This window comes from Bradyrhizobium sp. AZCC 2289 (assembly GCF_036924615.1).
In the GTDB taxonomy this organism is placed as follows: Bacteria; Pseudomonadota; Alphaproteobacteria; order Rhizobiales; family Xanthobacteraceae; genus Bradyrhizobium.
Genome location: NZ_JAZHRY010000001.1, coordinates 2,285,587 through 2,343,257, shown reverse-complemented (window position 1 = coordinate 2,343,257; position 57,671 = coordinate 2,285,587). Strand labels below are relative to the sequence as shown.

The 57,671-nt window shown below is 62.6% G+C and carries 47 protein-coding genes (2 of these 47 only partly in view); 18 read left to right on the top strand and 29 right to left on the bottom strand.

Annotated elements, in window-relative coordinates; translation table 11 throughout:
• The 6 genes in view from treY to V1289_RS11390 are tightly spaced (at most 10 nt apart) and all read right to left on the bottom strand, a layout consistent with a single transcriptional unit that may run on beyond the window.
• Positions 1-248 carry the start of a malto-oligosyltrehalose synthase gene (gene treY, locus V1289_RS11415; protein WP_334397043.1) on the bottom strand. The gene continues 2,524 nt to the left of window position 1, outside the view, so 248 of the gene's 2,772 nt are visible here — the first part of the coding sequence; its start codon is at positions 246-248; its stop codon lies off the left edge, out of view.
• Positions 249-252: 4 nt separating this feature from the next.
• Positions 253-2,013, bottom strand: a complete 1,761-nt coding sequence (gene treZ, locus V1289_RS11410) for a malto-oligosyltrehalose trehalohydrolase (RefSeq protein ID WP_334397042.1) — start codon at positions 2,011-2,013, stop codon at positions 253-255.
• Complete coding sequence (glgX, locus tag V1289_RS11405; protein ID WP_334397041.1) at positions 2,010-4,085, bottom strand: glycogen debranching protein GlgX; 2,076 nt, start codon at positions 4,083-4,085, stop codon at positions 2,010-2,012. Before glgX ends, treZ begins: the two co-directional genes overlap by 4 nt.
• A gap of 3 nt (positions 4,086-4,088) precedes the next feature.
• A complete protein-coding gene (gene glgB, locus V1289_RS11400) occupies positions 4,089-6,236 on the bottom strand; it encodes a 1,4-alpha-glucan branching protein GlgB (RefSeq protein WP_334397040.1) in 2,148 nt (715 codons plus the stop codon).
• Positions 6,233-9,538: a maltose alpha-D-glucosyltransferase gene (gene treS / locus V1289_RS11395; RefSeq protein ID WP_334397039.1), complete on the bottom strand. Its 3,306-nt coding sequence runs from the start codon at positions 9,536-9,538 to the stop codon at positions 6,233-6,235. Before treS ends, glgB begins: the two co-directional genes overlap by 4 nt.
• A 10-nt stretch (positions 9,539-9,548) precedes the next feature.
• Positions 9,549-11,498, bottom strand: coding sequence for an alpha-1,4-glucan--maltose-1-phosphate maltosyltransferase (locus V1289_RS11390; protein WP_334397038.1), 1,950 nt, complete (start codon positions 11,496-11,498; stop codon positions 9,549-9,551).
• Positions 11,499-11,698: 200 nt separating this feature from the next.
• On the opposite strand from V1289_RS11390, the gene malQ reads away from it, so the two are divergent.
• The 3 genes from malQ (at position 11,699) to V1289_RS11375 (ending at position 16,550) form a co-directional block, all read left to right on the top strand.
• Positions 11,699-13,645 (top strand): 4-alpha-glucanotransferase, encoded by a 1,947-nt coding sequence (malQ, locus tag V1289_RS11385; protein WP_334397037.1) that lies wholly within the window; start codon positions 11,699-11,701, stop codon positions 13,643-13,645.
• 19 nt (positions 13,646-13,664) lie between these two features.
• Complete coding sequence (locus V1289_RS11380; protein WP_334397036.1) at positions 13,665-15,470, top strand: glycoside hydrolase family 15 protein; 1,806 nt, start codon at positions 13,665-13,667, stop codon at positions 15,468-15,470.
• A 75-nt stretch (positions 15,471-15,545) separates the two neighbouring features.
• Positions 15,546-16,550, top strand: coding sequence for a L,D-transpeptidase family protein (locus V1289_RS11375; protein WP_334397035.1), 1,005 nt, complete (start codon positions 15,546-15,548; stop codon positions 16,548-16,550).
• A gap of 21 nt (positions 16,551-16,571) precedes the next feature.
• Here V1289_RS11375 and V1289_RS11370 read toward each other — a convergent pair whose 3' ends face one another.
• The 19 genes from V1289_RS11370 to pqqA all read right to left on the bottom strand — a co-directional run bounded on the left by V1289_RS11370 (position 16,572) and on the right by pqqA (position 36,903).
• Positions 16,572-17,384, bottom strand: a complete 813-nt coding sequence (locus V1289_RS11370) for a Cof-type HAD-IIB family hydrolase (protein ID WP_334397034.1) — start codon at positions 17,382-17,384, stop codon at positions 16,572-16,574.
• The gene (locus V1289_RS11365; RefSeq protein WP_334407400.1) at positions 17,381-17,869 is read right to left on the bottom strand and encodes a gluconokinase; all 489 of its coding nucleotides are present in this window, start codon (positions 17,867-17,869) and stop codon (positions 17,381-17,383) included. Before V1289_RS11365 ends, V1289_RS11370 begins: the two co-directional genes overlap by 4 nt.
• Positions 17,870-17,897: 28 nt before the next feature.
• On the bottom strand, positions 17,898-18,650 hold the full coding sequence (pgl, locus tag V1289_RS11360) for a 6-phosphogluconolactonase (protein WP_334397033.1): 753 nt from the start codon (positions 18,648-18,650) through the stop codon (positions 17,898-17,900).
• Positions 18,651-18,652: 2 nt separating this feature from the next.
• Positions 18,653-20,164, bottom strand: a complete 1,512-nt coding sequence (gene zwf, locus V1289_RS11355) for a glucose-6-phosphate dehydrogenase (RefSeq protein ID WP_334397032.1) — start codon at positions 20,162-20,164, stop codon at positions 18,653-18,655.
• Between the two features lie 5 nt (positions 20,165-20,169).
• Positions 20,170-21,165 carry a phosphogluconate dehydrogenase (NAD(+)-dependent, decarboxylating) gene (gene gnd / locus V1289_RS11350; RefSeq protein ID WP_334397031.1) on the bottom strand — a complete coding sequence of 332 codons (996 nt, stop codon included), beginning with the start codon at positions 21,163-21,165 and terminating at the stop codon, positions 20,170-20,172.
• 12 nt (positions 21,166-21,177) lie between these two features.
• Positions 21,178-24,024 (bottom strand): bifunctional transaldolase/phosoglucose isomerase, encoded by a 2,847-nt coding sequence (locus V1289_RS11345; protein WP_334397030.1) that lies wholly within the window; start codon positions 24,022-24,024, stop codon positions 21,178-21,180.
• A 271-nt stretch (positions 24,025-24,295) separates the two neighbouring features.
• Complete coding sequence (locus V1289_RS11340; RefSeq protein ID WP_334397029.1) at positions 24,296-25,351, bottom strand: 2-oxoacid:ferredoxin oxidoreductase subunit beta; 1,056 nt, start codon at positions 25,349-25,351, stop codon at positions 24,296-24,298.
• Complete coding sequence (locus tag V1289_RS11335; protein ID WP_334397028.1) at positions 25,348-27,195, bottom strand: 2-oxoacid:acceptor oxidoreductase subunit alpha; 1,848 nt, start codon at positions 27,193-27,195, stop codon at positions 25,348-25,350. The genes V1289_RS11340 and V1289_RS11335 overlap by 4 nt, the downstream gene beginning before the upstream one ends.
• On the bottom strand, positions 27,165-28,964 hold the full coding sequence (locus V1289_RS11330) for an FAD-dependent oxidoreductase (protein WP_334397027.1): 1,800 nt from the start codon (positions 28,962-28,964) through the stop codon (positions 27,165-27,167). The genes V1289_RS11335 and V1289_RS11330 overlap by 31 nt, the downstream gene beginning before the upstream one ends.
• A 436-nt stretch (positions 28,965-29,400) precedes the next feature.
• Positions 29,401-30,624, bottom strand: a complete 1,224-nt coding sequence (locus tag V1289_RS11325) for an MFS transporter (RefSeq protein WP_334397026.1) — start codon at positions 30,622-30,624, stop codon at positions 29,401-29,403.
• Positions 30,621-31,178 carry a cysteine hydrolase gene (locus V1289_RS11320; protein WP_334397024.1) on the bottom strand — a complete coding sequence of 186 codons (558 nt, stop codon included), beginning with the start codon at positions 31,176-31,178 and terminating at the stop codon, positions 30,621-30,623. The genes V1289_RS11325 and V1289_RS11320 overlap by 4 nt, the downstream gene beginning before the upstream one ends.
• Positions 31,179-31,230: 52 nt before the next feature.
• Positions 31,231-31,677, bottom strand: coding sequence for a MarR family winged helix-turn-helix transcriptional regulator (locus V1289_RS11315; RefSeq protein ID WP_334397023.1), 447 nt, complete (start codon positions 31,675-31,677; stop codon positions 31,231-31,233).
• Positions 31,678-31,790: 113 nt separating this feature from the next.
• Positions 31,791-32,453 carry a hypothetical protein gene (locus tag V1289_RS11310; protein ID WP_334397022.1) on the bottom strand — a complete coding sequence of 221 codons (663 nt, stop codon included), beginning with the start codon at positions 32,451-32,453 and terminating at the stop codon, positions 31,791-31,793.
• Positions 32,454-32,465: 12 nt separating this feature from the next.
• The gene (pip, locus tag V1289_RS11305) at positions 32,466-33,455 is read right to left on the bottom strand and encodes a prolyl aminopeptidase (RefSeq protein ID WP_334397021.1); all 990 of its coding nucleotides are present in this window, start codon (positions 33,453-33,455) and stop codon (positions 32,466-32,468) included.
• Positions 33,445-34,653: a pyrroloquinoline quinone biosynthesis protein PqqE gene (gene pqqE / locus V1289_RS11300; protein ID WP_334397020.1), complete on the bottom strand. Its 1,209-nt coding sequence runs from the start codon at positions 34,651-34,653 to the stop codon at positions 33,445-33,447. Before pqqE ends, pip begins: the two co-directional genes overlap by 11 nt.
• Positions 34,650-34,958 (bottom strand): pyrroloquinoline quinone biosynthesis peptide chaperone PqqD, encoded by a 309-nt coding sequence (gene pqqD / locus V1289_RS11295; protein WP_334397019.1) that lies wholly within the window; start codon positions 34,956-34,958, stop codon positions 34,650-34,652. The genes pqqE and pqqD overlap by 4 nt, the downstream gene beginning before the upstream one ends.
• Positions 34,959-34,967: 9 nt before the next feature.
• Positions 34,968-35,738 (bottom strand): pyrroloquinoline-quinone synthase PqqC, encoded by a 771-nt coding sequence (pqqC, locus tag V1289_RS11290; protein WP_334407398.1) that lies wholly within the window; start codon positions 35,736-35,738, stop codon positions 34,968-34,970.
• 5 nt (positions 35,739-35,743) lie between these two features.
• Complete coding sequence (gene pqqB, locus V1289_RS11285) at positions 35,744-36,673, bottom strand: pyrroloquinoline quinone biosynthesis protein PqqB (RefSeq protein WP_334397018.1); 930 nt, start codon at positions 36,671-36,673, stop codon at positions 35,744-35,746.
• Positions 36,674-36,822: 149 nt separating this feature from the next.
• The gene (gene pqqA, locus V1289_RS11280) at positions 36,823-36,903 is read right to left on the bottom strand and encodes a pyrroloquinoline quinone precursor peptide PqqA (protein ID WP_057835625.1); all 81 of its coding nucleotides are present in this window, start codon (positions 36,901-36,903) and stop codon (positions 36,823-36,825) included.
• A gap of 308 nt (positions 36,904-37,211) precedes the next feature.
• Here pqqA and V1289_RS11275 point away from each other — a divergent pair, with 308 nt between their 5' ends.
• The 8 genes from V1289_RS11275 to V1289_RS11240 all read left to right on the top strand — a co-directional run bounded on the left by V1289_RS11275 (position 37,212) and on the right by V1289_RS11240 (position 44,620).
• Positions 37,212-37,469: a DUF6894 family protein gene (locus tag V1289_RS11275; protein ID WP_309179074.1), complete on the top strand. Its 258-nt coding sequence runs from the start codon at positions 37,212-37,214 to the stop codon at positions 37,467-37,469.
• A gap of 301 nt (positions 37,470-37,770) precedes the next feature.
• Positions 37,771-39,045 carry a PQQ-dependent sugar dehydrogenase gene (locus V1289_RS11270; protein WP_334397017.1) on the top strand — a complete coding sequence of 425 codons (1,275 nt, stop codon included), beginning with the start codon at positions 37,771-37,773 and terminating at the stop codon, positions 39,043-39,045.
• Between the two features lie 124 nt (positions 39,046-39,169).
• Complete coding sequence (locus V1289_RS11265; RefSeq protein WP_334397016.1) at positions 39,170-39,736, top strand: c-type cytochrome; 567 nt, start codon at positions 39,170-39,172, stop codon at positions 39,734-39,736.
• A gap of 72 nt (positions 39,737-39,808) precedes the next feature.
• Entirely contained in the window at positions 39,809-41,200 is a 1,392-nt protein-coding gene (locus V1289_RS11260; protein ID WP_334397015.1) for an amidase family protein, read from the top strand.
• A 14-nt stretch (positions 41,201-41,214) separates the two neighbouring features.
• Entirely contained in the window at positions 41,215-41,691 is a 477-nt protein-coding gene (locus V1289_RS11255) for a glutathione peroxidase (RefSeq protein ID WP_334407394.1), read from the top strand.
• A gap of 17 nt (positions 41,692-41,708) precedes the next feature.
• The gene (locus V1289_RS11250; protein WP_309179068.1) at positions 41,709-41,957 is read left to right on the top strand and encodes a DUF3297 family protein; all 249 of its coding nucleotides are present in this window, start codon (positions 41,709-41,711) and stop codon (positions 41,955-41,957) included.
• A 112-nt stretch (positions 41,958-42,069) separates the two neighbouring features.
• Positions 42,070-43,239, top strand: coding sequence for a mandelate racemase/muconate lactonizing enzyme family protein (locus V1289_RS11245; protein ID WP_334397014.1), 1,170 nt, complete (start codon positions 42,070-42,072; stop codon positions 43,237-43,239).
• Between the two features lie 295 nt (positions 43,240-43,534).
• Positions 43,535-44,620 (top strand): IS5 family transposase, encoded by a 1,086-nt coding sequence (locus V1289_RS11240; protein ID WP_334397013.1) that lies wholly within the window; start codon positions 43,535-43,537, stop codon positions 44,618-44,620.
• A 138-nt stretch (positions 44,621-44,758) separates the two neighbouring features.
• Here V1289_RS11240 and V1289_RS11235 read toward each other — a convergent pair whose 3' ends face one another.
• Positions 44,759-46,186, bottom strand: coding sequence for an IS701 family transposase (locus tag V1289_RS11235; protein ID WP_442895986.1), 1,428 nt, complete (start codon positions 46,184-46,186; stop codon positions 44,759-44,761).
• Between the two features lie 352 nt (positions 46,187-46,538).
• On the opposite strand from V1289_RS11235, the gene V1289_RS11230 reads away from it, so the two are divergent.
• From V1289_RS11230 to V1289_RS11215, 4 genes are all read left to right on the top strand, one after another.
• A complete protein-coding gene (locus V1289_RS11230) occupies positions 46,539-47,066 on the top strand; it encodes a (2Fe-2S)-binding protein (RefSeq protein ID WP_334397012.1) in 528 nt (175 codons plus the stop codon).
• Between the two features lie 2 nt (positions 47,067-47,068).
• Positions 47,069-49,477: a xanthine dehydrogenase family protein molybdopterin-binding subunit gene (locus V1289_RS11225; RefSeq protein ID WP_334397011.1), complete on the top strand. Its 2,409-nt coding sequence runs from the start codon at positions 47,069-47,071 to the stop codon at positions 49,475-49,477.
• Positions 49,478-49,551: 74 nt separating this feature from the next.
• Positions 49,552-50,142 (top strand): hypothetical protein, encoded by a 591-nt coding sequence (locus V1289_RS11220; RefSeq protein WP_334397010.1) that lies wholly within the window; start codon positions 49,552-49,554, stop codon positions 50,140-50,142.
• A 44-nt stretch (positions 50,143-50,186) separates the two neighbouring features.
• Complete coding sequence (locus V1289_RS11215; RefSeq protein WP_334397009.1) at positions 50,187-50,396, top strand: hypothetical protein; 210 nt, start codon at positions 50,187-50,189, stop codon at positions 50,394-50,396.
• A gap of 2 nt (positions 50,397-50,398) precedes the next feature.
• On the opposite strand, the gene V1289_RS11210 is transcribed toward V1289_RS11215, so the two are convergent.
• Positions 50,399-51,475 (bottom strand): acyltransferase family protein, encoded by a 1,077-nt coding sequence (locus V1289_RS11210; RefSeq protein WP_334397008.1) that lies wholly within the window; start codon positions 51,473-51,475, stop codon positions 50,399-50,401.
• Positions 51,476-51,898: 423 nt separating this feature from the next.
• Between V1289_RS11210 and V1289_RS11205 the strand changes: the two genes are divergently transcribed.
• Positions 51,899-52,126: a DUF6894 family protein gene (locus V1289_RS11205; protein WP_074274860.1), complete on the top strand. Its 228-nt coding sequence runs from the start codon at positions 51,899-51,901 to the stop codon at positions 52,124-52,126.
• A gap of 990 nt (positions 52,127-53,116) precedes the next feature.
• Here V1289_RS11205 and V1289_RS11200 read toward each other — a convergent pair.
• On the bottom strand, positions 53,117-54,469 hold the full coding sequence (locus V1289_RS11200) for a malonyl-CoA decarboxylase (RefSeq protein ID WP_334397005.1): 1,353 nt from the start codon (positions 54,467-54,469) through the stop codon (positions 53,117-53,119).
• Positions 54,470-54,700: 231 nt separating this feature from the next.
• The gene (locus V1289_RS11195) at positions 54,701-55,501 is read right to left on the bottom strand and encodes an AraC family transcriptional regulator (RefSeq protein ID WP_334397004.1); all 801 of its coding nucleotides are present in this window, start codon (positions 55,499-55,501) and stop codon (positions 54,701-54,703) included.
• Positions 55,502-55,575: 74 nt separating this feature from the next.
• On the opposite strand from V1289_RS11195, the gene V1289_RS11190 reads away from it, so the two are divergent.
• Together V1289_RS11190 and V1289_RS11185 are read left to right on the top strand one after the other, a co-directional pair.
• Positions 55,576-56,751, top strand: a complete 1,176-nt coding sequence (locus tag V1289_RS11190) for an MFS transporter (protein ID WP_334397003.1) — start codon at positions 55,576-55,578, stop codon at positions 56,749-56,751.
• A 148-nt stretch (positions 56,752-56,899) separates the two neighbouring features.
• Positions 56,900-57,671 carry the 5' portion of an ABC transporter substrate-binding protein gene (locus tag V1289_RS11185; protein WP_334397002.1) on the top strand. It continues 437 nt past the right edge of the window, so 772 of the gene's 1,209 nt are visible here — the first part of the coding sequence; its start codon is at positions 56,900-56,902; its stop codon lies beyond the right edge, outside the window.

Genomic DNA, 57,671 nt, shown 5'->3' with positions numbered 1-57,671 from the left:
TCTTGCTGCTTCAGCGCAGCGCTGAGCCGCGCGAAGCCGGCCTCGCCGCCGAGCTCGGGATTGAACCGGGTGTGGTCGACGATGTCGTAGCCATGCGTGCTGCCCTTGCGCGCCTTCATGAACGGCGAGGCGTAGACATGCGTGATCCCGAGCGCCTTCAGATAAGGCACGACGGCAGCTGCGGCGTCGAAGTCAAAATCCGCGGTGAGTTGCAGGCGGTAGGTCGCGATCGGGATCGCCGGAGGCATTTGACTATCCGATGTGCCAGCGCACCGACCATGCGGGCATGCTCGCACTCAACGCGCTACCCCACAGCAGGGTTCCCTGCATGTGAGGGGACGCATGGCTGACGCCGCGTTCCGACAGGTTGGCCGCGAGCCGCAGCGTGGTCCGGTCGCCCATGCGCCAGTTTGCCGTCAGCAAGCCATTGGCGGCCGCATGCGCTTCGCCAAAGCGGGCGCCCGCAAGCCGTGGCACGATTTCGCGACGGCGGATGGCGAGCAACTCCCGCACCAATGCCAGCCGCGTCCGTCCGGGCTCGCCGTCGCGGGCGGCCCAATCCAGCACCGCCGACCGGGCCGTCGATTGATCGAGCGGGTCGGGAATCCCGTCGCCATATCTGGCATAGGCGCTGGCGAACTCCCTGCGGCGTCCGTGGCGCACGGCATCCGCAAGGTCGCCGTGGAAATCGCAGAAGAACGGAAACGGCGCCTTCGAGCCCCATTCCTCGCCCATGAACAGCATCGGCACCATCGGCGCCAGAAGCGTGATCGCAAGCGCCGCTTCAATCGCCCTGGCGCTCACCGTGCTTGCAAGCCGGTCGCCGAGCGCGCGGTTACCGATCTGGTCGTGGTTCTGCAGGAAGTTGACGAAGGCAATGGGCGAAAGGCCGCCGCTTGGCTCGCCGCGCGGTCGTCCGCGGCGATGCAGGGATGCCTCGCCCTGATAGATAAAACCGGAGCCGAGCGCGCGGGCGATATCGGCGAGCGGAGCGCGCTGATAGTCACGGTAATAGGCGTGGCTCTCGCCGGTCAGCAGCACATGCCAGGCGTGGTGGTAATCGTCGTTCCACTGGGCGCGGTATTGGCCATGCGGCGTCGCTTCACAGGGCGCAAGCAGGCTTGTGGCATTGTCGTCGTTTTCGAGCACCAGATGGATGTGGCGGCCGGTCTCAGCAGCGAGTTTCCCTGCTGCGAGGCTGAGATCATGCAGCATCGAGATTTCGCCAAGCTCGGCAATCGCATGCACGGCGTCCAGCCGCAGCCCGTCAAAGCGATATTCCCGCAGCCAATAGAGCGCGTTCTCGATCGCGAAATCGCGCACTTGCGCCACGCGGTAATCGATCGCGCTGCCCCACGGCGTCTGCGCGTCCGTGAAGAAGCCCGGCGCATAGCGGCCGAGATAATTCCCCTCGGGGCCAAAATGATTATAAACCACGTCGAGCAGCACCATCAGCCCGCGCGCATGCGCTGCATCGATCAGCGCCTTGAGGTCGTCGGGGCTGCCATAGGCGCTGTCGGATGCGTACCACAGCACGCCGTCGTACCCCCAGTTGCGGCGGCCGGCAAAATCCGCCAGCGGCATCAGTTCCAGCGCGGTGATGCCGGTTGCAACCAGGTGATCGAGCCTGTCGATCATGGCGCGGCAGGTGCCTTCGGGCGTGAAGGTGCCGACATGGGCTTCGAGTACGACCGCTTCGCGCCACGGCCGTCCGCGCCAGTCGGTGGTCCGCCATCGATAGGCGGCGTGATCGATTATCTCGCTCGGGCCCGAGACATCCTCGGGCTGGAAGCCGGACGCCGGATCGGGGACGTCGATCTCGTCGTCGATGCGGAATTTATAGCGTGTGCCGGCGCCGACCCCGGCAATCTCGGCGGAGAACCAGCCATCCTCGCCGCGCATCAGGGCGTGAGGCTTCTCCAGCAGCAGATCGACACGCTTGGCCGCCGGCGCCCACAGCCGAAACAGCGTGCCGGCCTTCGTCAGCTGCGGGCCGAATTGCCGCGCATTCATACCGAGCCCGCAAAGGCGAGCACGGCGCGGGGCGGCGCCTTGCTATCGGCCCCGGCGATGAAATCGGCGGAGATTTGTTTGCCGACGGCGGTGTTCAGAACCTGCCGCCAGCTCTTGTATCCGGTCGTCCTGGGCAATTTGAATGGAATCTCTTCGGGCGCTGCATTCAGAACGATAAAGATCGGCGCCTGACCTTGTTCCATCGGCCCCAGCACATAGGAGAGAAAGCGGCCTTCCGGGAAATTCCAGTCGGATTCCTTCATCTCTTCGGCGGCGGGTGTCAGCCACAACACGCCGTAGGAGCCGTCGGCGCGACGGCCGTCGAGCCAACGTTGGCAGCGAATCTGCCTGAAGTAGCGCCGCAACGCGGTCAGCTGAGCGATGAAATCCGTGAGGTCGTCGCCGTCCTTGCCGAGGTTGGCCCAGCCCACCCAGCCAACCTCGTTATCCTGGCAATAGGGATTGTTGTTGCCGGACTGCGAATTGCCGACCTCATCGCCGGCCAGAAGCAGCGGCGTACCCTGTGCCAGCAGCAAACACGCGAGCTGGTTCTTGCGCAGTTGACGGCGCAACCCGATGATCTCGGGATCGTCGGTCGGTCCCTCAATGCCGCAATTATTGCTGTGATTGTCGTTGGAGCCGTCGCGGTTTTCCTCGCCGTTGGCTTCATTGTGTTTCTCGTTATAGCTGAACAGATCCACCAGCGTAAAACCGTCATGGACGGTGATGTGATTGATGCCGGCGCGCGGCGCGCGATTGTCGTGGTGAAACAGGTCGGACGAGGCGGTCATGCGGCCCGACACTTCGCCGATCAGGCTGCCTTCACCGCTCCAGTAGCGCCGCATGGAGCTACGATAACGGTCATTCCATTCCGACCATTGCGACGGGAACGCGCCGACCTGATAGCCGCCCAGGCCGAGGTCCCAGGGTTCCGCGACCATCTTCACCGTCGAGAGCACCGGATCCTGCCGGACGGCGGTGAGGAAGGCGGCATTGCGGTCGTAACCGTTCGGCCCGCGCGCCAGCGTGGTGGCGAGATCGAAGCGAAAGCCGTCGATGTGGCAGACCTCGACCCAGTAGCGCAGCGAATCCATCACCATCTGCAGCACGCGCGGATGGGTGAGGTTGACCGAGCTGCCGCAGCCGGTGAAGTCGTCGTAGTACCGCGGGTTCTCCCGGTTCAGCCAGTAATACGACGCGTTGTCGATGCCGCGGAACGACAGCGTCGGGCCCATATGGTTGCCCTCGGCGGTGTGGTTATAGACGACGTCGAGCATCACCTCGATGCCGGCGTCGTGCAGCCGCGCGACCGTGGTACGAAAGGAATCGAGCGCGTTGTCCTGGGCGTAACGCGGCTCCGGCGCGAAGAACGCCAGCGTATTGTAGCCCCAGTAATTCGACAGCTTCTTCTCCACCAGCACCCGGTCGTCGATCAGCCCGTGGATCGGCAGCAATTCGATGGTGGTGACGCCGAGACGCCGGAGATGATCGATCATCGCGGGCGAGGAGAGCCCGCCATAGGTGCCGCGCAGGTTCGGCGGCACGTCGTCGCGCCTCTGGGTCAGGCCCTTGACGTGGGCCTCGTAGATAATGGTGTCTTCCCAGGGAATGTTGGGGCGGATTTCGCGGCGGCCCCAGTTGAAGGTCTCGTCCACCACGACCGCCTTCGGCATGCCGCGGGCATTGTCGCGGCGGTCGAAGGAAAGATCTTCGCGCGGGCTTCCGGTGCGATAGGCGAAATGCGCATCGCTCCACACCAGCCGCCCGGCAAGCCGCTTGGCGTAGGGATCGAGCAGCAGTTTGTTGGCGTTGAAACGATGGCCGTGCTCAGGCGCATAGGGCCCGTAGACGCGATAGCCATAGAGCTGTCCGGGCGAGACGTCGTTGAGATAGCCGTGCCAGACGTCTTCGGTCCGTTCGGGCAATTCGATGCGCTCGAGCTCGCGGCGGCCCTGGCCGTCGAACAGGCAGAGCTCGACCTTCTCCGCATTGGCCGAGAAAAGCGCAAAGTTGGTACCGCGTCCGTCCCAGCTTGCGCCGAGGCGTGCGGCCGTTCCCGCGGTCAATCGCATGCATCAGCTCTCCGGTACCAGAAAGATCGCGGCCAGAGGCGGGATTGTCAAATCGAGTTCGGGCACGAGGCCTTCCCGGGTCCGGACTTCGCCGATATTGCCGACATTGCTGCCGCCATAATGCGCGGAGTCCGAATTGAACACCTCGTGCCACTTGCCGGCAAACGGCACGCGGACGCGGTAATCGTAATAGACATTCGGCGAGAAATTCACCACCACGAGGCATCGCGCCCGCGCATCGTTGCCCTTGCGGATCCAGGCAAAGACGTTGCCACCCGCATCGTCGGTGATCACCCATTCGAAGCCGCCCTGGTCGCAGTCCATCTCATGCAGCGCCGGCAGCGCGCGATACAGCCGGTTGAGATCGCGGATCAGGGCGTGGATGCCGGCATATTTCTTCTGCTCAAGCAGATGCCAGTCCAGCGAACGATCGTGATTCCACTCGCGCTCCTGGCCGAACTCGCAGCCCATGAACATCAGCTTCTTGCCGGGATGGCCGAACATGAAGCTGTAATAGGCCCGCAAATTGGCGAAGCGCTGCCACTGGTCGCCGGGCATGCGGCCGAGGATCGAGCGTTTGCCGTGCACGACCTCGTCATGCGACAGCGGCAGGATGAAATTTTCCGAGAATGCGTAGTGCAGGCCGAACAGGATATCGCCGTAATGGTGCTTGCGGTGGATCGGATCCTTGCCGATGTAGTTCAGCGTGTCGTGCATCCAGCCCATGTTCCATTTGTAGCCGAAGCCGAGCCCGCCAAATTCGACCGGGCGCGACACCTGCGGCCAGGATGTCGATTCTTCCGCCGCCGTGGTGGCCTGCGGGAAGCGCGCGAATACCTCGGTGTTGAAGCGGCGCAGGAAGTCGATCGCCTCGAGGTTTTCGCGGCCGCCATATTTGTTCGGAATCCAGCCGCCTTCCGGCCGGCTGTAGTCGAGATAAAGCATGGAAGCGACGGCATCGACGCGCAGGCCGTCGACGGCGTAGCGCTCCAGCCAGAACAGCGCGTTCGACACCAGGAAATTCACGACTTCGGTGCGGCCGTAATTGTAGATCAGCGTACCCCAGTCAAGATGGCGGCCCTGCTGCGGGTTGGCATGTTCATACAACGCGGTGCCGTCGAACTGGCCGAGCCCATGCGGATCGTCGGGGAAATGCCCGGGCACCCAGTCCAGCAGCACCGCGATGCCCTCGCGATGGCAGGCGTCGACCAGGGCTGCGAAATCCTCCGGGCCACCAAAGCGGCTGGTCGGAGCAAACATGCCGGTCGGCTGGTAGCCCCAGGAGCCGTCGAACGGATGTTCGCTGACGGGGAGGAATTCGACGTGGGTGAAGCCGAGATCGCGCACATAGGCGGGAAGCTGTTCGGCGAGATCGCGATAGCTCAGCCATTCATTGTTGCCCTTGCGCCGCCAGGAGCCGAGATGGACCTCGTAGATCGAGACGGGCGCGCCGAGCGCATTGACGCCCGAAGGCGCGGGGCGCGGATGCGGAATTCTGGTCTCGTCGAATACGATCGATGCCGTCTTGGGGCGGACTTCGGCGGCAAAGGCCAGCGGATCGGATTTCAGCGCCAGATGCTGGCCGTTGCGGCCGATAATGTCGAATTTGTAGTGATCGCCGTCGCGGGCGTGCGGGATGAACAGCTCCCAGTAACCGACGCCGCGCACCCGCATCGGGTGCCGCCGGGCGTTCCAGAAATTGAAATCGCCGACCACGCTGACGCGCCGCGCGTTCGGCGCCAGCACCACGAACGCCACGCCGTCGACGCCGTCCAGCGTCATCGGATGCGCGCCGAGCTTGTCGTAGATGCGCTGATGGGTGCCTTCGCCGAGCAGATAGAGGTCGAACTCGCCCAAGATCGGCGGAAAGCGGTAGGGGTCGTCGAGATCGACGACCTTGTCGCCGAAACGGGCGCGCAACTGGTAACGCTTCGAGCCGTTCGGCAGCGCCCCGGCAAACAGCCCGGAATCGTGGATCCGCGCCAGCGGCGCCGTCTCGCCATGCTCGCCGACCGCTTCCACGTTGGAGGCTTCCGGCAGGAACGCGCGCACGACGTTCTGATCCCCCTCGGTATGAAGGCCGAGATAATGGAAGGGATCCGAGTGGCGGCCTTCGATGATCGCATAGGCCTCGGCGGGTAGTTTGGTCATGAGGCCTCAAGGGGCTGTTGCGACATAATTCGAAGCATTCCGGTCAGGGGTACGCGCAGCCATTCCGGCCGGTGCGACAGTTCATATTCGATCTCGTAGAATGCCTTCTCGAGCAGGAAGAAGTTCAGCAATCGCTCGGCAGCGTCGGGATTGGCCGGCCAAAGGCGCTGATTGGCCGCGGTCTCGCGATAGCCGGCGAGGAACGCCGCGGTTGCCCGGTCGCGCCATTCGGCGAGCGCAGCGGCGAGCCTGCCGGCGTCATCGTGAGTTACTTTTAGCGCGCGCTCAAGGGCGGCGGTTGCCGAATAATCGATCGAACGGATCAGGCCGGCGACGTCCCGCGCCGCGGGCGCCTTGCGCCGGCGTTCGGAGATGGTGCGCCTCGGCTCGCCTTCGAAGTCGATGATGAAGATGTCATCCTTGACGATCAGCATCTGACCGAGATGGAAATCGCCATGATGACGGATATTGAGCCCATCGATATCGCGCGGCATCAGCGCCTTCAGGCGATCCGGCAGGGTCGACTGGTAGGTCAGCAATTGATCCGCCAGCGGACGATCGGCCTCCTTCAGCGTATCGCGCCGATGCATCAGGGTATCGAAGACACGTTCGGCACGGGCCATGACATCGCCGATCCAGCGTTGTACGTCCTCGGGACGGGTCGGCTCTGGCGCGAAATCGGGAAGATCTTTATTGCTCGCGAGCGCGGCATGCATTTCGGCGACGCGCTGACCCGTTTGCGACATATAGCGCAGATAGGGCACCTGTTCTTCGCTTTCGCCGGGATGTTCGCTTGCCGGCAGCACGCGCTGCTCGTCGACAAAACGATCGAGATAGGCCGCGGTCACCGTCCAGGCGTCGCCCTGATTGGCAACAAACGCATGGACGATCCCGACCGCGCTTGTCCTGTCGCCCTCGACCAGTTCAACGCTGCCGAGCAGTGCTGGCGTGTTGGCGAAGCCCGCGACCTCGGTCAGGAAACGCCCCATCTCGATCTCGGGGTTGATACCGGCTTCCAATTTTCGATAGATCTTGACGACATAGTCGTCATCGACCAGCGCCGTGCTGTTGGACTGCTCGGTCTCGACGGAGCGGATGCGCTCGGGCTGCCTGATTGGCTTGTCGGAGAAACGGCTGGTCGGCTGGAATTCGAGCCGCAAACCCTGTTCGCCTTCCTCGATGATGAGCGACTGCCGCAGATTGCGCAGCAGCAGCGCGATGAAGATCTGGTCGGTGGCGACATCGAGCAGCGTTCCCTCGCGCGCGCCCTGACGAACCGCGGCGAGGGCGCGCGGGTTATAGCGCTCGCGGTCGAAGCGTACCCATTCGATCTGCAGCGGCAAGACATGGCGGGTCGTCGCGCCACGCTGCGTCGTCTCGAAGAACGCGAGCCACGGCCGGTTGTCGCCGATATCGCAGAAGGGGATGGCCGACACGAGGGTCGGCTGGATCGCTTTCGCCGAACGTTCCGGGTACCAGCGTGTGCGTGCGAGGTGGCCCGGCAAGACGTCGCGCTCGAACACGCCGCGGGTACGCGCCAGCGAGACCCATGTCGAGTTCAGCGGCACCACCAGCGTTTCGAATTCCGGCACGGCTCTGGGTACCGCCGGTTCGGATTTGTCACGCTCCTGAAGCTGGAACCAGTAGAAGCCGTAGGGCGCCAGCGTGATCATGTAGGGCAATTCGCCGATCGTCGGGAAACGCGTCCTGCCCAGCATTTCCAGCGGGATGCGGCCCTGGAACGCGGACAGATCGAGCTCGGTCGCCTGTGCCGACCGCGACAGATTGGCGACGCAGAGGATCACCTCGTCCTGATTCTGGCGGACGTAAGCCAGTACCGAACGGTTTTCCGGGCGGATGAACGTCATCGTGCCGCGGCCGAAGGCCTGCGTTGATTTGCGCACCGCGATCAGCCGCTTGGTGGAGCTGAGCAGGGACGACAGGCTGCGCGACTGCGCCTCCACGTTCACGGACTCATAGCCGTAGACGGGGTCCATGATGGTCGGAGCATAAAGCCTTGCCGGATCGGCGCGGGAGAAGCCGCCATTGCGATCCGGCGACCACTGCATCGGTGTCCGCACGCCGTTGCGGTCGCCGAGATAGATGTTGTCGCCCATGCCGATCTCGTCGCCGTAGTAGATGATCGGGGTGCCCGGGAACGACAGCAAGAGCGAGTTCATCAGCTCGATCTTGCGGCGGTCATTGTCCATCAGCGGTGCGAGCCGGCGGCGGATGCCGACATTGATGCGGGCGCGCGGATCGTTGGCGTAGGTCGACCACAGGTAATCGCGCTCGACGTCGGTGACCATTTCCAGCGTCAGCTCGTCATGGTTGCGCAGGAACAGCGCCCATTGGCAGTTGCCGGGGATATCCGGCGTCTGCCGCAGGATGTCGGTGATCGGAAAGCGGTCTTCCTGCGCGATCGCCATGTAGATGCGCGGCATCAGCGGGAAATGATAGGCCATGTGGCATTCGTCGCCGCGGCCGAAATATTCCTGCACGTCCTCCGGCCATTGGTTGGCTTCGGCCAGCAGCAGCTTGCCCTTGGCGTAGGCGTCCAGCTCGCGGCGCAGCCGCTTGATGATGGCGTGGGTCTCGGGCAGGTTCTCGTTGTTGGTGCCGTCGCGCTCGCACAGATAGGGGATGGCGTCGAGCCGGAAGCCGTCGACGCCGGTATCGAGCCAGCGCTTCATCACCTGCACGAGCGCGCTCACTACGCGCGGATTGTCGAAATTCAGGTCCGGCTGGTGCGAAAAGAAGCGGTGCCAGTAGAACTGGCCGGCTTCGGGATCCCAGGTCCAGTTCGACTTTTCGGTATCGGTGAAGATGATCCGCGTGCCCAGGTATTTCTGGTCGGTGTCGCTCCAGACATACCAGTTGCGCGCGCTTGATTTGGGATCGCTGCGGCGGGCGCGCTTGAACCAGTCGTGCTGGTCGGAGGTGTGATTGATCACGAGCTCGGTAATGACGCGCAGGCCGCGTTTCTTGGCTTCCTGGATGAAGCGCCTGAAATCCTTCATCGTCCCGAAGTCGGGATTGATGTCGCCATAGTCGGCGATGTCGTAGCCGTCGTCGCGGCCGGGGGAGGGATAGAACGGCAACAGCCACAATGCGGTGACGCCGAGCTCCTGCAGATAGGGAAGCTTCTCGGTCAGTCCCGCAAAGTCGCCGATGCCGTCATTATTGCTGTCGGCAAAGGCCTTGACATGAAGCTGATAGACGATGGCGTCCTTGTACCAGAGCTCGTCGGCGGTCTCGGTTGCGGTCAGTTCCTTGGTGTCGATCGATGACAGTACATTCATGGCCGCTGCCTCACGCCAGGCAGCGGAACAGCACGGCGGGATCGCGTGCCGGGTCGATCCGCAGGCGGATGCCGCCCCACTCGATCGGGTAACGCTCGCCGGTGACGAGGTTCTCCACCGCCGCGACATTCCGGCGGTCGTTGCCGGTGCCGACCTGGACGTCGCCGAGCGGCAGCCAGAATTCGTGGACGTCGCGCGATAGCGCAATGGCGACCGCAACCGTGTTGGTCTGGTCGACCGACTCCTTCACGAAGCCGATCACGTTGCCGTCCTCGACGGAAAGGAAGCGCAAATTGCTGGTCTGCTGCAGCGCCGTGTTGGTGCGGCGGGCGAGGTTGAGATCGCGGATATAAGGTTTGATGTTGCCGGGCCTGTCCCAGTCCCGCACCTTGATCTCGTATTTATCGGAATCGAGGTACTCCTCGCGGCCCGGGATCGGCTCGTGCTCCAGCAGTTCAAAACCGTTGTAGAGGCCGTAGGTGCTGGACAGCATAGCCGCCAGCGCGACGCGGGACTTGAACATCCAGGGCTCGCCGCTCTGCAAATGATAGGGCAGGATATCGGGCGTGTTGACGAAGAAATTCGGCCGATAGAAATCGCGCTCGGGATAGCGGGTCAGCTCGGTCAGATATTGCTCCAACTCCCAGCGCTGCGTGCGCCAGGTGAAATAGGTATAGGACTGGGTGAAGCCGAGTTTCGCCAGACCCTTCATCAGCTTCGGCCGCGTAAAGGCTTCGGCGAGGAAGATGACGTCTGGGTGGTGCAGCTGGATCTGATGGATCAGCCACTCCCAGAACCGGAACGGTTTTGTATGGGGGTTGTCGACCCGGAAGATTTTTACGCCCTGATCGACCCAAAACAAGACCACATCGCGAAGCGCATTCCATAACGCCCCGGCGTCTTCCGAAGAGAAATCGGGATTGACGATATCCTCGTATTTCTTGGGCGGGTTTTCTGCATAGCGCATCGAGCCGTCCGGCCGGCGCTTGAACCATTGCGGATGCTGCTTGAGCCATGGATGGTCCGGTGCGCATTGCACGGCGAAGTCCAGCGCCACTTCCATGTCGTGCTGCTTGCACGCTGCCACGAAGGCGCGAAAATCTTCCAGCGTGCCCAATTCCGGGTGCACGGCGTCGTGGCCGCCTTCGGCACCGCCGATGGCATACGGACTGCCGGGATCGGCTTCGGCGGCGGCCACGGCGTTGTTGCGGCCCTTGCGATTGACTCTCCCGATCGGGTGGATCGGCGTGAAATAGACGACGTCAAACCCCATCGCCGCGACGTCAGGCAGGCGATCGATGCAATCCCTGAACGTCCCGTGCTGGCCGGGCGTCTTTCCCTGGCTTCGCGGCACCATTTCATACCAGGTGCCGTTGCGTGCCCGCGGCCGGTCGGCGACGAACGGGTAGAGCTGCGACCGCGTAAGGTCGGGCCGCAACTGGCTCTCGGCCATGGCCTCTTTCAGTTCGGGGGCGAGCAGCGGCGCGGTATCGCCGGTCTGCAGATAATCCTCGCATTGTTTGAGGATGACAGCCGCCGCGGCGCGCCCTCCGGCCTGCGCCTTGGTGAGCAAGCCCGCGCCCTCGATGGCGTCGAGGGTGAGGTCGGCGCCGGCTTTCTGTTTCAGCTCAAAGCCATGGCGCCAGGTGGCGAATTCGTCGGTCCAGGCTTCGATCGCGTAGACATATCGGCCCGGAGCGTCCGGGACGAAAGAACCGCCCCAGCGGTCGTTGCTATGGAGGGTCATCGGCTCGCGACGCCATTCCCGGTCGAACTCGCCGCGCCAGACCAGCGCTGCGGCGACCACGTCGTGCCCGTCGCGATAGACATCGGCCCATACCTCGACGCGCTCGCCGACGATTCGTTTGACCGGAAAACGGCCGCCATCGATCAAGGGATAAACATCCTCGATATGGAAAGCGCCGATGGCACTCTCGACAGTTTGCGTAGTTTTGTTCACGGTGATGCCGCCATTGGTGTGGAAATGACGTCCCGGTCACAGGAAGGAGACGCGCCGAGCCTATATACAAAGCCGCTCGCCGGGCATTGGTTCCCGGGGAACGCCGGGCAGGGCAGAACGTTAAACATCGTCTATCCCCTTCCTGTATTTAGACAATTTCGCGACGCCTCTTGGGTTGTTGCGTGCAAAGCGCGTGCCGAATGGACCTTTTCGCTCAAGCCAGAAACCGGGGAATCCAGACCGAATTTATCGACGGTCAAGGCCATCGCCGTGTGACGGACGCGGCGGCGCTCAAGATCATCCTGGATTCCCTGCCACCGCAGACACCACGCCGCCTGCTCGCTGAGCCGGTCGTGGTTCGATCCGGCCAGCCCGCGCGCAGCGAACTGTCGCAGGCTGCCACATTGCCCCTGCAATGGAAAATCGTGGCTGGCTCTAAGGTTATCGCCGAGGGAAGAACCTCCGATCACGTTATCGTCTGGCCACAGGACTTGCCGCCGGGTGTCCACCGGCTCAATCTGACCGATGCGTCCTCATTCACCGAAGATGTGCCGCTGATCGTGGCGCCGGCAAGGGCCTTTGGCGGGGATTTCGACCGCTGCTGGCTGCTCGCGGTCCAGCTCTATGGCGTCCGCTCGGCGCGCAACTGGGGGATGGGGGACTTCACCGACCTCCACGGCCTGATCGAATTGGCGCACCATCTGGGTGCCGACGGCGTCGGCCTCAACCCGCTGCACGCGCTGTTCGACGACCGGCCCGGCGATTGCAGCCCGTATTCGCCCAACAGCCGGCTGTTCCTCAATGCGCTCTATATCGATGTCGAAAAACTTCCCGAATACCGCGCCGATCCCCAGGCCAGGGGCGTGCTCGCGCATCTGCGGGCCAACGACGTGGTCGATTATGTCGCGGTGGCCGGGCTGAAATGGCGGGCGTTGCGGGCGGCGTTCGACGCCTTCAAAATCAATCCAAACGCCGAACGCAAGCAGGATTTTGAAAAATTCCGCGCCGACCGCGCGCCATTGCTGTCGCACTTCGCCTGCTTCGAGGTGCTGCGGCACAAGTTCAACAAGGCCTGGTGGGAATGGCCGGAGCAATGGCGGCAGCCCGACGAGGCCAGATGCGCCGGCTTGCGCAACGGCGCCGACGCGCCGGAAATCGAATTCGTCGAATTCGTGCAATGGACCGCCGACCGGCAATTGCAGGCGTGCAAGGATCACGCGCACCGGCTCGGCATGAAGGTCGGGCTCTATCTCGACGTCGCCGTCGGCGTGCAATCCGGCGGGTTCGATGCCTGGAACGAGCAGGCGGCGATCTCGCGCCATCTCGGGATCGGCGCGCCGCCGGATCCGCTGGCTCCCGCCGGGCAGGACTGGGGCCTCGCGGGTTTCAATGCCGCCGGGCTGGAATCGCAGTCGTTTGAGCCCTATCGCGAGATGTTGCGCGCCTCGATGCGTCACGCCGGTGCGATCCGGCTCGACCATGTGCTGGGCTTGGAGCGGCTCTACCTCGTGCCGCGCGGGTTCAGTGCGGCTGATGGCGTCTATATGCAGATGCCGCTCGAGGCGCTGCTGGCCGTGACCGCGCAGCAAAGCGTCGCGCATCGCTGCGTCGTGATCGGCGAAGACCTCGGCACCGTGCCGGAGGGCTTTCGCGCGCGGATGGCCGATTGGGGCATCTGGTCCTATCTGGTGATGATGTTCGAGCGCGAGGATCACGGCCCGTTCAGGGGCGTCGACCATTACGCGGCCAATGCGCTGGTCACCTTCAATACCCACGATCTCTCGACCTATGCCGGCTGGCGCTCCTTCAGCGATCTGAAGCTGAAGCGCTCGCTCGGAATGGATCCGGGGGAGAGCGACGATGCGCGCTGGCATGCGCTGACCATGCTGGACGATGTACTGCGTCACCATGCCATCGACAACCACGATCTCTATTCGGTGCTGCAGTTCCTGGCGCGAACCAAATCCAGGATGCTGGCGGTCTCGCTGGAGGATCTGCTCGGCCTGATCGACCAGCCGAACATCCCCGGCACTGTGGACGAACATCCGAACTGGCGGCGGCGGCTTCCAGTCTCGATTGAGCATATTGCCTCCGCCGTCGACATCGACGCGCTCAAGCGCGCGATGCGTGAGCGCGCCTCGATTTGATTTAAAACGGTATTGAAACGTGTCGTGCCGAATCGAAGATTATGGGCTGATCGGCGACTGCGAGACCGCAGCGCTGGTCGGCCGCGACGGATCGATCGACTGGCTGTGCTGGCCGGCGTTCGATTCCGACGCCTGCTTTGCGGCATTGCTCGGCACATCGAAGAACGGCCGCTGGCAGATCGCGCCCTCGGGCAAAATCACAAAGACCTCGCGGCGTTACCGGGACAACACGCTGATCCTGGAAACGCGATTCGAGACCGCCGATGGCGTGGTTGCCCTGATCGATTTCATGCCGCCGCGCGGCAAGGCCTCCGACGTGGTCCGGCTGGTGCGCGGTATCAGCGGCCGGGTGAAGCTGCGGATGCAGCTGGTGATCCGGTTCGGCTTCGGCACCGATATTCCCTGGGTCAAGAAAAACCCGGATGGTTCCGGGCTGCTTGCGATTTGCGGCCAGGACATGACGGTGTTGCGAACGCCGGTCGAGACCCGCGGCGAAGATTTGACCACGGTGGCCGATTTCGAAGTAAGCGAGGGTGAAACCGTCCCCTTCGTCCTCACCTACGGACCCTCCCATCTGCCGGTGCCCGAGCCGATCAATCCCGCGCAGGCCTTGCAGGATACCGAAGATTTCTGGACCGAATGGCGCAGCCACTGCAGCTATGACGGCGCCAATCGCGATCTCGTCATGCGCTCGCTGATCACGCTGAAGGCGCTGACCTATGCTCCGACCGGCGGCATCGTCGCCGCGCCCACGACCTCGCTGCCGGAAAAGCTCGGCGGGCAGCGCAATTGGGATTATCGCTTTTGCTGGCTGCGCGATGCCACCTTCACGCTGCTGGCGCTGATGAACTCCGGCTATACCGAGGAAGCCGCGGCCTGGCATAATTGGCTGCTGCGGGTGGTGGCGGGATCGCCGGCCAACATGCAGATCATGTATGGCATCATGGGCCAGCGGCGCCTGCTGGAATGGGAAGCTGGCTGGCTGCCCGGTTACGAAGGAGCAAAGCCGGTCCGGGTCGGCAACGCCGCGCACGCGCAGCTGCAGCTCGACGTCTATGGCGAGCTGATCGACGCTTTCCACCAGTCACGGATGGCGAAGCTGCAACTCGACGAAGGAAGCTGGGCGCTCGAATGCACTGTGCTCGAGCATCTCGCGGACGAATGGGATCGGCCGGACCACGGCATCTGGGAACGGCGCGGCGACGGCAAACATTACGTCTCGTCGAAAGTCATGACCTGGGTCGCCTTCGACCGCGGCATCAAGAGCGCCGAAAAATTCGGATTCAAGGCGCCGCTCGAGAAGTGGCGGACCCTGCGCGATACCATCCATCGCGAGACCTGCGAAAACGGCTTTGATCCTGAACTAAACGCGTTCGTGGAGTCCTACGGTTCGAAACTGCTCGATGCCAGCATCCTGATGCTGCCGTCGGTCGGGTTCCTTCCGCCGTCGGACCCTCGCGTTCGCGGCACGCTGGCCGCGATCGAAAAATATCTGATGCGGGACGGATTCGTGCTGCGGCACGATCCCCGCGAAGTATCCGACGAAAAGCAGCCGATCGAAGGCGCGTTCCTGGCCTGCAGCCTCTGGCTCGCCGACGCTTATGTGCTGGCGGGAGAGACCGCAAAGGCGCAAGCACTGTTCGACCGCGTGGTCGCGGTCGCCAATGATCTCGGCCTGCTGGCCGAGGAATTCGACCCCGGCGCCGGCCGCCAGACCGGCAATTTCCCGCAGGCGCTGACGCATATCGCACTGATCAACACCGCGCATAACCTCAGCGACGCCATGAAAACCACCGAGAAGCCGGCGGTGCAGCGGTCGAAATAGCTCGATCCATCGCGCGTCGCGTGGAACTTGTGAGTCCATCGTCGATTATCTGGGGAAATGCGAGGAGGTTGACGGATGGCTCGCCTGTTCGTTGCGGCTGCTCTTGTGTGCTTATTGTCGAGCCCCGCGGTGCCGGCCAATTTCGATGCGACCGCAATCAACAATGCCGAATTCCGCGGCAAGCTTCCGGCCGAAGACAAAGCGGACGCGGTGATCGTCAAGGTACAAATTCTTCTCGACCGCGCACTGTTCTCTCCCGGCGAAATTGATGGCAAGCTCGCCGAAAACACCCAAAAGGCGCTGCGCGCCTTTGCCGACGCGAAAAGCCTGACCTTTCAGAAGACGATTACGCCGGAGTTCTGGACGACGCTTACCCAGACCGGTCAGGATCCCGTCATCACCCAGTACACGATCGCCGCAGGCGACGTGAAGGGGCCGTTTCTGAAAAAGCTTCCAGCGAAGATGGAGGCCATGAAGGACTTGAAGGCGCTGAGCTACACCAGTCCGCAGGAAGCCATCGCCGAAAAATTTCACATGAGCGAAGCACTGCTGTCGGCGCTCAATCCCGGAAAAAAGTTCGACCGGGCCGGCGACACCATTTTTGTGGCCAACGTCCTCGACAGGCCAGGCAAGGTAACGATTGGCCGCGTAGAGGTCGACAAATCCCGACAGGCGGTCAGGGCATTCGATCCACAAGGCGCACTGGTCGGTGTCTTTCCGGCCACCGTCGGCAGCGAGGAGAAGCCTACGCCGGGCGGGACCCTGAAAGTCGTCTCCGTCGATGCCAATCCGACTTACCGCTACAACCCTCAGTACAAGTTCAAGGGAGTGCGGTCCAGGCGACCCTTCACCATCAACCCGGGGCCGAACAATCCGGTGGGAGTATACTGGATCGGACTTTCGGCCGAGGGTTACGGCATCCACGGCACGCCGAACCCCGCCAAGATCAGCAAATCCGAATCGCACGGCTGCGTCCGGCTAACCAATTGGGATGCGACCTGGCTCGCCGGCAATATCAAGAAAGGCACGCCGGTGGAGTTCGTTGAAGGTGTGCCGAGTGACAGGAACGCGCAGAGGTGAGGGCCCGAACATATCGTGCCGCTAAGCAAGCTGGTTAATCTCCAGAACCCTCTCGATCGCCCTGGCGAAGCCGTCATTCTCGTTCGTTTCGGTCACGTGGGTGGCGCGTTTCTTGACGTCGTCGGTGGCGTTGCCCATTGCGAACGAGATACCGCTTTTGGCAAACATCGCCAGGTCGTTCTGCATGTCGCCGATGGTCGCAATCGCGTCGGTCGAAATGCCCAGCCGCCTCGCCATCGCCTCGACGAATGTGCCCTTGTCGTGGCCGGGCGGCGTCACGTCGAGATAGTAGGTCTGCGAGCGAACCGCGGTGGCCTTTGTGCCGACCGCATCCTGCATGACCGCTTCGCAGCGTTGCAGCAGCGCCGCGTCCGAGCTGGCGCCGACGATCTTGCAGGCGGCGCCGAGATGAGGCGTGAAATCCGCGATGATGGAAGGGTCATGCTTGATCGCGCGCTTCTCGTGCGGAACGTATTCGCCGTCGGGGTTGCGCGTGTACCAGCGATCGTTGGTGAACAGCCAGATATCGACGCCGAATTCGATGAGCACATCGAGGCTGCGCCGGGCGGTCGCGGGCGGTATCAGATGCTGCTCGATCGGTTTCAGTTGCGCATCGACGATCGAGCTGCCGTTGAAGGCGCCGACCGGCAGCGTAATCGCGAGCGGCGCGATCAAAAATCCCATCCCGATCGTCGGCCGGCTGGAGACGATGGTGAAGCCGATGCCGGCTGCATGCAGTTTTCGCACCGCGGCCCTGGCGGCTTCGGTGAGCACCTTGTCCTTCGTCAAGAGCGTGCCATCGACATCGGAGACGACAAGGGCGGTGCGGGTCATGAGTGTTCCAATTTCAATTGGCGGATGATGTCATCGACGATGGTCTCGACCGTCGCATCGATCGATACCGTCACGGGATGTTCGTTTGCGTCCGGCGGCTCCAATGTCTGGAATTGGCTGGTCAGCAATCCCGGCGGCATGAAATGCCCCTTGCGCGCGGCGAGCCGGCCCGCGATCAGATCATAAGTTCCGTCGAGAAAGACGATGCGGACGTCGTCGCGCCCGTGCACGAGGATGTCGCGGTAGGCGTGCTTCAGCGCCGAGCAGGCGATGACGGCGCGTTGGCCGGCTTTGCAGACGCGGTCGATCTCGTTGGCAATCGCCTGCAGCCAGGGCCAGCGGTCCTCGTCCGTGAGGGGATGGCCCGCGCTCATTTTCGCGACATTACTTGCCGGGTGAAACTTGTCGCCGTCCTCGCAACGCCAGCCGAGGCGTGCGGCCAGGCGGTCGGCGATGGTGCTCTTGCCCGAGCCGGAAACACCCATCACCACCAGCGCGCAAGGGTTGGCTGCATCACCCACGAAAATGCTCCGGCAGCGCCGCCTGATCCACCAGCCAGATCGTCTCGCCCAGGGATTGCGCGCGGTTCGCGGGCAGGTTCTCGCCTGCGAATACGCGCGTCAAGATCGCGCGCTTTTCGGAGCCCGCGACCTCGAACAGCATTTCGCGGCACGAGGCCAGCGCGGGCAGGGTCAGCGTGACGCGCGGCACAAACGGCTCGACATGCGCCTTGGGGACGCCGACCACCCAGCGTTTGGCTTCGTCCAGCGCCGGGTAGTTTGGAAACAGCGAGGCGGTGTGGCCATCGGGACCGACGCCCATCAGCACGAGATCGAACAGGGGATGCGAAGCATCCAATTCGTCCGCGCCGTAGAACGATTTCAGCTCGTGTTCGTAAAGCTCGGCGCTTTTGTCGGGATCGTCCGGAGAGGCGGTATCGGTCGGAATCGGGTGAACGTTCGGCTTCGGCGCGCATTCGTCGAGGAAGGCGTTTCGCGCCATGTTCATATTGTTGAGCGGATCGCCTGCCGGCACAAAACGCTCGTCGCCGATGAACCAGTGCACGCGATCCCAGGGGATCCTGCCGCGATACGCTTCGGTCGCGAGCAATTGGTAGAGCGCTTTCGGGCTCGACCCGCCGGTCAGGCAGATCGCGATGCGGCCGGGATTCGCCGCAATCCTGGCGATAACGCGTTCCGCGGCGGCGTTCGCCAGCGCCGCCGGATTGGCGACCGCGATGACCTTGCGATGATCGCCGATGGCCATGGTCAGGTCAGCTTCCGCCAGCTTCGGCCGTCGCGCTCCAGGAGATCGTTGGCCTCTTCGGGGCCTTCGCTGCCGGGTTCGTAGATCTTCAGTCCCTTGCCGCCGGCGTTCTTCCAGGCGTCCAGAAATGGCTGCACCGCCCGCCAGCCGGCCTCGACGCTGTCGGCGCGCTGAAACAGGATGTTGTCGCCGATCATGCAGTCGTAGATCAGCGTCTCGTAGCCGGTCGAGGGTTCGGCCTGGAAGTAATCCTTGTAGCGGAATTTCATCTCGACGCCGTCGATGTTAACGGCCGGTCCCGGCACCTTGGTATTGAACTGCAACGCGATGCCTTCGGTCGGCTCGGTCGAGATGATCAGGTAGTTTTGCGACAGCCGGTCCACCGGCGTGTCGCGGAACATCGCGAACGGCGCCTGCTTGAACTTGATCGCGATCTCGGTGCGTTTGGCGCCGAGCGCCTTGCCGGTGCGCAGGTAAAACGGCACGCCGGCCCAGCGCCAGTTGTCGATGGTCAGTTTCAGCGCCGCGTAAGTCTCGGTGGTGCTGGTGGGCTTGACGTCCGCGGTCCGGCGATAGTCCTCGATCTCGGTGTCGCCGATCCTGCCGGCCCGGTATTGCCCGCGCACCGAGTTTTGCAGCGCCTCCTGCTCGGTCTGGGTCTGGATCGCCGCCAGCACTTCGGCCTTTTCCGAGCGCACGGCGTGCGCGTTGAACTTCACCGGCGGCTCCATTGCGACCAGCGACAGCAGTTGAAACAGATGGTTCGGCACCATGTCGCGCAACGCGCCGGTCACGTCATAGAAACTGCCGCGATGGCCGACGCCGAGCTTCTCGTCGACGGTGATCTGAATATGGTCGATGTGATTGCGATTCCAGATCGGCTCGAACATGCCGTTGGCGAAGCGCAGCACCAGGATGTTCTGGACGGTTTCCTTGCCGAGGTAATGATCGATCCGGTAAATCTGATGCTCGTCGACGAGCTTCAGCAATTCGTTGTTCAGTGTCCTCGCCGAGGCCAGATCGGTGCCGAACGGCTTCTCGATCACCAGCCGCCGCCACGAACCGTTTTCAGCCAGCATGCCGGTGCGGCCGAGCTCGCGGCTGATCGGCAGGAAGCCGCTCGGAGGCGTTGCGAGATAAAACAGGCGATTGCCGCCGGTCTCGCGCGCGGCCTCAAGCCTGTCGAGCCGATCGCGCAGCGCATCGAATGACGCCGGGTCCTTCGGATCGGCCTCGATGCAGGTGACGCAGGCGAGCAGCCGTCTGGCGAGCGCGTCGTCGACCTTGCGGGTGGCGAACTGGTGCAGACCTTTGGTCAGGCTCTCGGTCAATTGCTCGCTCGACATGCCCTTGCGGGCGATGCCGACGATGCAGAAATTTTCCGGCAGCAGGTCGTTTGCGGCGAGGTTATAGAGCGCAGGGATCACCAGCCGGTGGGCGAGATCGCCGGTCACGCCGAAGATGACGATGGAGCAGGGATCGGGCTGTTTTTGTTTCGCTTGACTGACGGTCATCTATCTCAGGCCTTTGAACCCGGCTTCTTCGGAGGTTCCTTGTGGCCGCCGAAGCCCGCGCGCATCGCCGAAAGAATTTTTTCGGCAAAGGTATGCTCCTTGCGCGAACGAAAGCGCGCAAACAGCGCCGCGGTCAGCACCTCGGCGGGCACGGCCTCGTCGATCGCGGCGTTGACGGTCCAGCGGCCTTCGCCGGAATCCTCGACGAACCCGGAATAGTTATCCAGCGTCTGGCTCGTCGCGAGGGCCGAGGCGGTGAGATCCAGCAGCCATGACGGGATCACGCTGCCGCGCCGCCAGACTTCGGCGATATCGGCGATATCCAGATCGAAGCGATGTTCCGGCGGCAGCGCGTCGATATTGGCGTTCTTCAGGATGTCAAAACCCTCGGCATAGGCCTGCATCAGGCCATATTCGATGCCGTTATGGATCATTTTGACGAAGTGTCCGGCGCCGACCGGACCGGCGTGGATATAGCCCTGCTCGATCCTGGCGTCGCGGCCTTCGCGGCCCTCCGTGCGCGGGATATCGCCGATGCCCGGCGCCAGGGTCTTGAAAATCGGATCAAGCCGGCCGACCACTTGCCTGTCGCCGCCGATCATCATGCAATAGCCGCGCTCGATGCCCCAGATGCCGCCCGAAGTGCCGACGTCGACATAATGCAGGCCGCGTTCCCTGAGCGCCTTGCCGCGGCGGACGTCGTCCTGCCAGAAAGTGTTGCCGCCGTCGATGATGACGTCGTCGGCCTGCATCAGCTTTGCAAGCGCATCGATGGTCGCCTCGGTGATCTTGCCGGCCGGCAGCATCACCCAGGCGGTGCGCGGCTTGGTCAGCTTGGCGATGAAATCCTCCAGCGAATCCGCGCCGACCGCGCCGTCGGCCGCGAGTGCCGCGACCGCTTTGGGATCCTTGTCGTAAACCACGGCCGTATGTCCGCTCTTCATCAACCGGCGGACGATATTGCCGCCCATCCGGCCGAGGCCGATCATACCAAGCTGCATGCTGGAATTTCCTTAAGTAAGCGCTTCGGTGATCGCGGCGTCCAGCGCGGCGAGCGCCGGCCCCAGGCTGCCCTTGAGATGGACGCGAAGTGCACGCCGGCCGCGCTCGGTGAGCACGTCGAAATCGCCGCGCGCCTGCGCCGCCTTGATGATGCCGAAGCTGGCCTTCTGGCCCGGCACCGGCAAATCCTCGGCGTCGTCGGCAGTAATCTGCAGGAACACGCCGCTGTCGGGGCCGCCCTTGTAGGCCTGCCCGGTCGAGTGCAGGAAGCGCGGCCCGAATTCGGCGCAGGTCGCGACGTGGCGCTTGTCGCGCACCGCAAGCCGCATCTTCTGCAGCGCGTCGATGAAGGCCTTGTCGCGCTCGATATAGGCCAGCAGCGCGACATAGTCGCCGCTGCCCGAGCGCGACAGATGCGCTCTGATCCAGGAGCCGAGATCGCCGTCGGCGCCGGCCTTGCGCAGCGCCGCCGCGTTGGCTTCGTCGGTATAGATATCGGCTTCTGCCGTGGCCATCACCGGCTGCTCCGCCGGCAACGCGCCTGACTTCTCGAATGCGCCGGTCAACTCGCGCGTCTTGATCTTGGCGGCTTCGACGTCGGGCTGGTTGAACGGATTGATGCCAAGAACGGCGCCGGCCACCGCAGTCGCCATTTCGAACCGGAAAAATTCCTGGCCGATGTGGTCGATCGACTTCATGACAATGCGGACGACCGGGTGTCCGGCGGCCTCCAGCGCGGCGAGCTTGTCGTCATGGCTTTCGTCGTCCTCGCCCTCGGTGCGCAGATCGATGAAGAAGCGATCGTTGCCGTAGAGGGAGGGATCGCCCAGCGGTTCGCCGTCGATCGGGATCAGGCCCTTGCCGTCCTTGCCGGTCGATTCCGCGATCAGCTGCTCGGCCCAGGCGCCAAAATCGGCGATTTTCTTCGACGACGAGATGGTGACCTTGTCGCGGCCGTCGAGACCGGCGAGGCCGAGCGCAAGCCCGAGCTGCACGCCGGGATTTTCATGCGGCGGCACGTCGGCGCCGCAGGAGCGCACCATGGCAAGCGTGTGCTTGATCAAGGTCCTGGTATCGATGCCGGCGGCCGCCGCGGGCACCAGGCCGAACGGCGACAGCACGGAGTAACGCCCGCCGATCGTGGGATCGCCGTTGAAGATGCGCGCAAAACCTTGTTTGGTTGCGACCTTCTCCAGCGAGGAGCCGGGATCGGTCACCGCGATGAAGCGATGGCCGGCCTTGTCGGCCCCGATCGCCCTGGAAACCCGATCGAAGAAATAATCCTTCATCGCGTTCGGCTCGGTGGTGCCGCCGGATTTGCTGGAGACGATAAACAGGGTTTTGGAAATATCGATCGCCGCCTCCATCGCGCGCACCTGCGCCGGATCGGTGGAGTCGAGTACGTGCAATTTCGGAAAGCCCGCTTTCTTCGCAAAGGTTTCCGCCAGCACTTCGGGACCGAGGCTCGAGCCGCCCATGCCGAGCACCACCGCGTCGGTAAATTTCTGTCCCTTCACGCGCTGTGCAAAATCCTGGTAGTCGGCGACGTCAGCCGCCGCGGCGCTGTTGAGCCAGCCCAGCCATTTGTTTTCGTCGTCATTGGTCCAGACCGATTTGTCCTTCTGCCAAAGCCTGCGGATCCTGGCCGACGCACGCCAGTCCTCGGTACTCTTCTCGACCGCCTTTGCGATGCCGGGGCCGAGCGCCAGCTTCTGGTGATCGATGCCACCGCCGAGCGACGCCGCCCGCTTGTGCGCGACCGCGCCATACAGCTTGTCGGCGGCATCGGCGAATTGCTTGACGCCATCCTTGACCAACTCCGCCGTAATCGCGTCGAGCGAGACGCCGGATTTTTCCAGCTCTTCGAGTACGTGACGCGCGTCCTCGATATTCTCTTCCAGGCTGTCGCGCGGCTTGCCGTGATCGCGGAATGCGTCCAGCGTGGCCGGCGGCACGGTGTTGATGGTATTGGGACCGATCAGCTCCTCGACATAGAGCACATCGCTGTACGCCTTGTTCTTGGTGCCGGTGGACGCCCACAGCAGCCGCTGCGGCTTTGCGCCCTTGGCTTTGAGCTTGTCCCAGCGCGCGCCCGAAAACAGCCGCTTGTAGTCCTGATAGGCGAGCTTTGCATTCGCGATCGCGACCTTGCCCTTCAGCGCGGCCAGCCGTTCTTTCTCGCTCGGGTCGTTCGCCTTGGCGATCTTCTCATCGAGCTGCTTGTCGACGGCGCTATCGATGCGGCTGACGAAGAAGCTCGCGACGCTGGCGACGTGAGAGGGATCGCCGCCCTTGGCGACGTATTTTTCCAGACCCTTGAGATAAGCCTCCGCCACCTCGCGATAGACCTTCTGCGCGAACAGCAGCGTGATGTTGATGCTGATGCCTTCGCCGATCAGATGTTCGATCGCGGGCAGGCCCTCCTGTGACGCCGGCACCTTCACCATCAAATTCCTGCGCTTGACGTCCTTCCAGAGCCGCTCGGCTTCCGCGATGGTGCCTTTGGTGTCCATCGCCAGATACGGCGACACTTCGAGGCTGACGAAACCGTCGTCGCCTTTCAATCGGTCATAGACCGGGCGCAGCACGTCGGCGGCGTGCTGGATGTCCTCGATCGCGAGGTGCTCGAACAGGTCGGCGACGGGGCGATCGCCCTTTTTTAAGGCATTGCCGATCGAGCCGTCATATTCGTCCGAACTGCCGATCGCTTTTTCGAAGATCGACGGGTTCGAGGTGACGCCTTTGACGCCATCGGTGTCGATCAGCTGCTTGAGGTCGCCTTTGGCGACGAAGCCACGGGCCAAAAAATCCAGCCAGACCGCCTGGCCGTGGTTTTCGAGTGCTTTGACGGGATTCATGGTGCCTGTTCTGTTCGATATGGACGTTTTCTCGGGTTCCCGACAGCTTTCGGGCGGTAGGCCGGAATGTCAACAATTGGTTGGCGGGGCTGCTGGACGGAATAAGCGCATCCAGGGGGATAACGCCATTCACGCCAGTTCGATCCCCTGGATTTGATCCCATGGAATCGCTGCAATCTTTGCACAATTTTGTGACGACAGCCGTGGCTGGTGACGGCGGTCCCGCCTCGGGGCCTCAGATAGAGGTAACCCCCTGGTCGCCCTGTCTGCTTCAGCGCAGGCTAGCGTTGATCTTGTCCAGTGCGGCGGAGCCGGGGCACAGCGCCGTCTCGTCGAGCGTATTGAGCGGCGTCGCGACGGTGTCGAGATGATCGTGCAGGTCGCTTGCTTCGGGATCGATGTGAAGCAGGCCGGTCACGATCTGGCCATTGGCGGCGTGCTTTTGCAGGAACGTCATCGCCGCCAGTCGGTCATGCACGTCATAATCGGCGTCGATCTTGCGCAGCGCCAGTCGCGTGCCGTCGTGCTGTTCGACCACCTGCACCGTGCCCGGCGCGTAATCGACGGTGATCGGGTCGCGGCCGGTGATGACGTCGAGGCGGTTCACCGCGTCGTTGTGCTCCCTCACATAGTCGAAGCTCTTGGTCGAACCGCTGTGGTTGTTGAAGGCAATGCAGGGGCTGATCACGTCGATGAAGGCTGCGCCCTTGTGTTCGATGGCGGCGGCGATCAGCGGCACCAGCTGGGACTTGTCGCCGGAAAAGCTCCGCGCCACGAAGGTCGCGCCGAGCTGCAGCGCGATCGCCACCAGATCGACGGCGTTATCGGTGTTGGTCACGCCCTTCTTTGACTTCGAGCCGCGGTCGGCGGTGGCCGAGAACTGGCCCTTGGTCAGTCCGTAGACGCCGTTGTTCTCGACGATATAGGTCATGTTGACGCCGCGCCGGATCGAATGCGCGAACTGGCCAAAGCCGATCGAGGCGCTATCGCCGTCGCCGGAGACCCCGAGATAGATCAGGTCGCGGTTGGCGAGATTGGCGCCGGTCAGGACCGACGGCATCCGGCCATGCACCGAGTTGAAGCCGTGCGAATTGCCGAGGAAATAGTCCGGCGTTTTCGAGGAGCAGCCGATGCCGGAAATCTTGGCGACGCGATGCGGCTCGATCGACAGCTCGAAACAGGCCTCGATGATCGAGGCGGTGATCGAGTCGTGGCCGCAGCCGGCGCACAGCGTCGAAATCTTGCCTTCGTAATCGCGGTGGGTGAAGCCGAGCTCGTTCTTGGGCAGGCCGGGATGGCTGAATTTCGGTTTTGCAATGTAGGTCATGACACGGCCTTGCGCAGAGGAGTGACCTTGAGATGGTCCTGATGGTCGCCGATGGCGCCGGCGATGAACCGCGCGGTGATCGGCGTGCCGTCATAGTGCAGGATCGGAATCAGCCGGACCGGATCGATGCCGTTTTCGTTGACGATCAATGAGCGAAGCTGGGCGTCGCGGTTCTGCTCGACCACGTAGACGAAGTCGTGATCGGCAATGAAGCTCGCCACGCTGGAGTGGAACGGGAAGGCGCGGATGCGCAAGCGGTCGAGCTGGTGCCCGCGCGCTTCCAACAGCCCGATCGCCTCGTCCATCGCCGGCGACGTCGAGCCGAAATAGATCACGCCATATTTGGTCGGCTTGGCGGCGTTGGCCTGCAACGGCCGCGGCACCATGTCCTGCGCGGTCTCGAACTTGCGTACCAGCCGCTGCATGTTGTCGGCGTAAACCGCGCCTTCCTCGGAATAGCGCGCGTAACGGTCGCGCGAGGTTCCGCGGGTGAAGTACGAGCCCTTGGTGGGATGCGTGCCCGGATAGGTGCGGTAGGGAATGCCGTCGCCGTCGACGTCGAGATAACGGCCGAAGTCGCGGCCGTCGTCGAGCATTTCCGCGGTCATCACCTTGCCGCGGTCATATTGCCTGGCGTCGTCCCATTTCAGCGGACGAGAGAGCCGGTGGTTCATGCCGATATCGAGATCGAGCATCACGAAGATCACGGTCTGCAGCCGCTCGGCGAGGTCGAACGCCTGCGCCGCGAAGTCGAAGGCTTCGGCCGGATCTTCCGGGAACAGCAGGACATGCTTGGTGTCGCCATGGGACGCGTAGGCGCAGGCGATGATGTCGCATTGCTGGGTGCGCGTCGGCATGCCGGTCGAGGGACCGGCGCGCTGGATGTTCATGATTACAGCGGGGATCTCGGCAAAATAGGACAAGCCGATGAATTCGGTCATCAGCGAGACGCCCGGTCCTGATGTCGCAGTGAAGGCGCGGGCGCCGTTCCAGGCCGCGCCGATCACGATGCCGATCGACGCGAGTTCGTCCTCGCCCTGCACGATGGCATATTTCGCTTTTCCGGTCGCGGGGTCGTGGCGGTATTTCTTGCAGTGGCTGGTGAAGGCTTCCGCCACCGACGACGAGGGCGTGATCGGATACCAGGCGCACACGGTCGCGCCGCCATAGACGGCGCCGAGCGCAGCCGCGCTGTTGCCCTCGATGAAGATGCGGTCGCCGACCTTGTCGGCCTTCTTGACGCGGAGCCCAATCGGGCATTTCAAATTCTGCAGCGCCCAGTCGCGGCCGAGATGCAGCGCATGGACGTTGGAGGAGAGCAGCTTTTCCTTGCCCTTGTACTGTTCGGCAATCAGTTGCTCGACCAGCTTCGGGTCCATGTCGAGCAGCGCGCAGAGCGCGCCGAGATAGATGATGTTCTTGAACAGCTGGCGCTGGCGCGGATCGGTGTAGGTCGAGTTGGTGATCGCAGTCAGCGGCACGCCGATCACCGTGATGTCCGCGCGGAATTTCGACGACGGCATCGGCTTGGTCGAATCGTAGAACAGATAGCCGCCGGGCTCGATCGAGGCGACGTCCTTGTCCCAGGTCTGCGGGTTCATCGCCACCATCATGTCGACGCCGCCGCGGGCACCGAGATGGCCTTCCTCGGTGACGCGCACCTCGTACCAGGTCGGCAGGCCCTGGATGTTGGAGGGGAAGATGTTGCGTGGGCTGACCGGCACGCCATGGCGCAGGATCGAACGCGCAAACAACTCGTTGGCGCTGGCCGAACCCGAGCCGTTGACGTTGGCGAAGCGGACGACGAAGTCGTTTACGCTGCTGATCGGGCTTTGGACTGACATGTTGATCCCGCGTGAGTCATATCGATGAGGTACTTTTGCATGTCCCAGGCGCCGGTCGGGCAGCGCTCGGCACAGAGGCCGCAATGCAGGCAGACGTCTTCGTCCTTGACCATCACGCGCCCGGTCTTGAGCCCGTCGGCGACGTAGAGCGCCTGGTCGTGATGCGGCGAGGGCGCCTTCAGCCGCTCCCGCAAATCCGCTTCCTCGCCATTCTCTGTAAACGTGATGCAATCCATCGGGCAGATGTCGACGCAGGCATCGCATTCGATGCAGGCGGGCGCGGAGAATACGGTCTGGATATCGCAATTCAGGCAGCGCTGCGCTTCGCCGAGCGCGAGCTTGACGTCATAGCCGAGTTCGACCTCGGTGCGGATATCCTTCAGCGCGATCACCTTGTCGCGGTGCGGCACCTTGTAGCGCTTGTCGCCGGAGATATCGTTGTCATAGCTCCACTCGTGGATGCCCATCTTCTGCGACGAGACATGCACTTCAGGAAGCGGACGCTCGGTAATTTCTTCGCCGGAGAGCAGCTTGTGGATCGACAGCGCGGCGTCATGGCCGTGCGCCACCGCCCAGATGATGTTCTTCGGGCCGAACGCCGCGTCGCCGCCGAAGAACACTTTTGGATTGGTCGAGCCGAAGGTTGTTGGATCGACCTGCGGCATGTTCCATTTGTCGAACTCGATGCCGCAATCGCGCTCGATCCAGGGGAAGGCGTTCTCCTGGCCGACGGCAACCAGCACGTCGTCGCAGGGAATCGTCTGGTCCGGTTCGCCCGACGGCACCAGATTGCGCCGTCCCTTGGCGTCGTATTCCGCCTTCACCTTCTGGAAGGTGACACCGGTGAGCTTGCCGCCGTCATGGGTGAAGGCGACCGGCACCATGAAATTGAGGATCGGAATATCCTCGTGCAGCGCGTCTTCCTTTTCCCAGGGGCTCGCCTTCATTTCCTCGAAGCCGGAACGCACGATCACCTTGACGTCTTCGCCGCCGAGGCGGCGCGCGGTGCGGCAGCAATCCATCGCGGTGTTGCCGCCGCCAAGCACGATCACGCGCCTGCCGATCTTGCTGACGTGCTCGAACGAGACCGAAGCCAGCCACTCGATGCCGATGTGGACATTGGCCGCCGCTTCCTTGCGGCCGGGGATATCGAGCTCACGGCCGCGCGGCGCGCCGGAACCGACGAAGATCGCGTCGTAATTTTCGCCGAGCAGCTTCTTCAGGCTGTCGATGCGATGGCCGCCCTTGAATTCGATGCCGAGGTTGAGGATGTAATCGGTTTCCTCGTCGATCACCGAATCCGGCAGCCGGAATTTCGGAATCTGGGTCCGCATCATGCCGCCCGCCTTGGGGTCGGAATCGAACACCGTGCAGTGATAGCCGAGCGGGGCGAGATCGCGCGCCACCGTCAGCGAGGCGGGACCGCCGCCGACGATCGCGATGCGCTTGCCGTTCTTGGCCGACGGCTTCGGCATGCGGTGCTTGACGTCGTCCTTGAAGTCGGCCGCGACGCGCTTGAGGCGGCAGATCGCAACCGGGGTTTCCTCGACGCGGCCGCGGCGGCACGCCGGCTCGCAGGGCCGATCGCAGGTGCGTCCCAGGATTCCGGGAAACACATTCGATTTCCAATTGATCATATAGGCGTCGCTATAACGCCCCTCTGCAATCAAACGGATGTATTCGGGAACTGGCGTGTGAGCGGGGCAGGCCCATTGGCAATCGACCACTTTGTGAAAGTAGTCCGGCGCCGAGATATCAGTCGGTTTCATTCCTACCTTGTCCGCGTGAACATCGAGAACAGCGCGGCCTCATTTTGCCTGCGAACGCTCAGTGGTTTTTGAATTGGATCATAGGCTTATCTTATTAGAGCCATTCCAGACGCTGCACAAAGGCAATTTTGGGCGATCTCCAGCTTTCAACTGCATGACCGGCCTGACATTACTGTAATCTCGCGTGATGCGGCAGTGCAGCATGTGCGCTGCGGTTCGCCGTCGCCGGAATCGGCAGGAATCCTTTGCTTCCCAAAAGAATTTCTTAAGCCCGGCTCAAGGTGTTCCATTAATAGCCCCTTCATCCGCCGCAGCTAGCGTCGCCGGCCTTTGCAGTTCCTAAGGGAACGTCGAGTGCCGCCCGGTTTGGATGGTCGTCCAGGCCGACCGCGCCGGTCAGATGCTGGATATCCGCGATCGGATTGTAGACGCCGCGCTAGGAATTTGCCGCACCGGCATCGGTGGTCCGCGTGGCGAGGTAAATAGCTGCGACGGCTGCAGCCAGAATTCCGGACGCGGCCCCGACACCGAGCGCCCAGCGCGGTCCGAACGTGTCCGCAATCCACCCCACGATCGGTGCGCCCACCGGCGTCCCACCCAATGCGATGGCAAGCAGGATCGCGATCACGCGCCCGCGCATCCCCGGCTCCGTTGATGTCTGCGCGAGGCTGTTGGTCGATGTCGTGAAGGTTTGCGCAGCGATACCGATGACCACCAGCGCGATCCCGAACAGGACGTAGCTCGGCATGATGGCCGCCGCCGCGCAGCCGATGCCGAAGATGGCGGCGCCCGCGAGCAGGAGCGGAATGCCCGGCCGCGGCCGCGCCGCTGCCATCAACGCGCCAAGAACCGAGCCCGCGGCCATCATCGACGTCAGCAGGCCGTATTCGGCGGCGCCGGCATGAAAGACCGTGACCGACATGGTCGAGATGAAGATCGGAAAGTTCGATCCGAACGTGCCGATCAGGAAGAGCATCAGCAGCACGACCTTGAGATCGGGCCGCCGCCAGACATAACGAAAGCCGTCGAGCAGGTTGCCGCGCGCGCGGGTCGATCGCTCGTCCGGACGAAGCTTGTCGGCGCGCAGCAGGATCAGCGAGCCAAGCACCGCGACAAAGGACAGCGCGTTGATGAGAAAGACCCAGCCCGAACCGACGCCTGCGATCAGGGCGCCCGCGGCAGCCGGGCCGATCATCCGCGCCGCATTGAAGGACGTCGAGTTGAGGGCCACCGCATTGGGGAGGTGACGCTCGTCGACGAGTTCGGCCACGAAGGTCTGCCGCGCAGGCGAGTCGAAAGCCGCGGCGCAGCCGAGCAGGAACGCAAATACGTAGACGTGCCAAAGCTGCACCAGGCCGCTGACGACGAGAAGCCCGAGGCCGAGCGCCAGCACCCCCATCGCGCCCTGCGTGCAGAGCAGCACCTTGCGCCGGTCCATGTGATCGGCGACGAAACCGGTGAGCGGCAGCAACAGGATCTGCGGACCGAACTGCAGCCCCATCACGATGCCCACGGCGGTCGCGTTGTGGTCGGTCAATTCGGTGAGAACGATCCAGTCCTGCGCCGTGCGCTGCATCCACGAGCCGATGTTGGAAACCAGCGCGCCCGCAGCCCAAATCCGGTAGTTCGGGTTTTGCAATGATTTGAAGGTGCCCTTCAAGCGGCGCTCACAAGCGCCGCGATCTGTTCGGTCGTGCCGGTCTCGCCGAGGCACGGAAAGATTCTCTGAATGCTGTGATCATGCGCTTCGAGGCTCAGATCCGTCATCGCATCTACAGCGAGTGCGACATTGAAGCCGAGTTCGTAGGCGTGACGCGCAGTGGACTCGACGCCGACGCCGGTGGCGACGCCCGCGATGACGACCTGCGTGACGCCGGCTTGTCGGAGCCGCTGTTCAAGATCGGTATTGGTGAAGGCGCCCCAGGTTCGCTTGGTCACGACGTGATCACTGGATTGCCGGTCGAGTTCGGGCACAAGATCGGTCCAGCCTGCAGGCATTTCGCCACGGGCGCGCGATTGTTCGCTTCGGCCCGGCGCGCCGCCGGCGACATTGATGAGGACGACCGGCAGCCCGCGGCGGCGGAAGGCGCCGAGCAGCTTTACGGCGTTCGCCATCACATCTGCCATCGGATGCGCGGTGGGCAGGCCGACGATGCCTTTCTGCAGATCGACCACGAGCAGGGCTGTTTTTGCATCAAGCGTACTGATCGTCATACTCATATTCTCCATGGTCTGAATGGCGTGCCTTCGAGGCGCCGGCCGCGGTTCACGTTTCGACGAGGCGATTGAGGAGCTTCACAGCGACCGCAAGCTGGTCCTGCTCCTGCGGCGTGAACTTCGTCTGGATGGTCTTGAGCAGCCACTCCGTCCGGGCCGCCCGGCCGGTCCTGATCAGTGCAACGCAGGCGGGCGTCAGCGACAGGATGGTTTGCCGGCCGTCGTTCGGGTCCGGAGATCCCTTGACCAGTCCCGCGGTTTCCAGCGCCGCAACCGTCGCGCCCATGGATTGCGACCGGACGCCTTCCATCCGCGCCAGCGCCGTGACCGTCGTCGGGCCATTGCGGTCGAGATGCCCGAGAACGGAGGTCTGGGACGGCGTCAAATCGCCTGACGATGCCTGCTCCCGCAGCCGCCGCTTCAACTTGCCGCTCAGCGCATGAAGATCATGGGCCAGGGCGTTTGCAGTCCTGGGATCGGTGAGCTGTTTGATCATGACCCCCCAGTTAGCAGATATGAAGGTAAACTACAAAGGAAGACTTCATATATTGCCATGGCCATCCGCGCACAAAATCGTGTTCGTGCCGCCGGACTGGGTTGATGGCCGGCCTACACGCCTGCCAGATCGCTTTTCGCGATATCCCACATCAGATTGTAGACGCCGCTCGAGACCGTCTCGGCCTTGAAAGCGGCGAAACGCGCCGCGGCAGCCGGGACCGCATTCACGTCCGTGGCATCGATCAGCACGAACCAGTCGCCGGCGCCGGGATTGGGGGCCGAGGGATCGTCGGTGATCGGCTTCGACAGAAGAGGATCGCTCTCGATCAGGTGCATGGAGATGATCCCGTCGAGTTTTGCGGGATCGAGCTGATCCCGCAGCGCGGTGCGCAGTTTCTCCGGGCTGCCAGCGGCCGGCCGAAGGCGGATGATGCCGAGCGCCGCGCCGCGGCCCGTTCCGCGGCTAATCGTAATGCGCGCCACCGCGCGAATCATGTTCTTGAAGCGGGAGATGTTGGCCTTCGACCAGGCGGTCTGGTTGGCCAGCGCGGTGCGATAGGCCGGGCTGTCCAGCACCTCGAACGTCGCGGTCGAGTACAGGCTGAGATATTTCGGTTTTCCGTCATGGGCGACATAGCGCCGGGCTTCGATAAAGCCGTTGATGGCGACGCGCTCTTCGAGATGCTCGCGGTCGTACCAGCGGTTGAACTCGGCCTCGTCGGCGGGGCCTATATCCATCGACGTCAGCAGCATGCCTTTTCCGGCCAGCGGCATCTCTGAAAATCCTTATCTGGTCATTCTGGAAGCGAGATCGGCGACGGCCTTCATCACGGCGTCGCGGACGCCGGGATCGTACAGCGTATGTCCGGCGCCCTCGACAAACCTGATCTCGGCGTCGCGCCACACCGAGCCAAGCGCATGCGAGGTGGCCGGCGGGCACAGCAGGTCGTAGCGGCCTTGCACGATGATGCCGGGAATGCCCGCGAGCTTGTCCGCGCCGGCGATGATCTGGTTCGGCTGCATGAAACAGTCGTTGGCAAAATAATGCGCTTCCATGAACGGGGTCGCCGGGAGCGCCCGCGAGGAGTTCAGCGACGGCAGATCCAGCCTTGCGCGATTGGGGGTGTGCTCCGACAGGATGCGTTCGGTGTCGTGCCAGGCCCGCGCGACCGGGCCGTGAACGGCGAAATCGGAATCGAGAATGCGCCGCCAATAGGCATCGAGCGGCTGCCCGCGCTCCTCCGGCGGCAACGCGCTGAGGAAGTCCTCGTGGAGACCGGGATAGAAGCGCGGCAGCACATCGAGGAACGCGTTTTCGAGTTCGGCGCGGGTGCCGAGGAAGGTGGCGCGCAGCACGATGCCGCTGACGCTGTCGGGATGCGCCTGCGCATAGGCCAGCGCCAGCGTCGCGCCCCAGGAGCCGCCGACCACTATCCAGCGCTCAAAGCCGAATCTTTCGCGGATTTTTTCCAGGTCCGCGATCAGATGCGCGAGCGTGTTGTCCTCGCGCCGTCCCTTCGGGCGGCTGCGGCCGGCGCCGCGCTGATCGAACAGAATGGCGTGGAAACGTTCGGGATCGAACAGCCGGCGGTGATCGGGCTGACAGCCGCTGCCGGGCCCGCCATGCAGATAGACCGCGGCAATGCCGCCGATGCGGCCGATGCTTTCGACATAGATCTCATGGCCGTCGCCGACGGCCAGCTGCTCGGAGGTCAGCGGCGCGAACGGATCGGATCGGTGATGTGAGGATTTGCCGGCGTCGGCGTCAGGCGCCATGGTCGCCTTCCGTCTCCAGCGTGCCGCCGGCGAAATTGCGATAGAGGAAACGGTCCTGGTGCGCGGCGGCCTCGCGCTCGGCCTGCTTGAAGATCTGCTCGTGCATCGGCGACAGCGTGCAGGCCGGATCGGTGTTGCCGGCGTCGCCGGTCAGCGCAAAGGCCTGGCAGCGGCAGCCGCCGAAATCGACTTCCCTGAACTCGCAGCTCTTGCACGGCTCCGGCATCCATCCGGTGCCGCGATAGCGGTTGAAGGCTTCCGAATTCTGCCAGATCCAGGCGATCGAATGGTTCGAGCGCACGGATTCGAATTCGAGTCCGGTGATGCTCTCGGCGGCATGGCACGGCAGAATCTTGCCGGCGGGCGAGATGTTGAAGAACTGCCGGCCCCAGCCGCCCATGCATTTCTTCGGCCGCAGCGCGTAGTAATCCGGCACCACGTAGTCGATCGCGAGCACGCCCTTCAGCCGTGCAGCGGCTTCCTCGACGATGCGGCTGGTCTCCTCGATCTGCTCGACGGTCGGCATCAGCGCGGCGCGGTTCTTCAGCGCCCAGCCGTAATACTGGACATTGGCGACCTCGAGCCGGTCGGCGTCGAGATCGACCGCCATCTGGATGATGTCGGACAGCTGATGCAGGTTCTGGCGATGCATCACCGCGTTGACGGTCAGCGGCAGGTCGAGTTCGCGCGTCCATTTCGCGGCCTCGATTTTCTTCGCATGTGCGTGCTTCAGCCCGGCGACGCGGTCGGCCACGACGGGTTCGTTGCCCTGGAAACTGATCTGCACGTGGCACAGCCCGGCATCGGCCAGTGCGGAAAGTTTTTCTTTCGTCAGCAGCACTGCCGACGTGATGAGGTTGCTGTACAGCCCGACGTCGCTGGCCTGCTGCACCAGTTCGACCAGATCCTTGCGCGCGGTCGGCTCGCCGCCGGAGAAATGGATTTGCAGCACGCCGATTTCGGCGAGCTCGATCAAAACCTTCTTCCACTCCTCGGTGGTCAGTTCGCTGCTGCCGCGATCGAGTTCGACTGGATTGGAACAGTAAGGGCATTGCAGCGGGCAGCGGTGCGTCAGCTCGGCGAGCACGGCGAGCGGAATGCCAAAGGCTTCCGCGGTCGAGCGGCGGCCTTCCAGCACCGCGAGCCCGTCGCTGGGGCCGGGGGATGCCGCGTTGCCCTGGCTGAGAATTTCACTCATGACGTCTTCTCGCGCGCTTGCGTGAGAAATCCCTTGTCGGCGAGGTCCTGCAGCATGGCGATCACGTCGGTCGCGATGTCAGTGCGGTCAGCGGCGTATTTGGCGGCGAGCTGGTCGACCATGTCCGAGACGCTGCGGACGCCGTCGCAAAGCTGCAGCACTTCGACCGCGATCTCGTCCGGCGCCAGCACGCGCTCCGGCGCCAGAATCACCCAGACCTGCCGCGTCTCATCGAATTTCAGCCTGGTATGCCGCGGCAATACCGGCCGGCTCGCCTCGCTGACACTGATGTTGCGGCTGGCCATCTTCAGCCTCTAGTCCGGTTTCGGCACGAACGCACCGGGCGGGATGTGCCCGTCGACATAGGCATGATACAGCGCGTCGAGCTGAACCCATAGCACATTGGTCTTGAAGATCAGCGCGTTGCAGACCGCCTCGCGCTCCGCGGGGGTTTTGGCGTGCTGCTTGACGTATTCCAGCGCAAAGCCGGCATCGCGCGGCGCCTGGGTCAGGCGGCGGCTGAAATAGCTCATGATGTCCGGATTGACGAAATCATAGTGCTTCAGCATCCCGGAGATGCGCTCTTCATGCAGGTTCGGCGCGAACAATTCGGTGAGCGAGGAGGCGATTGCCTCCAGCGGCGTCTTGTCGCGGCAGAAATGCACGTAGGCTTCGACCGCAAAGCGCGTCGCGGGGAGGATGCCTTCGGTCGACTCCACATAGGCGCTGTCGAGCCCTAGTCCCTCGGTCAGCTTGAGCCAGCGCTCGATGCCGCCTTCGCTGCCGATGTCGCCATCGTGGTCCTCGATGCGGTGCCGCCATTCGATGCGGGTGGCGCGATCGCGAAAACGCGAGATCACCATCGCGTCCTTCAGCGGGATCGTGCTCTGATAAAAGTATCGGTTGAGTGCCCAGGCCTGGACCTGGCCCTTGTTCAATTTGCCGCCGTGCAACAGCCGGTGAAACGGATGCAGGCTGTGATAGCGCGTCGCGCCGATGTGGCGCAGCGCCGCCTCCAGTTCGCCCGCATTGTTGAGCGGGACGCCCTTGCCGATCGATAGCGCGCTCGTGGCATTGGTGGTCATGACGTTCACAGCGTGATCTCCGTTCCGTCCGCCGGGATTTGCCAGCCGGCATGTTCGGCGGCCTTGCGCTCGTCCGAGCCGCGCAGCAGCGCCGGGTTGGAGTTGTTGATATGCAAAAACACCTTTCGGCCGATATCGAGGCCCTTGAGGCTCTCGATCGCGCCGTGATCGCCGGACATCGAAATATGTCCCATGCCCTGTCCCGTCTTGTTGCCGAGGCCGGCGACCACCAATTCGTCGTCGCGCCACACCGTGCCATCGAAGAAGATCAGCGGCGCCCCGGCAAGCCGGGATTTGAGATCGTCGGTCACGCGCGCGCAGGCGGCAAGAAAATAGAAGTATTTGCCGCTCGCCTGGTCGGCAATCCGAAGCCCGAGCGTGTCGCCCACGCCGTCGCCGCCGGCGGGATGGGCCTTGCCCTCGAGATACCACGCGCCCTTGCCGGGAACCTCGAACGGCAGCACTTCCAGCCCGGAAGGCGAGCCATCGGGCAGGGCCGGCTCGAAGGCCAGATCCACCGCGATCGGCTGCCGCTTCACGTTCTTCTCGTTCAGCACATTAAAGATGCTGTTGGATTTCAGGATCGCAAGCACCCGCTGATGCCCGTAGATCGTGAATGGCGAGCCCTCGCGCATCGACAACAGCCCGGCGACGGCATCGATTTCGCCGTTGGTCAGGATCACGCCCGCGATCGGACTGTGACGAAGCTTTCCAGCCTTGGGATGCAGCTGCGGCGTCGCGATCAGTTGCTGGCGAAGATCGGGAGAGGCGTTGATCAGGAACCAATGCTGGCCGTCGGCGCTGACCGCGATCGAGGCTTGGGTGCTCTGAAGCTCGGGATGCTCGCTTCGCGCTGTCCGGCACACCGGACATCCGCAATTCCACTGCGGAACGCCACCACCTGCCGCGGCGCCCAGGACGACGACGCGAAGCATGATCCGTCTCCTGGAGATTAAACGCTTGATAAAAACGCTGGTGATAGAAACGCCACGAGGCGGACACCGGCCTGAGACATGATTCCACGATCGGGAACGTGTCAGGCCCGGAGGTCCACCTGCGCTGGACGTCTAAGTGTCGCTGCCGCTTACTTGCGGGTTGCGCACATATACATGTTGATTTCCATGCCGACCGGCACTTCGACGATCTTTGGTGCTTTCCAGGCCATTTGGCTCTCCTTTTTGGAACCGGACGAACTCCGCCCTCGGTCGTAAGGTAGTTCGGATCAAAAAGTTCGCCAGTGAAATCTTTTGTCATAAGCCGCTCCAGGGTTATGCTGCATTGCAAGAGAATTCACGGAGTTGTGCGGGCGGTCGTGGCCAAAACATCGGGCGATCAAGCATTTCGCGGTTGTTTGCATCGCCACCGATACCAGCTTTTGGGTCGACGGAGCGTTGACGGTTCCGGATAAAGAACTTGTGAGATTCAACCGGCCTTCCGACTGCGGTGGGCCACTACCGGAGCAGGTTTCCGCCGATGCCACGATATTTCTTCAACACCCGTATCGGCGATGAGCTGATTGCCGACCCCGAGGGCGAAGTGCTCCGTGATCCGGACCGCGCCTGGGAAATGGCGCGCGCCATGATCCGGGAACTGCTGAAAACCGAGGGTGCCGACGGCGCCCTGTTGAAGGCGGTCATCGAAGTGACCGATGACGCCGGCGAGGTGGTGCTGGAATTTCCGTTTACCGAGGCGATCCTCGACGTCCCCGACCGCTCAATCACAAAGCATTGACGCAACAGACACAGTCATTCCGGGATGGTCCGAAGGACCAGACCTCAGATGTGCAATTGCACATCGGGGAATCTCGAGATTCTCAGGTGCGCAATTGCGCACCTGGTTCGCGCTTACGCACGCCCCGGAATGACGTTCTATAATTACGACCGCGCTACACCGCCGGGCGGGATCTATTCCGGCAAGTTTTCCGATTGCGCATCGGCGGACAAATATCGGAGACTGCCGTCTGGAAAGCCACCGGCGCCGGCATGGTATTGCCCGCGCGAGGAAATCAAGGCTTCCGTCAGGGGAGAACGCCATGTTGAGCTATTCGACCGCGCCGCGCAGCCTGTTGCTGGCCGGCGCCTTATTCGGTGCATTCACGTTTGCTGCTGCCGCGCAGCAGCCCGCCAGTCCGCCAGCCGCGGGTGCTGCGCCCGCCGCGGCGCCGCTTCCTCCGGGGTCGCCGTTGATCGGACGACCGGACAGCGAAGCCGCCGCCAAGCTCGCGCCGGTTGCGCCGCCTCCGATTCCGGCCGCGCCCGACAAGCTGCCGCTGGCCAAGCTCAAGCTGCCACCCGGCTTCAACCTCGAAGTCTATGCCGCCGGCATGGCGAACGCGCGCTCGCTCGCCGAAGGCGACAAAGGCACCGTGTTCGTCGGTAGCCGCCTGGTCGACAAGGTCTATGGCATCGTCAACAAGGACGGTAAACGCTCCGTCAAGGTGATTGCATCCGGCCTCTACCGTCCGAACGGCGTCGCGTTCAAGAACGGCACGCTCTACATCGCCGAGCTCTCAAAGGTCTCCAAGATCGACAAGATCGAGGACAATCTGGACAGTCCGCCGAAGCCGACGATGATCTATGACAATCTGCCGAAGGACGAGGCCCATGGCTGGAAGTTCATCGCCATCGGGCCGGACAACAAGCTTTATGTTGAGGTCGGACAGCCCGGCAACAACGTACTGCACGACGATGCGCACGGCCAGATCCGCCGGATGAACCTGGATGGTACCGGCGCCGAGGTCTATGCGCTCGGGGTGCGCCATAGTGTCGGTTTCGACTGGAATCCGGCAAACAAGCAGATGTATTTCACCGATAACGGCCGCGACTGGCTGTCGGAAAGCGTTCCGGAGGATGAGCTCAACCGGGTGACCAAGGTCGGCGAGGATTTCGGCGCGCCCTATTGCTGGCAGGGCAACATCATCGACCAGGAACACGGCTGGGGCAAGAACTGCAAGGACTACACTGCGCCGGTCGGCCTGATGGGCCCGCATGTCGCAGCGCTCGGCATGCGGTTCTATACCGGCAACATGTTCCCGAAGTCTTACAAGAACGCGATCTTCATCGCGCGTCATGGCTCGTGGAATAAATCCCAAAAGCAGGGCGGTGATGTCGTCGTCGTCAAACTGAACAAGGACGGCACCATGAAGTCGATGGAGCCGTTCATGACCGGCTTTCTGGAAGACAACAAGTATGTCGGCCGCCCGGTCGACGTGATGGTCGCCAAGGATGGCTCGCTGCTGGTCTCGGACGACTGGAACGGCGCGGTCTATCGCATCACCTACGGCAAGCCGAAGGTCGCGGCGCAGTAAGAAAGTCAAAAGCGCCAAGCATCAGAAACCGTCATTGCGAGCGAAGCGAAGCAATCCATCGAGCCACAAGCAAATGGATTGTTTCGTCGCTTCGCTCCTCGCAATGACGAAATAGGAATGAATCATGCGTAAAATAATAGCGGCGCTGGCGTTTGCTTCCATCGCCTTTTCGGCCAGCGCCGAAACCATCGAAGAGCGTGCGGTCGCCTGTTTCGCCTGTCACGGCGAGCACGGGCAATCGGAAACCGAGAACACGCCCTCGCTCGGCGGCCAGCAGGCGCCCTATGCGCTGATCCAGCTCTTCATGTTTCGCGAAAAGCTGCGCACTTTCGAGCCGATGAACGAGACGGCGAAGTCGTTCACCGACGACGATCTGCGCGCGTTTTCCGACTTCATCGCCACATTGCCGAAGCCGGTGCCGCCGGCCGATGCCGGCGATCCCGCGCGGATGGCGCAGGGCCAGGCACTGGCGCACCAGTACCTCTGCAACAACTGCCACAATCCCGATTTTTCCGGCAAGGAAAATGTCCCGCGCATCGCCAACCAGCGCGAGGACTATCTCGCCAAGACACTGGCCGAATACAAGGACAACAGCCGTCACGGCTATGACGGCACCATGGCCGACGTGATGGGTTCGGTTACCAAGGAGCAGATCGCCGATCTTGCCTATTACATCGCCCGATTCCGCTAAAATCGTGGGCGGTGCGCCGCTGGCCATGACGTCTGCCTGACGCTACAAGACGGGCGTCAAACGGAGTTTTACATGCAAGATCTCTGGCGTCTGTCGGCTGCAGACCTCGCCGCGCTGATAAAATCGAAAAAAGTCTCGGCCAGGGAGGCGGCAACCGCCGCATTAGCCCGGCTGGATGCGGTCAACCCCAAAATCAACGCCGTCATCGACCACCAGCCGGCCGAAGTGCTGGCGCAGGCCGCCGGCATCGATGCCGCGATCGCGCGGGGCGAAGACCCAGGCTCGCTGGCGGGCGTGCCGGTCACGGTGAAGGTCAATATCGATCAGGCAGGCTTTGCCACCACCAACGGCCTGAAATTGCAGCGCGACGCCGTTGCCGCGACCAACAGCCCGGTGGTCGACAACCTGCGCAAAGCCGGCGCCGTCATTCTCGGCCGGACCAATTGCCCGGCATTTTCCTATCGCTGGTTCACCACCAATCTGATCCACGGCGACACCAGGAATCCCAGGGATCCCGGCATCACGCCGGGCGGCTCGTCCGGCGGCGCGGGAGCTGCGGTCGCGGCCGGCATCGGCCACATCGCGCACGGCACCGACATCGCGGGCTCGATCCGCTATCCCGCCTACGCCTGCGGCGTGCACGGCCTGCGGCCGACGATGGGCCGCATCGCGGCCTTCAATGCGGCGCTGCCCGAGCGGCCGATCGGTCCGCAGATCTCGGCGGTGTCCGGCCCGCTGGCGCGTACCATCGGCGATCTCAGGATCGCGCTGGCGGCGATGTCGGCGAAGGATTTCCGCGATCCCTGGTGGGTGCCGGCGCCGCTGGAGGGACCTGCGATGCCAAAGCGCGCCGCGATGTGCCTCAACCCCGACGGACTGGATCCCGTAGCGGAAGTGAAGGCGGCGGTTGCCGATGCCGGCAAGCGGCTGGAGCGCGCGGGCTGGATCGTCGAGGAAATCGCCACTACGCCGCCGCTGCGCGAAGCCGCTGACCTGCAGACCAAGCTCTGGCTCGGCGACGGCTATGAGGCGCAACTCGAAATGGCCGAGCGCGAGGGCGATCCCGGCGCGCTGGCCTGTCTGCGCGGCAACAAGACAAAGGTGTTTCCGTTCGACCTATCGAAGACACTGACCCGGCGCGCGACCTTGACGCGGCAATGGCTGGAATTTTTCGAGACATACGCCGTGCTGCTGATGCCGGTGTCCGGGGAATTGCCGTTTCCCGACCAGCTCGACCGCAAGGACGATGCTTCGTTCGCGCGGGTGTGGCACGCGCAAGTGCCGCAGATTGCCATTCCCTTCATGGGGCTTCCCGGGCTAACGGTCTCCACCGGGCTGGTGGGCCGGATTCCGGTCGGCGTTCAATTGGTGTCCGGCCGTTACCGCGAGGATCTGTGCCTTGCCGCGGGCGAGGCGATCGAAGCCGGCGGCACGCCGTCGGCGGCGATCGATCCCGCCAGTTAGATCGAGAGAGAATGATGTCGGGCATTTATGATTTCACGGCGCAGTCGCTGGCTGGCGAGGATGTTCCGCTCAAGCGGTACGAAGGGCAGGTGCTGCTGATCGTCAATACCGCCAGCGCCTGCGGGTTCACGCCGCAATACAAGGGACTGCAAGCATTGCACGAGGCGCTGTCGCCGCGCGGCTTTGCGGTGCTCGGTTTTCCCTGCAACCAGTTCGGTTCGCAGGAGCCGGGTGACGCCAAACAGATCGAGCAGTTCTGTGAAAGCAAATATGCCGTGACGTTTCCGATGTTCGCCAAGATCGACGTCAATGGCGGCAATGCGCATCCGCTGTATAATTATCTGAAGAGCGAGAAATCCGGCCTGCTCGGTTCCTCGATCAAATGGAATTTCACCAAATTTCTGGTCGATCGTTCGGGCAAGGTGGTCGCGCGGCACGCGCCGACCGCGACACCCGAAGGCCTGAAGAAAGAGATCGAGGCGCTGTTGTGAACGAGAAGAGCGAGACCATGAGCGACCAATTGCCCGACCGTCTGTCGACCGATCCGAAGAGCCCCTATTACAATGAGGAGGTGCTGGCGCGAGACGTCGGCATTCGCTTCAAGGGCGTCGAGAAGACCAATGTCGAGGAATATTGCGTCAGCGAGGGTTGGGTGCGCGTCACCGCGGGGAATGCCAAGGACCGCTACGGCAATCCGCTGACCATCAAGGTTCACGGCCCGGTCGAGCCGTATTTCCGCGACAAGACGTCGTCCTGAACGTCATTCCGGGGCGGTGCGAAGCACCGAGCCCGGAATCTCGAGATTCCGGGTCTGGTCCTTCGGACCATCCCGGAATGACGTGCCTAGCAGCCCCGAAAGCCAAACCGCCATGTCCGTCCGCATTGTCGACGTCTGCGAAATCACAAAGCCGATCTCCTCGCCGATCCGCAACGCCTATATCGACTTCACCAAGATGACGACCAGCCTCGTCGCCGTCGTCACCGACGTGGTGCGCGACGGCAAGCGGGTGGTCGGCTACGGCTTCAATTCCAACGGCCGCTACGGGCAGGGCGGATTGATCCGCGAGCGTTTCGCGCCGCGGCTCAAGGAGGCCGATCCGAAGACGCTGCTGGATTCATCCGGCGGCAATCTCGATCCGGACAAGGTCTGGTCGACGCTGATGTCGAACGAAAAACCGGGCGGCCATGGCGAGCGTTCGGTCGCGGTCGGCACCATCGACATGGCGGTGTGGGACGCGGTCGCCAAGATCGCGGGCAAGCCGCTGTTCCGGTTGCTGGCCGAGCGTCACGGCCTTAATCCCAACCCGCGCGTGTTCGTCTATGCCGCAGGCGGCTATTATTATCCCGGCAAGGATCTCATCGCGCTGCGCGGCGAGATGCGCGGCTATCTCGATCGCGGCTACAATGTCGTCAAGATGAAGATCGGCGGCGCGCCGATTGCGGACGACCGCGAACGCATCGACGCGGTGCTGAAGGAAATCGGCAATCAGGCGCAGCTCGCGGTCGACGCCAACGGCCGCTTCGACCTGGAGACCGCGATCGCCTACGCAAAAATGCTGCGGGAGTATCCGCTGTTCTGGTACGAGGAGGCCGGCGACCCCCTCGATTTCGCGCTGCAGGCCGCGCTCGCGGAGTTTTACCCGGCGCCGATGGCGACCGGCGAGAATCTCTTCAGCCATCAGGACGCGAAGAATCTCATCCGCTATGGCGGCATGCGGCCCGACCGCGACTGGCTGCAATTCGATTGCGCGCTATCCTACGGGCTATGCGAATATCAGCGCACGCTTAGCGTACTGAAAACCCACGGCTGGTCGCCGAATCGCTGCATCCCGCATGGCGGCCACCAGATGTCGCTCAACATCGCAGCCGGGCTCGGGCTCGGCGGCAATGAGAGCTACCCCGACCTGTTCCAGCCCTATGGCGGCTTCCCCGACGGCGTTCGTGTCGAGGGTGGCCACATCACCATGCCGGATCTGCCGGGCATCGGGTTTGAAGGGAAGTCGGATCTCTATGCGGAGATGAAGGCGCTGGCGGCGTAGGGCGTCTGCGGGCCGCGCCTTGCGCGGACTCGGTGGCGGCCTTCAGAGAAAGCTCTACTGCAAGTGCGAAGGCGGAGCCTACCTTCCGCTTCTATCTGCTCTACGACAAGATCTGTCGCGAGGACATCCTGGTCCACGCCTATCGGCTCGCCCGCGTCAATGCAGGTGCACCGGGGGTGGATGGGAAACGATTTGACTCCGGATGGAATAAAGGTCTAGCAGTCTGCTGAAAAAGCCCTCGCAAAGGCCTGCGGTTGATGATTCAATCATAATCATGAATCGTTGGGGGGCTCGCATGCGGGGCGCTTTTGCGGATCAGGGCGGGTTGTTTTCGTACATCTCGCCAGAGGCACGGGTGCCTGCGAACCACCCGCTGAGAAAGATCCGGGAGCTTGTCCGCGATGTTTTGAGTGAGCTGAGCCGTAACCTTGGGAAGCTTTACGCCAGCGAAGGACGACCCTCGATCCCTCCAGAGCAATTGCTGAGCGCATTGTTGCTGCAGGTGCTTTACGGCATTCGGTCGGAACGCCAGTTGATGGAGCAACTGGACTACAATCTTTTGTACCGCTGGTTCGTGGGGCTTTCGCCGGACGACCCGGTCTGGGACCCGACCAGTTTCACCAAGAACCGCGATCGGCTGCAGAACGGCGAGGTGTTTGCAAAGTTCATGGCCAGGCTTCTGAACCATCCGCAGGTCAAGCCACTGTTGTCGGACGAGCATTTTTCGGTGGATGGAACGCTGATCGAAGCCTGGGCTTCACAGAAGAGCTTTCGTCCCAAGGACGGGAGCGGTGACGATGACGACGGCACGAACTTCCATGGCCAAAAGCGCAAGAACGACACCCATGCGAGTACCAGCGACCCAAACAGCAGGCTTTATCGCAAGGCGGCCGGGCGGGAGGCGAAGCTCTGCTATATGGGCCACGCCACCATGGAGAACCGGCATGGCCTGGCGGTGGCCGGCATGGTCACGCACGCCAATGGCGCCGCCGAACGCCGAGCCTCGGAGATCATGCTGAAGGCCAGGAGCAAAGCCGCCGGCCACCGCATCACGGTCGGTGAGGATAAGGCGTACGATACCGCCGATCATGTGGCCAATCTTCGCGCCATCAACGTGACACCGCACGTGACGCAAAACAATGCCGTCACCAAAACCGGCAAGACCCGCAACAGTGCCATCGACGAACGAACCACGCGGCATCCGGGGTATGGCATGTCGCAATCACGCCGGGCGATGACCGAGTGCATCTTTGGTTGGGGCAAGCAGCACGGGACCATGCGCAAGACCAAACATCGCGGCATCGGTCGCGTCGCCGCCGATTTCCTGCTCAATCTGATCGCCTACAACCTGATCCGCATTCCCAAACTGTTAGCTACGTAGCAGTGCCGGGTGGCAACACCGCACTCAGGCAAACAAAATTGCCTCAAGCCAGTGAACACAGCACCTGAAATTTGACCGACAGCGTCACCGAGACAAAGAAAACTCAAATTTCCGGGTTTTTTCAGCAGACTGCTAGTCTTACTGCGTCACAAAAGAAGACGCTGCGATTGCCGAATGCAACAGGGACAGCGTGAGAGGTTCCGGGCGATGGCAACGATCAGTCTTCGCCGCATCGTCGCAATCGAGTTCGGGATGTGACGTTCGGGTCGCAGTGGCGGAGCCTCTGGGTCGGTAACCGTTGGAAACCGCAAGTTTCTTGAACGGCCTGGTGGAACGAGATCCCGAGGGGGGAATCGTCTCCCTCTCGGAGACCAGGAATCCGTAGGCCGCGATGCACAGCGTAGCGTGGTGGTGGAAGCCACGCCAACCTCGCCCTTCGAAATGCCCGAGCCCAACCTCTTGTTTGAGATCCTGATAATCGCGCTCGATGCGCCATCGCAGCTTGGTTAGATCGACTAGCCTTCCGAAAGTGATCGTTTCCGGCAACGTTGAAAGCCAGTATTTGGTCGGCTCGTCCTCACCTTCTGGCCATTCGATCAAAAGCCATTCTTCCGGTCGGCTTTCGGTGAGCTGGTAATCTCGATGCGCGACGCAAACGCGCGCGCGAGCGAAGCGCGACGATAGCTGCTCGGCCGCACCCTCTCGCCACTTGATCGTGCGCCAGACCCGCTTAGGAAGGCAAAGAGCAAGCTCCTTGACCGAAATCGGTTGATGCTTGTGATCGCGGCGCAGCAGCTTTGGTGGTCGCCCTTTGCCCGACCATTTTTTCGGCGGCAGCGGCGCCGTGTCGGATGTCCACACCGTGGTGTTTGGCAAGATACCGGCCACATAGGTCAACCCCAACGCGCTGATGCTGGTCCGCAGGTCCGTGTTGCAGCCATATCCGGCATCCATCAGCACCACACCGCGAGCAAGCCCGGCTCTGCAGGTCGCTTCGATCTGCTCAAGCGCGATCTCTGGCTTGGTCTTAAAGCTGATCTCCTCGGGCACGCCCGCTTTGCGCCGACGTTTCTTATCTGCCGCCCATTCCTGCGGCAGATAGAGACGATACATCGCCGGCAGACTGGCGTGATGATTGGCAAGCGACAGGGACACCGCGACTTGGCAGTTATCCTGCTTGCCGAGCTGCCCGCAATATTGACGCGCCACACCGACCGAATGCGCTCCCTTCTTGGGAAAACCGGTGTCATCGATGATCCACGCTTCGATCGGTCCATGGCGCTCTATCGCCGGCAGTACCATCTCACCCACTTTGGCCAAAACACCCTCGTCAGACCAAGGCGATTGGCCGACGAAGTGCAGCAGCGACTGATGCTGCGCCGCCGTCCGATCAGGTGCCGTCACCGCTGCCATCGGCTCAACGCTTTTACGCTCCCCCGGCATGATTAAGCCGATGCAATAATCAAACAACGGCCGGGCCCGGTCCGCATGTCCGATCACGCTCACAAGTCCCTCGACAAAAGCCGAAAATCGCGATTCACTGCCGTCTGATGTCCGGAGATCCATATCTGCCCCCGTTGCCGATGCCTGAATCTCAACCGCTAACTGATTCTCACAGGACCTCGCCCGCGACCTTTTGAATCAGACCCTTTTCTGACTCAGTAAGACTAGTGCTATTTCTAGTTTCAAATAAAAATACATCCTCAGATAAAAATACATCCTCAGATAAAAATAAATTCTAGTAAAAGTTGCATTTTCTGCTGCGCTTGTCCCCGACATCACCTCCGCCTAGCCAGTACTCCTCGTCTGTCCCTCCCCTGAAATGGGGCGGCGGCCGCTTCGAGGCAAACTCTTTCTGAAAAACACGCGCATCCCGGTGTGCCACTTCCTGCTGATTGCGCCAAAGGAGACCGCTGAAATGGCTACTCCGCTAACCCGCACCCTTTACGTGAACAACGAGCTCAAGACCGTGACCGTCGCGGACGACACGGAACCGTTGCTGTACGTCCTGCGCAACCAGGTGGGCACGCAAGGCGTCAAATTCGGCTGCGGTGTGGCGCAATGCGGTGCCTGCACCGTGATCGTGGACGGCGTCACCAAGAGGTCATGTATCACGCAGCTCAAGACCGTCGCCGCCGGAGCGCACGTGACCACCCTTGAAGGACTCGGGCAGCCGAATAATGCCAACGGGCTGCAAGGGATACAGAAGGCCTTCTATGACAACCAGGCGGGGCAATGCGCCTACTGCGCCTCCGGCATCATCATGGGCTCCTACAACTGGCTGCAGGGGCGGCGCGCTGCGGGCAATACCGCGATTCCCGCCGACGACGAAGTAACGGACTTCCTGTCTGGCATCGGGCAGACACCGCCATTTGTGTACCTATGTCGTTGCGGTACGCACATGCGCATCGTCCGGGCGATCCAACAAGCTTCGCAGGGGATGTAATCATGATGACCACCACCCGCATGACCCGGCGGCAGTTCTTCGAGAAGCTCGGCAAGGGCAGCCTCGTCGTCGGCTTCAGCCTGTCGCCCGTGGCTGCTTCCATCCTGGCGGAAGAGGCGCACGCGGCAAGCGTCGACTCGCAACTCACGATCCTGAGCGGCATCGCAAGCGGTTCTCCTCCGCAAAACGACGCATGGCTCACGATCGATCACCAGGGCAAAATCACCTTGTTCAGCGGCAAGGTGGAGATCGGCACGGGCACCCAGACAGCGTTCTCGCAGATCGTGGCCGAGGAATTGTACGTGGACGTCTCCACCATCACCTACGTGCAGGGCGATACCAGCCAGACCACAGACCAGGGCTTCACGGCGGGCAGCAAATCGATCCAGGTGCAGGGCCCGCTCGTCCGACGCGCGGCGGCTACGGCGTTCCAGGCGCTGCTTGGCCTGGGCGGAAGCATCGGGATCGGTCCCGAGAAGTACGCCAAGCTGTTCAACGGCCAGCAGATTACGTTGAACAGCAATGCCTCCGCGGCGCTCAAGGATCCGAGCAACTACACGGTCGTAGGCAAGTCTGTCCGTCGCCTCGACCTCCTGGACAAGTTCACCGGGAGATTCGCCTTCGTCTCCGACATCGTCGTTCCCGGAATGCTTCACGGACGCGTCGTGCGCGTCAATGGCGGAACCGTCAGCAAGGCCAAGAACGCGACCTTCCAGTCACTCGACGATACGGCGGCGCGGACCATCCCGGGATACGTGCAGACGGTCCAGAAGGGGAATTTCGTCGGGGTCGTCGCAACCACCGAGTGGGCGGCGATCCAGGCGGCGAAAGCGCTCCAGGTCACTTGGACCAATGGTGCGCCGCTGGTGTCCGACTCGGTCGAGGCAAACTTGCAGGCAGCCCTGACGAATGGCGCGAATGTATACTCCCCCAACAAGACCCAGGAGGTCGTCGGGAACGCGGATTCGGTTTACAACACGGCGCCCGCCAACCTGAAGTTCACGCGGGACTACTATTCGCCCTACCAGATGCATGGCTCAGTCGCGCCTTCATGCGCCCTGGCGAACGTCACCTCAGCTCCCGATGCGAATGGGATCCAGGCGACGGTCTGGTCGGGCACGCAGGGCGTATACCCGTTGCAGCAGGCTATCGCGGACATCCTCGGGCTTTCGCCCTCCAAGGTCAGGGTCATCTACGTCGAGGGCCCGGGTTGCTACGGCCACAATGGCGCCGACGACGCGGCCGCCGATGCCGCGTTGATGTCCCAGCTCCTCGGGCGACCCGTGCGCGTGCAGTGGATGCGCTGGGACGAGCATGGATGGGAGCCGCTCGGCCCCGCGATGGCGCACACGCTGAAAGGCGCCCTCGATGCGGGCCGCAACGTGGTTTCATGGAGTCACACGGTGAATACGCCGCCGCACAACAGTCGACCGGGCGGCGGGGGTGCCCTGCTCGCCGGTCAGGAAACCGGGCTCATTCCTTCGAACCTTCCAGCGGTATCGATCAATTCGGGGACGCGCAACGGGCCGGTGAACTACAACTTCCCGAACATCAAGCTGACCGAGAACAACGTGCAGCCCTATCAGACCAACGGCGGAACCACGCTCAGGCCATTGGTGAACACGCTGCCGCGGTCTACTGCGCTGCGCAGCCTCGGGGGCATGTCGAACTGCTTTGCCAACGAGTCGTTCATGGACGAGCTCGCGATGGCGGCAAATCTGGACCCTGTCACGTTCCGCAAGAATTACGCATGCGCACTCAGTGGAGGCTCGGGCTCCGCCACGAGCGTGCCGGTCCCGGGTACCGATCCGCGAGCCACCGCCGCGCTCGACGCGATGGCCCAACAGGCAGGATGGGGCAACTCCCTTGCGTCACCAACCAAGGGCGACGTTGCGGGCAAGGGGGTCGCCTTCGCACGCTACGAGACCGTGGAAACCTACGTGGCGGTATACGCCGAGGTCGAAGTGACGAACGCGACGGGGGAAGTGTGGGTGCGGCGGGTGGTCGTCGCTCACGACTGCGGCCTGATTATCAATCCGGATGGGCTGAAAAATCAGATCGAAGGCAACGTCATCCAGGCCATCAGCCGCACGCTGATCGAGGAGGTCGGGTTCAACACCACCGGCGTCACGAGCTTGCTCTGGGCCTCCGCGAATCCAACAGCTCCGCCGGGGACCATCTACCCCGTCGTGCATTTCAACCAGGTGCCGTCGTCGATCGAGATCGTGCTTCTCAATCACCCCGATCAGCTCACGCAAGATCCGGCCAATGTGCCTTCCTGGGGTGCCGGCGAGCCTACGATCGGCCCGGTCGCGCCGGCCATTGCCAACGCGATTTTCAGCGCAATCGGCAAGCGGCTCACGGTGTTGCCGATCACGAAGCCGCGTGTCTTGTACGCTTTGACACACTGACGACGCGACAGCCCTGAAAGACGCCGCACCTTCGGGTGCCGCGTCCACAACGGGTAGGCACAAATGAACATTCGATGGGCAGAGCTCCGTTTTCGCGGGAACTGTCGAAGACCAGCGTGGTCGGCTGTTATCGACTGCCGCCGATCCAAACGCTGCGCCCGATGACCGCAATATCGACGAGAATCAACTCGGCCGTTGGCGTCCTGTTGATGACCCATGAAACAGTCGGCCGAAGCAGCTTGCCGAAGCGTCGGTTCCCGGATTGGCGCGATCGGGCTACGGCGGCTCTTGCGGTCGTGATCGTGACGGCAGGCACCGTTCACGCCGAGGTGCGTGTGAAGGGAGACGCCAGCGCTCTTCAGGTCGTCGCGACCCAATCCAATGTCGCCGAAGTACTTTCCGCACTCGAATCCGCATTTCGGTTGCGGGTCAAGACGCCGATTGTCCTCGACAGAGCCATCGGCGGCACCTTTACCGGCTCGCTCGCACGGATATTGCGGCGCATGCTGGAAGACTACAATTACCTTATTAGATGGCAGGCAACCGAAATCGAGGTGACCGTCATAGGGCTGACGGGTGATAGCGCCGCCGTGTTCCCGCGGCCGCGGCCGCCGAAGAGTCCTGCTATGTCGCTCTCGGAATCCGTACGGCTGAAAAGTCACTGACGGAGTAACGTGACCGAGACGCCAGCTCATCCCGCGGGCTGGCATTGGATCTGATCGACATCGTCGTGTTGTTGCTGACGGGGTTGCGCCGCACCGGCCGCATTGACGCTCGAGATCACGATAAAGGGGCGCCGCTCGATCCAAGCCTCGCAGTGTACATCGATATGATCGATCACCTTGACAATCCGGCTTGGAATATCTGGCCCAAGAATCGCTTTGACCTCGGCGGCGCTCGTGATCGGCACCCTGGTTGAAATTACTCGACCGCTCTCGGAGACGCTTCGATCCCTGATCTCTTGAATCTGCCTATCAGCGCGTTTCCGAATCGGATCGTCGGAGATTCGAAAAGTTTCCAACTTGCTATTGAAAGCAAGCAAACAACCGTAATGCTGCCGAATCTCAAAATCTCTTGCGACCACACTGGTGGTAGCGGCGGCTGGAGTCTCCAATAGACGGTATAAAAAACCAGCGGGTGAAGCAGGTAGATCGAGTACGAAGCGTCTCCAAGCAGCACACCCAATCTCTCCGCTAGAAGTCTTTCATCGAACTCGATATTTATGAATCCGACGAGCAAGAAGAATAGCGCAAATGGAAATGCCAGCTGTCCGATCGTCTGCGTAAATAGAGCGAGCAGGCCAATTCCCACCGCGACTGGGAGCCAGACGCCGAACCGTTTCGTATAGCCATTGGCGGCGAAGGCAACGATTCCCGCAAGGAAGTTCGGATAGTAGCTGGCATACTGGTGAAGAAACCAGGGCAGCGTCAAGACTTGATCTGCAATAGCGCCAGCGCACAAAAAGACAGACAGCCCGAAAAGGCCGACGTTTGGCACCAGCAACGCGGCCAAGGCATAAAAGGCAAGTTCGTGCTGTAGAGACCAGCCCACGTCATAGAATGGGAAACCTTCCGTCGGCAGCAGAGTGAGGCAGTATGTGAAAAATGCCGGCGAACTGCGTGTTGGCATTCCCAACGCGATCACGGACAAGCCCAGGAAAAGCAGCGAGGTTACGATCCACAGCGGATACAGGCGAAATACGCGTCTAACCAAAAATTGGAGTGGTCGAAAATTTGGCTTTGCCGCCACAAGGCAAATCACAAATCCACTGATTGAAAAGAAAAAATTAACGGCAATCCAACCGTACTCCTTCAAGAACGGTATGGGGTAGGACGTTCCGGGGAGAAATGGCATCGTAACATGCCATGAATGGAAATACGCAATGCCTAGCGCTGCGGCGGCTCGCGCAATTTGGAGCCCAGGTAATTTGTTCTGTGGTTCTGCCAAGCCGCAAGCTAACCAGACAAAACTTCGTCCATCAAGGTCATGTCTGTTCATGGCGCCTGACGGGCCCGCCACCCGGGCCTCATGATGTCCGCTCATCGGGGTGGACCGGACGTGACTGGTCGGCGGTCAAAATTCCGCGAATGGACCCCAACTGGACGTTGGTCCCAGCCCGACAAGCACCCGACGTGCTCTGAAAGAGGCGGCCGATGGACTGATGGTCGCTCCCACTCCAGAATCACCGAACAATACGTCGGTTCGCTCCTCCTCGAAAAGAAACGGCCTCAGCTCGGGGTACCGGCTGAGGCCGTCATTCCATCGGATGCCTGGGGGCACCGTGCATCCGGTAACCCGTCACTAAGTTACCACGGCGACATTGGTTCCTAAAGACTCGCGCCGCCAGTTCAATGCTTGCAAGTTTTGTCAGCGGCCAAAGCCGTCTCAGCTGATGCCTTTGATGTCCTCAGAGGTAAGAGCATGCAGAAGTTTTTCTTCGATATGAAGGATGGCGTCCCGCATAGAGATAAAGTTGGGATCGAATTCAAGACAAATGCTGAAGCGATTGGGCATTGTAAAGAAATTGCCCAGCACTTCCGCGACGAGAGCCTCCGCGACGACCAGGACCTTGAGATATTCGTGGTCAACGAGTTGGGGAAGGAAATTTATCGCGAGTTCGTCCACCGCGAGCCGGACCAACGCGATTAGCGTTTGATGCGACGGCGTTTGTAGTGACGTATCCCAGCGCTCACATCGCAGCATTGAGCCGAGCGGCATATCGCCGAGGCCGTAGAGATAGTTGACCCATGTTGTTGCGCGCAAAGACGATTCGCATCGGCGCGTGCGACCAGAGTGCCCGACGGGCAAATCAGTAAAAGTCTGTCCAGCCCCTCTGATAAAAATATTTCGCTTAACACGTCGGGCAAATCAGTGGTTTGACTCCGCGCGTCTCACCCAAGAAGAGGGGCGGATCGCGAGTCGTCACGAACGCGCGGTGAGATGCGGTGGACGCGAAGGCCACGACTGACGAGCGTGGCTGATGCGGACGGCGAAGTCGTGTGGTCCTGGCGCCCCGATGCTGGCGTCAAGTTGCGCTGGGTCATTCCAGCGCGGCGACGGTGACAACCAAGCCGGTCACCGGGGAGAGCACGCTATAAGCCGTAAACCATTGCGCAGGGAAGGCCGGATGCCTCCGCTGAACCTGTATGCTCGTGTGCGTTTCCTTTGTGCACTTTGCACACGAGACCGCGGGTGCAGCGTGCACCCGGCTTTCCCTGCGCCCTCTGCTTTCCGGATGGCGCGAAGTTGACGCAAACCTCGGGCATCTCATGCCGCGAGAATACGGACGCACATCCTCCAGTCGTCATCGCCCGCGAAAGCGGGCGATCCAGTGCGCCGCGGCCTCTCGGCTCAAGCACTGGCGTCTCTGGAATGCCGGATCGCCCGGTCCCGGCTACGCCAAGGCTTCGCCGAGGCTTCCCTATGCTGGCTCGCCGAAGCTTTAGCGGAGGCGGCAAGCCGGGCGACGACAAGTGGGAATGGGTTTTGAAGATTGAACCAAATGCTTCAGCGTCATTGCGAGGAGCGAAGCGACGAAGCAATCCATCTCTCCGCAAGTGGCGACATGGATTGCTTCGCTCCGCTCGCAATGACGTTGGGAGGGCAGTGCACGGATCGGACAGCGCTGCCGTTGGAGGCCTACGACAGCCGCATATCCAAAAGCCTGCGGCCTTCGTTCTTGAGCAGCTTCTTGACCGCGCTGGAGGCGGCGATCTCGCCCTGGTTAGCGTAGGCTTCGTGGTTCTTTTCGATGTCGTCGAGCCGGTAGAGATAGTTGACCATGATCCCGGCGGATTCGCGCAGGCCCTTTGGCGAGAGATCGCCGAGCCAGTCGATCCGCTCCAGCCGCGCGCCGTTGCCGATGTGGAAGCGCGCGACCGAATCGATCAGCCGGCCCTTCGGCGTCCGCGCTTTCAGGAAATAATGCGCCGCCAGCGGCTCCAGCACGCCGCGCAGCTGCGCGGTCAGTTCGGCATTTTCGAACCAGTCGGGCTGGTCGAGATTTTCCAGCAGCGCCCGCTCGTCGTCCGACACCGGAACGTCGGTGGCCTGTTTCAGCCATTGCACGAAACCGGGCACCGGCGACAGCGTCACGAAATTATCCAGCTTCGGCAATTCGCGCCGCAATTCCTCGACCACCTGCTTGATCAGGAAGCTGCCGAACGAGATGCCGCCAAGCCCGCGCTGGGTATTCGAGATCGAATAGAACACGGCGGTGCGGGCCCGTTCGACCGGCACCGGCTGGCGCTCTTCGGCGAGCAGCGGCGCGATCGCGGTCGGGATCGACTCGGTCAGCGCGACCTCGACGAAGATCAGCGGTTCATCGGCGAGCTGCGGATGGAAGAAAGCGTAGCAGCGCCGGTCGATCGGATCGATACGGCGGCGCAGATCGTTCCAGTCGCGGATTTCATGCACGGCCTCGTAGCGAATAATCTGCTCCAGAATATTCGCCGGCGTAGACCAGTCTATCTTGCGCAGCACGAGAAATCCCCTGTTGAACCAAGAAGACAGCAGATGCACCACGTCGCGGTCGACGGCGGCCAGATCCCGGTTGCCCTTCATCACGGCAAGCAGGTCGGCGCGCATCGCCACCAGTTCGCTGGTGCCGCCGGGCGCCCGGTTGAGCCGGCGGATCAGCTCCTGCCGCCGCGGCTCGGAGGCGAAGTGAAGGTCGCTGGCGTCGTCGTCGCTGGGCTGCGTGCGCCAGCTCTCGATCGCCTGCGACAGCTTTTCGCGGTCAGGACCGTAGTCGCGGGCCAGCGCCTCGAAGAACGTCAGCCGGCCGGCGGCGTCGAGGTGGTGGTAGCGGTCGAGCACCTCGCGCGCCATCGCCGTGCCCGACGCCTCGCCGCGGCCCGACAGCAACGCCTGGCACAATTCGAGCAGTTCGGAGGCGTCTTGCCGGTCGCCGGACGACCCACCCCGCCGAAGCAGGGTCCGCCCGCGTTCGGAGATCGTCGAGAGCAGGTCGGAGAAAAAGGCGTTGGCCATTGGCTGGGTCGAATCCGGGTGATGCCGAACCTTACATGGGATTTAGGTCCGAGCCGATCACAATCAAGGGCATGGATAGTACGGAAATATGTCATGCCTCGACAAAGGTATAATCGGTCATTGCCGGGCCATAGCCGTCCGAAGGACGGCGTCGCTTCCGATCGCCTATGCGTCCGAAGGACGGCGTCGCTTCCGCTCGCCTATGCGAAGGACGGCGTCGCTTCCGTTCGCCTATGCCTTCTCGGCAAACTTCGTTGGCGTCTTGCCGGTGACCTGGCGGAAGGCGTGGGAAAACGCCGGGACGCTGGCATAGCCGAGGTCGGAGGCGAGCTGCTTGACCGAGACATTGGCGTCCGTCGACAGTTTTTCGATCGCCGCCGCAATGCGGGCGCGCTGACACCAGGTCTTGAAGCTCAACTGCGTTTCCGACGAAAACAGCCGCGACAGCGTCCGGGCCGAGGTGCCGACCGCCCGGGCCAGCGTCTCGATTTCGTGCGCCCCGGTCGGATCGCCGAGCACGATGTCGGCGGCGCGCCGGCAGCGCGGCTCATGCGGCAGCGGAATGAAGGTCGCGGAATCCTCGGCCTGATGCAGTTCGAGCATGACGAGCCTGACCAGCAGCGCGGTGCGGTCAGCGATATTGCGCTCGTCGAACAGCGCGAGGATCGCCTGATGCAACAGCGGCGACACCCTCACCACGAATTCCGCCGCCAGGCTGGCGCTGCGCTTTTCGCGGCCAAGCCAGGCCACATCGAAATACAGCGTGCGCATCTGGATATCGGCGAGCACATCGATCGCATGCTCGAACAAAGCGGGGACCCAGACCGCACGGTCGGGCGGCACCAGCCAGCGGCCCTTGGGCGTCGTCACCTGCATCGTGCCCTTCGCCGCATAGACGAGTTGGGCCTCGCGGTGCATGTGGGTGTCGAGCCGGACTCCCCTCTTGTAGGCGCGCGCGACCAGATGGATGCCATCGCCGGTGGTGCGTTGGCCCCTCAAAAGAGCAGCTAGTGGCGTTTCGGCGACAGTCATTGGCGACATCCCGTCAGGACAAGAATCTATAATCTATTCCAGGGATCAAGAGGATTCGACCAGGGAATTTGACCATGAACAGCCCCAGCCGGGTGATCGGCTTCGTCAACGCGGCCCATTTCATCGACCATTATGCGATGCTGATCTTCGCCGCCGCCGTCATCGTGATGGGTCCTGCGCTCGGCATGGCCTATTCGGAGCTGCTGCCATATGCCACTCCGGGCTTCGTCGCCTTTGGCGCCGGCTCGCTCATCACCGGCTGGCTCGGCGATCGCTGGAGCCGCCGCCACATGATGGTGATCTTCTTTGCCGGCATCGGCGCCTCGATGATCGCGGTCGGCTTCGTGCAGACGCCGCTGCAGCTTGGCGCAGCATTGCTCGCGATCGGCCTGTTCGCCTCGATCTATCATCCGGTCGGCACCGCCATGATCGTGTCCTATGCCGACCGGCTCGGCCGCGAGATGGGGCTGAACGGCGTCTGGGGCAACCTCGGCGTGGCGTCCTCGGCGCTGGTCACCGGCGTGATCGGCCAGTATCTCGGCTGGCGCTGGGCCTTTATCGTCCCCGGGATCGTGACGATCCTGATCGGCGTGGCCTTCGCCAGGCTGATCGTTCACGAGGACCGCTCGGGATTCAAGCAGGCCGCGGCGCAGGCGCGGGTGGCAAAACAGGACATGTGGCGCGTGATCCTCGCGCTATTCATGGTGGTGATTGCGATCTCGACCACCTTCAATGCGGTGACGGTGGCGCTGCCAAAACTGTTCGCGGAGCGGCTGGCCGACCTGACCAAAAGCCCGGCGCTGCTCGGGGTGATCGCGGCCTGCGTCTATGTGTTCGGCGCGATGACGCAATACACCATCGGCAAGCTGATCGACCGCTATTCGCTCAAAGCCGTCAGCCTGCCGCTGTCGTTCGTGCTGGCGCCGTTCCTGTATCTCGCGGCCACGCTGTCGAACCTGCCGCTGATTTTGGTATCGATCGGCATCGTGATGGGCGCGTTCGGCCAGGTCACGGTCAACGACGCCATGGTCGGCAAATACACCAGCGAGGAATGGCGCTCGCGGGCCTACTCGGTGCGCTATTTCATCGGCTTCACCGCGGCCGGCGCCTCCGTCGGCCTCGTGGCCTGGCTGTACGAGCACGGCGGTTTTGTCACCATGCTGCATGCGTTCGGCGCGCTGTGCCTCCTGGTGATCGTGGCCGCGATCATTCTGCCGACCGAAATCAAGGTGCCGGCGGCGCAGCCCTAGTCGATTTTCGGCAGTACCACGCCAGATGAATGAAGGCATGCCTGTCGTCCGGTCATGCCGCGAATGCGAGAAGAGGGATAGCTGTACGTCCAATCAGGGGTGGGCTAGGTTGCAGACAATAATCCGGGCGAAGCCCCTGGGGGATGTCGTGCAATTTCAGCTTGCCGTTGTCTCGATCCTTGCAGCCACCAGTTTTTGCGTACCCGCGGCCCAGGCGCAGGTTTCCGACGATCTCGTCAGGATTGGCGTACTCAACGACCAGTCCGGCCTCTATGCCGATCTGGGCGGCCAGGGCTCGGTCGTGGCCGCGCGCATGGCTGTCGATGATGCCGGCGGCACCGTGCTGGGCAAGCCCGTCGAGATCATTTTCGCTGACCATCAGAACAAGGCAGACATCGGGGTGGCCGTCGCGCGCCGCTGGTTCGAAACCGGTGCCGTCGACATGGCGATCGGATTTGACAACTCCGCGGTGGCGCTCGCGGTCGAGCAACTCGCCGCCGACCACAACCGGGTCGTCATCGCCGGCGCGGTCGGGAGCACGGCTTTCACCGGCAAGAGCTGTACGCCGACCGAGGCGTCCTGGGTCCACGACAGTTATGCGCTCACGACCAGCCTCGCCAAGGCGATCGTGGCGGAAGGCCGCGACACCTGGTTCTTCATCACGGTCGATTATGCGTTCGGCCATTCCCTGGAGGCGGACGCGACCAGCGCGGTACTGGCGGCGGGAGGCAAGGTGCTCGGCAGCGTGCGGCATCCGCTCAGCACGTCGGACTTCAGCAGCTACCTGCTTCAGGCGCAGGCGTCCGGTGCGAAGGTGGTGGCATTCGCCAACTCCGGCGGAGACATGGTCAACGCCGTCAAGCAGGCGAACGAATTCGGACTGACGAAAAACCAGACCATGGTCTCGTTGCTGGTATTCA

Bases quoted from the DNA above. Each gene is read 5' to 3' on its own strand.
- pip (WP_334397021.1), bottom strand. From the start codon at position 33,455: ATGGCGCCTGACGCCGACGCCGGCAAATCCTCACATCACCGATCCGAT.
- V1289_RS11310 (WP_334397022.1), bottom strand. From the start codon at position 32,453: ATGCCGCTGGCCGGAAAAGGCATGCTGCTGACGTCGATGGATATAGGC.
- V1289_RS11375 (WP_334397035.1), top strand. From the start codon at position 15,546: ATGGCTCGCCTGTTCGTTGCGGCTGCTCTTGTGTGCTTATTGTCGAGC.
- pqqD (WP_334397019.1), bottom strand. From the start codon at position 34,958: ATGGCCAGCCGCAACATCAGTGTCAGCGAGGCGAGCCGGCCGGTATTG.
- malQ (WP_334397037.1), top strand. From the start codon at position 11,699: ATGGACCTTTTCGCTCAAGCCAGAAACCGGGGAATCCAGACCGAATTT.
- pqqA (WP_057835625.1), bottom strand. From the start codon at position 36,903: ATGGCCTGGAAAGCACCAAAGATCGTCGAAGTGCCGGTCGGCATGGAA.
- V1289_RS11370 (WP_334397034.1), bottom strand. From the start codon at position 17,384: ATGACCCGCACCGCCCTTGTCGTCTCCGATGTCGATGGCACGCTCTTG.
- V1289_RS11245 (WP_334397014.1), top strand. From the start codon at position 42,070: ATGTCCGTCCGCATTGTCGACGTCTGCGAAATCACAAAGCCGATCTCC.
- gnd (WP_334397031.1), bottom strand. From the start codon at position 21,165: ATGCAGCTTGGTATGATCGGCCTCGGCCGGATGGGCGGCAATATCGTC.
- V1289_RS11275 (WP_309179074.1), top strand. From the start codon at position 37,212: ATGCCACGATATTTCTTCAACACCCGTATCGGCGATGAGCTGATTGCC.
- V1289_RS11240 (WP_334397013.1), top strand. From the start codon at position 43,535: ATGCGGGGCGCTTTTGCGGATCAGGGCGGGTTGTTTTCGTACATCTCG.
- V1289_RS11220 (WP_334397010.1), top strand. From the start codon at position 49,552: ATGGGCAGAGCTCCGTTTTCGCGGGAACTGTCGAAGACCAGCGTGGTC.
- zwf (WP_334397032.1), bottom strand. From the start codon at position 20,164: ATGACCGTCAGTCAAGCGAAACAAAAACAGCCCGATCCCTGCTCCATC.
- V1289_RS11190 (WP_334397003.1), top strand. From the start codon at position 55,576: ATGAACAGCCCCAGCCGGGTGATCGGCTTCGTCAACGCGGCCCATTTC.
- treS (WP_334397039.1), bottom strand. From the start codon at position 9,538: ATGAATGTACTGTCATCGATCGACACCAAGGAACTGACCGCAACCGAG.
- V1289_RS11230 (WP_334397012.1), top strand. From the start codon at position 46,539: ATGGCTACTCCGCTAACCCGCACCCTTTACGTGAACAACGAGCTCAAG.
- V1289_RS11235 (WP_442895986.1), bottom strand. From the start codon at position 46,186: ATGGATCTCCGGACATCAGACGGCAGTGAATCGCGATTTTCGGCTTTT.
- V1289_RS11340 (WP_334397029.1), bottom strand. From the start codon at position 25,351: ATGACCTACATTGCAAAACCGAAATTCAGCCATCCCGGCCTGCCCAAG.
- pqqB (WP_334397018.1), bottom strand. From the start codon at position 36,673: ATGCTTCGCGTCGTCGTCCTGGGCGCCGCGGCAGGTGGTGGCGTTCCG.
- pqqC (WP_334407398.1), bottom strand. From the start codon at position 35,738: ATGACCACCAATGCCACGAGCGCGCTATCGATCGGCAAGGGCGTCCCG.
- glgX (WP_334397041.1), bottom strand. From the start codon at position 4,085: ATGCGATTGACCGCGGGAACGGCCGCACGCCTCGGCGCAAGCTGGGAC.
- V1289_RS11255 (WP_334407394.1), top strand. From the start codon at position 41,215: ATGTCGGGCATTTATGATTTCACGGCGCAGTCGCTGGCTGGCGAGGAT.
- V1289_RS11320 (WP_334397024.1), bottom strand. From the start codon at position 31,178: ATGACGATCAGTACGCTTGATGCAAAAACAGCCCTGCTCGTGGTCGAT.
- treZ (WP_334397042.1), bottom strand. From the start codon at position 2,013: ATGAATGCGCGGCAATTCGGCCCGCAGCTGACGAAGGCCGGCACGCTG.
- V1289_RS11195 (WP_334397004.1), bottom strand. From the start codon at position 55,501: ATGACTGTCGCCGAAACGCCACTAGCTGCTCTTTTGAGGGGCCAACGC.
- V1289_RS11270 (WP_334397017.1), top strand. From the start codon at position 37,771: ATGTTGAGCTATTCGACCGCGCCGCGCAGCCTGTTGCTGGCCGGCGCC.
- V1289_RS11315 (WP_334397023.1), bottom strand. From the start codon at position 31,677: ATGATCAAACAGCTCACCGATCCCAGGACTGCAAACGCCCTGGCCCAT.
- V1289_RS11265 (WP_334397016.1), top strand. From the start codon at position 39,170: ATGCGTAAAATAATAGCGGCGCTGGCGTTTGCTTCCATCGCCTTTTCG.
- V1289_RS11250 (WP_309179068.1), top strand. From the start codon at position 41,709: ATGAGCGACCAATTGCCCGACCGTCTGTCGACCGATCCGAAGAGCCCC.
- V1289_RS11345 (WP_334397030.1), bottom strand. From the start codon at position 24,024: ATGAATCCCGTCAAAGCACTCGAAAACCACGGCCAGGCGGTCTGGCTG.
- V1289_RS11260 (WP_334397015.1), top strand. From the start codon at position 39,809: ATGCAAGATCTCTGGCGTCTGTCGGCTGCAGACCTCGCCGCGCTGATA.
- V1289_RS11225 (WP_334397011.1), top strand. From the start codon at position 47,069: ATGATGACCACCACCCGCATGACCCGGCGGCAGTTCTTCGAGAAGCTC.
- V1289_RS11210 (WP_334397008.1), bottom strand. From the start codon at position 51,475: ATGAACAGACATGACCTTGATGGACGAAGTTTTGTCTGGTTAGCTTGC.
- pgl (WP_334397033.1), bottom strand. From the start codon at position 18,650: ATGGCCATCGGCGATCATCGCAAGGTCATCGCGGTCGCCAATCCGGCG.
- V1289_RS11330 (WP_334397027.1), bottom strand. From the start codon at position 28,964: ATGAAACCGACTGATATCTCGGCGCCGGACTACTTTCACAAAGTGGTC.
- V1289_RS11200 (WP_334397005.1), bottom strand. From the start codon at position 54,469: ATGGCCAACGCCTTTTTCTCCGACCTGCTCTCGACGATCTCCGAACGC.
- V1289_RS11205 (WP_074274860.1), top strand. From the start codon at position 51,899: ATGCAGAAGTTTTTCTTCGATATGAAGGATGGCGTCCCGCATAGAGAT.
- V1289_RS11335 (WP_334397028.1), bottom strand. From the start codon at position 27,195: ATGTCAGTCCAAAGCCCGATCAGCAGCGTAAACGACTTCGTCGTCCGC.
- pqqE (WP_334397020.1), bottom strand. From the start codon at position 34,653: ATGAGTGAAATTCTCAGCCAGGGCAACGCGGCATCCCCCGGCCCCAGC.
- glgB (WP_334397040.1), bottom strand. From the start codon at position 6,236: ATGACCAAACTACCCGCCGAGGCCTATGCGATCATCGAAGGCCGCCAC.
- V1289_RS11365 (WP_334407400.1), bottom strand. From the start codon at position 17,869: ATGGGTGTTTCCGGCTCGGGCAAGAGCACCATCGCCGACCGCCTGGCC.